Origin of the sequence: Virgibacillus sp. MG-45, from assembly GCF_036409425.1 — a bacterium.
Taxonomy (GTDB): Bacteria; Bacillota; Bacilli; order Bacillales; family Amphibacillaceae; genus LDC-1.
In genome coordinates this window covers 1-57671 of sequence record NZ_JAXOFU010000007.1, presented here as the reverse complement: position 1 = coordinate 57671, position 57671 = coordinate 1, and the positions used below count along the sequence as shown (strand labels likewise).

At 38.7% G+C, this 57671-nt stretch carries 51 protein-coding genes and 1 riboswitch; of the genes, 10 read left to right on the top strand and 41 right to left on the bottom strand.

Going from position 1 to position 57671, the window contains the following annotated elements:
* Positions 1-9 precede the first annotated feature (9 nt).
* The 25 genes from SPK86_RS09110 to SPK86_RS08990 all read right to left on the bottom strand — a co-directional run bounded on the left by SPK86_RS09110 (position 10) and on the right by SPK86_RS08990 (position 30557).
* The gene (locus SPK86_RS09110; protein WP_284140300.1) at positions 10-1032 is read right to left on the bottom strand and encodes an L-threonylcarbamoyladenylate synthase; all 1023 of its coding nucleotides are present in this window, start codon (positions 1030-1032) and stop codon (positions 10-12) included.
* 319 nt (positions 1033-1351) lie between these two features.
* Positions 1352-1753, bottom strand: coding sequence for a hypothetical protein (locus tag SPK86_RS09105; protein ID WP_330949166.1), 402 nt, complete (start codon positions 1751-1753; stop codon positions 1352-1354).
* A gap of 72 nt (positions 1754-1825) precedes the next feature.
* Entirely contained in the window at positions 1826-2434 is a 609-nt protein-coding gene (spoIIR, locus tag SPK86_RS09100; RefSeq protein WP_284140138.1) for a stage II sporulation protein R, read from the bottom strand.
* Positions 2435-2538: 104 nt separating this feature from the next.
* Positions 2539-3411 (bottom strand): peptide chain release factor N(5)-glutamine methyltransferase, encoded by an 873-nt coding sequence (gene prmC, locus SPK86_RS09095; protein WP_330949240.1) that lies wholly within the window; start codon positions 3409-3411, stop codon positions 2539-2541.
* A 1-nt stretch (position 3412) separates the two neighbouring features.
* Entirely contained in the window at positions 3413-4483 is a 1071-nt protein-coding gene (prfA, locus tag SPK86_RS09090; RefSeq protein ID WP_284140140.1) for a peptide chain release factor 1, read from the bottom strand.
* 281 nt (positions 4484-4764) lie between these two features.
* Complete coding sequence (locus SPK86_RS09085) at positions 4765-5385, bottom strand: thymidine kinase (protein WP_284140141.1); 621 nt, start codon at positions 5383-5385, stop codon at positions 4765-4767.
* A 247-nt stretch (positions 5386-5632) separates the two neighbouring features.
* Entirely contained in the window at positions 5633-5878 is a 246-nt protein-coding gene (locus tag SPK86_RS09080) for a type B 50S ribosomal protein L31 (RefSeq protein ID WP_284140142.1), read from the bottom strand.
* 154 nt (positions 5879-6032) lie between these two features.
* Entirely contained in the window at positions 6033-7319 is a 1287-nt protein-coding gene (gene rho / locus SPK86_RS09075; RefSeq protein ID WP_284140301.1) for a transcription termination factor Rho, read from the bottom strand.
* 465 nt (positions 7320-7784) lie between these two features.
* Positions 7785-8750: a class II fructose-bisphosphatase gene (glpX, locus tag SPK86_RS09070; RefSeq protein ID WP_284140143.1), complete on the bottom strand. Its 966-nt coding sequence runs from the start codon at positions 8748-8750 to the stop codon at positions 7785-7787.
* Between the two features lie 124 nt (positions 8751-8874).
* Entirely contained in the window at positions 8875-10164 is a 1290-nt protein-coding gene (locus tag SPK86_RS09065; protein ID WP_284140144.1) for a UDP-N-acetylglucosamine 1-carboxyvinyltransferase, read from the bottom strand.
* A 319-nt stretch (positions 10165-10483) separates the two neighbouring features.
* Positions 10484-11125 (bottom strand): fructose-6-phosphate aldolase, encoded by a 642-nt coding sequence (gene fsa, locus SPK86_RS09060; RefSeq protein WP_330949165.1) that lies wholly within the window; start codon positions 11123-11125, stop codon positions 10484-10486.
* A gap of 103 nt (positions 11126-11228) precedes the next feature.
* Positions 11229-12092 carry a class II fructose-1,6-bisphosphate aldolase gene (gene fba, locus SPK86_RS09055; protein WP_284140146.1) on the bottom strand — a complete coding sequence of 288 codons (864 nt, stop codon included), beginning with the start codon at positions 12090-12092 and terminating at the stop codon, positions 11229-11231.
* Between the two features lie 232 nt (positions 12093-12324).
* Positions 12325-12684, bottom strand: a complete 360-nt coding sequence (locus SPK86_RS09050; protein ID WP_284140147.1) for a response regulator — start codon at positions 12682-12684, stop codon at positions 12325-12327.
* A 277-nt stretch (positions 12685-12961) separates the two neighbouring features.
* The gene (locus tag SPK86_RS09045; protein ID WP_330949164.1) at positions 12962-14572 is read right to left on the bottom strand and encodes a CTP synthase; all 1611 of its coding nucleotides are present in this window, start codon (positions 14570-14572) and stop codon (positions 12962-12964) included.
* Positions 14573-14882: 310 nt separating this feature from the next.
* The gene (rpoE, locus tag SPK86_RS09040) at positions 14883-15395 is read right to left on the bottom strand and encodes a DNA-directed RNA polymerase subunit delta (RefSeq protein ID WP_284140149.1); all 513 of its coding nucleotides are present in this window, start codon (positions 15393-15395) and stop codon (positions 14883-14885) included.
* 411 nt (positions 15396-15806) lie between these two features.
* Positions 15807-19043, bottom strand: coding sequence for a fused isobutyryl-CoA mutase/GTPase IcmF (icmF, locus tag SPK86_RS09035; protein ID WP_330949163.1), 3237 nt, complete (start codon positions 19041-19043; stop codon positions 15807-15809).
* Positions 19044-19100: 57 nt separating this feature from the next.
* Complete coding sequence (locus tag SPK86_RS09030) at positions 19101-19718, bottom strand: TetR/AcrR family transcriptional regulator (RefSeq protein ID WP_284140151.1); 618 nt, start codon at positions 19716-19718, stop codon at positions 19101-19103.
* Positions 19705-20658, bottom strand: coding sequence for a methylmalonyl Co-A mutase-associated GTPase MeaB (gene meaB, locus SPK86_RS09025; RefSeq protein ID WP_330949239.1), 954 nt, complete (start codon positions 20656-20658; stop codon positions 19705-19707). Before meaB ends, SPK86_RS09030 begins: the two co-directional genes overlap by 14 nt.
* A gap of 99 nt (positions 20659-20757) precedes the next feature.
* Entirely contained in the window at positions 20758-21897 is a 1140-nt protein-coding gene (locus SPK86_RS09020; protein WP_284140152.1) for an acyl-CoA dehydrogenase, read from the bottom strand.
* 114 nt (positions 21898-22011) lie between these two features.
* Positions 22012-23151, bottom strand: coding sequence for an acyl-CoA dehydrogenase (locus tag SPK86_RS09015; RefSeq protein ID WP_330949162.1), 1140 nt, complete (start codon positions 23149-23151; stop codon positions 22012-22014).
* A 45-nt stretch (positions 23152-23196) separates the two neighbouring features.
* The gene (locus SPK86_RS09010) at positions 23197-24048 is read right to left on the bottom strand and encodes a 3-hydroxybutyryl-CoA dehydrogenase (RefSeq protein WP_284140154.1); all 852 of its coding nucleotides are present in this window, start codon (positions 24046-24048) and stop codon (positions 23197-23199) included.
* A 331-nt stretch (positions 24049-24379) separates the two neighbouring features.
* Positions 24380-25567, bottom strand: a complete 1188-nt coding sequence (locus SPK86_RS09005; protein ID WP_330949161.1) for an acetyl-CoA C-acetyltransferase — start codon at positions 25565-25567, stop codon at positions 24380-24382.
* A gap of 558 nt (positions 25568-26125) precedes the next feature.
* Positions 26126-28234: a heterodisulfide reductase-related iron-sulfur binding cluster gene (locus tag SPK86_RS09000; protein WP_443089770.1), complete on the bottom strand. Its 2109-nt coding sequence runs from the start codon at positions 28232-28234 to the stop codon at positions 26126-26128.
* 239 nt (positions 28235-28473) lie between these two features.
* Positions 28474-30144: an arginine--tRNA ligase gene (gene argS / locus SPK86_RS08995; protein WP_330949160.1), complete on the bottom strand. Its 1671-nt coding sequence runs from the start codon at positions 30142-30144 to the stop codon at positions 28474-28476.
* Positions 30141-30557 carry a DUF1934 domain-containing protein gene (locus SPK86_RS08990; protein WP_284140157.1) on the bottom strand — a complete coding sequence of 139 codons (417 nt, stop codon included), beginning with the start codon at positions 30555-30557 and terminating at the stop codon, positions 30141-30143. Before SPK86_RS08990 ends, argS begins: the two co-directional genes overlap by 4 nt.
* A 262-nt stretch (positions 30558-30819) precedes the next feature.
* Here SPK86_RS08990 and SPK86_RS08985 point away from each other — a divergent pair, with 262 nt between their 5' ends.
* A complete protein-coding gene (locus tag SPK86_RS08985) occupies positions 30820-32844 on the top strand; it encodes a transglycosylase domain-containing protein (RefSeq protein WP_330949159.1) in 2025 nt (674 codons plus the stop codon).
* A 185-nt stretch (positions 32845-33029) separates the two neighbouring features.
* Here SPK86_RS08985 and SPK86_RS08980 read toward each other — a convergent pair whose 3' ends face one another.
* The 3 genes from SPK86_RS08980 to SPK86_RS08970 form a co-directional block, all read right to left on the bottom strand.
* Entirely contained in the window at positions 33030-33554 is a 525-nt protein-coding gene (locus tag SPK86_RS08980) for a YwhD family protein (protein WP_284140159.1), read from the bottom strand.
* A 71-nt stretch (positions 33555-33625) separates the two neighbouring features.
* Positions 33626-34123 (bottom strand): YwgA family protein, encoded by a 498-nt coding sequence (locus tag SPK86_RS08975; protein WP_284140160.1) that lies wholly within the window; start codon positions 34121-34123, stop codon positions 33626-33628.
* Positions 34113-35432: an HD domain-containing protein gene (locus tag SPK86_RS08970; protein WP_330949158.1), complete on the bottom strand. Its 1320-nt coding sequence runs from the start codon at positions 35430-35432 to the stop codon at positions 34113-34115. The genes SPK86_RS08975 and SPK86_RS08970 overlap by 11 nt, the downstream gene beginning before the upstream one ends.
* Positions 35433-35570: 138 nt before the next feature.
* Here SPK86_RS08970 and SPK86_RS08965 point away from each other — a divergent pair, with 138 nt between their 5' ends.
* Positions 35571-36434, top strand: coding sequence for a lipoate--protein ligase family protein (locus SPK86_RS08965; RefSeq protein WP_330949157.1), 864 nt, complete (start codon positions 35571-35573; stop codon positions 36432-36434).
* Positions 36435-36516: 82 nt separating this feature from the next.
* Here the strand turns inward: SPK86_RS08965 and pta are convergent, their stop codons facing one another.
* On the bottom strand, positions 36517-37494 hold the full coding sequence (gene pta / locus SPK86_RS08960) for a phosphate acetyltransferase (RefSeq protein ID WP_284140163.1): 978 nt from the start codon (positions 37492-37494) through the stop codon (positions 36517-36519).
* A gap of 267 nt (positions 37495-37761) precedes the next feature.
* Between pta and hemQ the strand changes: the two genes are divergently transcribed.
* Complete coding sequence (hemQ, locus tag SPK86_RS08955) at positions 37762-38511, top strand: hydrogen peroxide-dependent heme synthase (RefSeq protein WP_330949156.1); 750 nt, start codon at positions 37762-37764, stop codon at positions 38509-38511.
* An 81-nt stretch (positions 38512-38592) separates the two neighbouring features.
* Here hemQ and SPK86_RS08950 read toward each other — a convergent pair whose 3' ends face one another.
* Entirely contained in the window at positions 38593-38817 is a 225-nt protein-coding gene (locus tag SPK86_RS08950) for a hypothetical protein (RefSeq protein WP_330949155.1), read from the bottom strand.
* A 424-nt stretch (positions 38818-39241) separates the two neighbouring features.
* Between SPK86_RS08950 and SPK86_RS08945 the strand changes: the two genes are divergently transcribed.
* From SPK86_RS08945 to SPK86_RS08935, 3 genes are all read left to right on the top strand, one after another.
* Positions 39242-39664: a cell wall hydrolase gene (locus SPK86_RS08945; RefSeq protein ID WP_284140166.1), complete on the top strand. Its 423-nt coding sequence runs from the start codon at positions 39242-39244 to the stop codon at positions 39662-39664.
* 153 nt (positions 39665-39817) lie between these two features.
* Positions 39818-40270: a spore coat protein GerQ gene (gerQ, locus tag SPK86_RS08940; RefSeq protein ID WP_284140167.1), complete on the top strand. Its 453-nt coding sequence runs from the start codon at positions 39818-39820 to the stop codon at positions 40268-40270.
* Between the two features lie 85 nt (positions 40271-40355).
* Positions 40356-40607: a hypothetical protein gene (locus SPK86_RS08935; RefSeq protein WP_330949154.1), complete on the top strand. Its 252-nt coding sequence runs from the start codon at positions 40356-40358 to the stop codon at positions 40605-40607.
* A gap of 7 nt (positions 40608-40614) precedes the next feature.
* Here the strand turns inward: SPK86_RS08935 and SPK86_RS08930 are convergent, their stop codons facing one another.
* From SPK86_RS08930 to SPK86_RS08920, 3 genes are all read right to left on the bottom strand, one after another.
* Positions 40615-40986, bottom strand: a complete 372-nt coding sequence (locus SPK86_RS08930) for a DUF423 domain-containing protein (protein WP_284140169.1) — start codon at positions 40984-40986, stop codon at positions 40615-40617.
* A gap of 18 nt (positions 40987-41004) precedes the next feature.
* Positions 41005-41289 carry a YwdI family protein gene (locus tag SPK86_RS08925; RefSeq protein ID WP_284140170.1) on the bottom strand — a complete coding sequence of 95 codons (285 nt, stop codon included), beginning with the start codon at positions 41287-41289 and terminating at the stop codon, positions 41005-41007.
* A 498-nt stretch (positions 41290-41787) separates the two neighbouring features.
* Entirely contained in the window at positions 41788-43347 is a 1560-nt protein-coding gene (locus tag SPK86_RS08920) for an FMN-binding glutamate synthase family protein (protein WP_330949153.1), read from the bottom strand.
* A 283-nt stretch (positions 43348-43630) separates the two neighbouring features.
* On the opposite strand from SPK86_RS08920, the gene SPK86_RS08915 reads away from it, so the two are divergent.
* Complete coding sequence (locus tag SPK86_RS08915) at positions 43631-44980, top strand: YjiH family protein (RefSeq protein WP_284140171.1); 1350 nt, start codon at positions 43631-43633, stop codon at positions 44978-44980.
* Positions 44981-45103: 123 nt separating this feature from the next.
* On the opposite strand, the gene SPK86_RS08910 is transcribed toward SPK86_RS08915, so the two are convergent.
* The 4 genes from SPK86_RS08910 to ku form a co-directional block, all read right to left on the bottom strand.
* Positions 45104-46408, bottom strand: coding sequence for a nucleobase:cation symporter-2 family protein (locus SPK86_RS08910; protein WP_330949152.1), 1305 nt, complete (start codon positions 46406-46408; stop codon positions 45104-45106).
* Positions 46405-46986, bottom strand: coding sequence for a xanthine phosphoribosyltransferase (locus tag SPK86_RS08905; protein WP_330949237.1), 582 nt, complete (start codon positions 46984-46986; stop codon positions 46405-46407). Before SPK86_RS08905 ends, SPK86_RS08910 begins: the two co-directional genes overlap by 4 nt.
* A 218-nt stretch (positions 46987-47204) precedes the next feature.
* Positions 47205-47306, bottom strand: a riboswitch (purine riboswitch).
* A gap of 228 nt (positions 47307-47534) precedes the next feature.
* Complete coding sequence (locus SPK86_RS08900; protein WP_330949151.1) at positions 47535-48545, bottom strand: acyltransferase family protein; 1011 nt, start codon at positions 48543-48545, stop codon at positions 47535-47537.
* 308 nt (positions 48546-48853) lie between these two features.
* A complete protein-coding gene (gene ku, locus SPK86_RS08895) occupies positions 48854-49690 on the bottom strand; it encodes a non-homologous end joining protein Ku (RefSeq protein ID WP_330949150.1) in 837 nt (278 codons plus the stop codon).
* A gap of 104 nt (positions 49691-49794) precedes the next feature.
* On the opposite strand from ku, the gene ligD reads away from it, so the two are divergent.
* Positions 49795-51606: a DNA ligase D gene (ligD, locus tag SPK86_RS08890; RefSeq protein ID WP_330949149.1), complete on the top strand. Its 1812-nt coding sequence runs from the start codon at positions 49795-49797 to the stop codon at positions 51604-51606.
* 44 nt (positions 51607-51650) lie between these two features.
* On the opposite strand, the gene SPK86_RS08885 is transcribed toward ligD, so the two are convergent.
* The 4 genes from SPK86_RS08885 to chrA form a co-directional block, all read right to left on the bottom strand.
* Positions 51651-53045: an L-cystine transporter gene (locus SPK86_RS08885; RefSeq protein WP_330949236.1), complete on the bottom strand. Its 1395-nt coding sequence runs from the start codon at positions 53043-53045 to the stop codon at positions 51651-51653.
* 394 nt (positions 53046-53439) lie between these two features.
* A complete protein-coding gene (locus SPK86_RS08880; protein WP_330949148.1) occupies positions 53440-53970 on the bottom strand; it encodes a GNAT family N-acetyltransferase in 531 nt (176 codons plus the stop codon).
* 61 nt (positions 53971-54031) lie between these two features.
* Positions 54032-54472, bottom strand: coding sequence for an OsmC family protein (locus SPK86_RS08875; RefSeq protein ID WP_330949147.1), 441 nt, complete (start codon positions 54470-54472; stop codon positions 54032-54034).
* Between the two features lie 34 nt (positions 54473-54506).
* Positions 54507-55682, bottom strand: a complete 1176-nt coding sequence (gene chrA / locus SPK86_RS08870; protein ID WP_330949146.1) for a chromate efflux transporter — start codon at positions 55680-55682, stop codon at positions 54507-54509.
* A 146-nt stretch (positions 55683-55828) separates the two neighbouring features.
* Between chrA and SPK86_RS08865 the strand changes: the two genes are divergently transcribed.
* Entirely contained in the window at positions 55829-56620 is a 792-nt protein-coding gene (locus SPK86_RS08865; RefSeq protein ID WP_330949145.1) for a CPBP family intramembrane glutamic endopeptidase, read from the top strand.
* Between the two features lie 14 nt (positions 56621-56634).
* Positions 56635-57618: a DUF4003 family protein gene (locus tag SPK86_RS08860; RefSeq protein ID WP_330949144.1), complete on the top strand. Its 984-nt coding sequence runs from the start codon at positions 56635-56637 to the stop codon at positions 57616-57618.
* Positions 57619-57671 lie beyond the last annotated feature (53 nt).

The window sequence follows — 57671 nt, the reverse complement described above, 5'->3', positions numbered from 1 at the left end:
ATCGTTGATTCATTTTATCCACTTTGTCGCAGCTTTTTGAAGTCTATTCATAATGGCTTCACCAATCCCCTTATCAGAAAACGTTTGGCAAATAATCACATCGACATTTTCTTCCTTAAAGGTTCTTAGTGCATCATATAAATGGGAAGCAATATCTCCTAAATCATCGCCTAAAGCGATAACATGGTCAGCATCAAGCTGTGTCGCCATATCCGTATCTGCCATCACGCCGACACGTTTACCTAGCTTCTGTTCTGCTTTCACTGCTTCTTGAATTTTCCTTAATCCACCTGAATATAACCACAGTGGAACATCTGGTGAATAATGCTTGTACTTCATTCCTGGCGCTTTAGGCTGATCTTCTTTGTTCATTAAAGCTGGATCGACCATTACAGGTCCAACAATTTCTTCTAGCTCTTCTTTTGTAATTCCACCAGGACGTAGAATTATAGGAATATCACTTGTGCAATCTACTACTGTTGATTCTAATCCAACACCAGTAGGTCCACCATCTATGATTCCAGCTATTCTTCCACTTAAATCCTCCCATACATGTTCAGCAGTTGTCGGACTGGGCTTTCCAGACAGATTTGCACTGGGAGCCGCAAGCGGAACTTGAACAATTTGCAATAACTTTTGGGCAACAGGGTGACTTGGTATGCGTACACCGACCGACTGTAATCCAGCCGTAACATTGGTAGCACACGTTCCGTTACTTGGTAGCACATAGGTTAGTGGTCCCGGAGAAAAAGCTTCAATTAATTTATCCACATAAGCTGGCACGTTTTCCACAAGCTTCATTAACTGTTCTTTTGTTGCTACATGGGCAATTAATGGATTATCTTGCGGACGTCCCTTCGCCATAAAAATTTCTTTAACAGCTTGCTCGTTTGTTGCATCTGCACCTAATCCATAAACGGTCTCTGTTGGGAACGCCACAGTGTAACCTTCCTCTAACAGCTTTGCGGCAGCCTTTATTTGTTCGATTGTTTTCTCTTGTTCATTTCTTATATTCCAACGCTTTGTTTCCATCATTAATGTACCTCTTTTCTATCCTACATTCTAGTCGAAAGTAGAAGGTTACGCAAAAGAAAAAGAACTATTTTTATCCACAAAAAATGTATACAAGCTCCTGTTATTATCCACAGTTTGCCTGTATACGTTATATCTTTACAAATACGTTACTTTTACTTATATTATGATCGAGTTAAGAATAACTTGTGCACAAATTATCCCCAAAAAATGTGGATTATGTGCATAACTATGTTAACAACTCAAACTTTAATATGTTATTGTACTTTCCACTCTAGGCAGCCTCTTTCTTCAATTCTTGATAAATCCATTTTACCAATCAAGAAACTTGATATGCCCACCAGTTCCCGCCATCCTGTGGATATTTATCTGTTACCTCTTTTGTTTGGTGTGGATAAAATTGCAATGCTTCTAATAAGAGATCTACTACTGGTTGATGACTGTGTACATATACTTTTTTGGCATTTTGGCCTTTTAGCATTTGAAGAATTGATTCAATTAATACAGGTAAGCTTGCTGCTGCTTCTTTCGCAATATATAACTGCTTTAACCAATATATATCCGCTTCCATGTTTGTTAATCGAAAGCATCCTTGAATCCTATCATCCATATAGACAATATACCCATCTTTTAACAGGCCTTGCTTTTCCACATTTTCCGTTGTGTGTAAAAACTCCTCAACCTGTTCGATTGGCGCTCGATATGCTGCTACTATTTTCATCCTTTTCACCTCTACTTTTTTTAATAGGTTAAAAACTGTAATTTCTATCATTTTATGCAGTCAGCTTTAAAGCTATGACAATCCAAGCCACTCAAATAAGAAAAATTTAACTTTCACCGGTTCTTCTTCATCTTCTTCCGGTTCGATTAATTCTTTTTCATCTGTTTCGGCTGCTACGGTCGTACCATTTGAAAAATCCAAGAAGCAAAGCGGAGGAAATAGGACACACCACCAATTGGCACCTTCTCCCGCACCAATCGTAATTAATACTGCTTCATATTCTCCAGCAGGGTATAAATAAGAGCCATATAGCTTTGTAGGAAAAGTAACCTTTTTCCCATAGGATACGTTTACTTTATGTGAAATTGATTTTTTCTGTAAGGTTTTTTCCACTATTTCTTTAATTTCTGGAATTTTAGTTTGAAGTAATGCTCTTGCTTCGTTAATATCTGTAATGTGTGCAACCCATTTTGTTATTTGCTCATTTACATTATCTCGCACTAAACGTTTTATTTTCTGATCTGCTTCCGCATCACTATTTGCCAGAATTCGTAGCCGGATTGCCTCATCAGGAATAACCTGATAGTCGACTGCTCCATCTCTTTGCTCGCCTTTTCCGAAAGTTGGAATCGATAGAAATAGGATAGTAAAAATCATAACGATAAATAATAGCTTTTTCATGAATAATGCCCCCCCATTAACTTATTCACAGTATGGGCAGGGCAGATCGATTTTAAACTAGTATTCTATTATTTTTATATAAATAACGTTCGATCAGCCTTTCATCATTTTGAAAGCAGTGCTGTAACGATACGATCCTTCTTATTAATATCTTGAATAACCTTTGGAGCACTTTGCGGAAATTTTGATTTGATCATATCTGACACCGCATTTCCTTGCTCATGTCCAATTTCCAAACTAAGCATACAGGATTCCTTCATTACATGAGGAACTTGCTTGATTATTTTTTTATAAGCAGCTAGTCCTTCTTCATCAGCAAACAACGCAATTTCCGGGTCAAAGTCTTTTACAGTATCGGAAAGAAGAGGTTCCTCAGCACGACTAATGTAAGGCGGATTTGAAATAATAATATCAACAGTCCCTTGTTGATCGATGATTGGCTGCAGAAAATCCCCCTGTAAAAAGTGAACATTTGCACGTAACTGCTTTGCGTTTTCCTCTGCAACTTGTAATGCTGCTGTTGAAATATCAGTAGCAAAAACCTGTGCATTGGGAAGCTCTAATGTAAGAGTCGTTGCAATAACACCACTACCTGTTCCAACGTCGACAATTCGAGGCGTTGCATCATTAGAAAAATGTTCTTGCACATAAGAAATAGTGAAGGCTACTAATTCCTCTGTTTCAGGACGTGGAATTAATACATCTTTATTCACTTGAAAATCACGTCCCCAAAACGTTTCTTTCCCAATCAGATGTTGTACTGGTACGCCTGTCTTTGCATGCTGTATTATAGCCGCCTCAAAGCTTGCCTTCACTTTAGGTGTAATTCGTTCACGCATGTTCGCAAAAAAGGCAGATCTAGTCATTTGCAGCTCATGCTGTAAAAGTAATTCCGCTACCCTCGGCTCACGATGATGTTTTTCTAAAAAAAGAGAAGCCCATTCCAGGACTTCATATTGCTTCCACTTGTTTTGCATATTACTCACCAATTTGCTCTAGTTTTTTCGTCTGTTCTTCAACAAGTAATGCATCTATAAGCTCACTTAGCTTACCTTCTAGAATCTGATCTAGCTTTTGAATAGTTAGACCAATACGATGATCTGTTACACGGTTTTGTGGAAAATTATATGTTCGAATTCGTTCAGAACGATCTCCCGTACCTACAGCTGATTTTCTCGTTTCATCATATTCAGCCTGGGCTTCCTGTTGAAATTTATCATAAATTCGAGCGCGAAGCACCTTCATCGCTTTTTCCTTATTCTTTATTTGCGATTTTTCATCCTGACAGGAAACAACGATTCCTGTTGGAACGTGGGTAAGACGAACAGCGGACATTGTTGTATTTACACTTTGTCCTCCTGGTCCACTAGAAGCAAATGTATCCACACGAATATCTTTTTCGTGTACTTCCACTTCTACATCCTCTGCCTCAGGAAGTACAGCTACTGTTGCCGTTGATGTGTGGATTCTTCCACCAGATTCTGTTTCAGGTACACGCTGTACACGGTGGGCACCATTTTCATATTTTAGCTTCGAAAAAGCGCCGTTTCCATTTATCATAAAGATAATTTCCTTATATCCGCCCACACCAGTTGAATGTGCTTCTATGACCTCTGTTTTCCAGCCTTGGCTTTCTGCATAACGCGAATACATGCGGTAAAGATCTCCAGCGAACAATGCCGCTTCATCTCCACCAGCTGCCCCGCGAATTTCCATAATAACGTTTTTATCGTCATTCGGATCTTTTGGAAGAAGTAAAATTTTCATTTTTTCTTCCAGCTCCGTCTTTGCTTCGGTTAACTCGGATATTTCCATTTTAACCATGTCATACATGTCACTATCTAGCTCATCTTCTAGCATTTCTTTTGCATCTTTTAATTGGCTTGATACATCCTTATATTCACGATATGCCTGAACAACGCTTTCTAGTCCAGACTGTTCCTTGGAATATTCACGTAGTTTATTTGTATCGCTAATAATTTCTGGGTCGCTAAGCAACTCGTTCAACTTATGATAACGATCCTCCAGCGATTGTAATCGTTCTAACATTCCGTTCACCTCACTCAGATTAACAGTATAATTATAGTATAGACACGGTTAGAGGTCAAAGTTTGTTTTTTTACGTTTATTTGAAGTGAATCATTTTTTTGACAGCAGCAAATAAACGTACAGTATACTTTGTGAAAAAACGATGTGTTGATTTACGTTTTTGCTGAAACGCAAATCGCATGTCCAACCAATCTGTTTTAAAACTAAAAATCACCTCCGATAATATGCAGCTCAAAAGTTATTCTCGCTTAACTTTTAAGCTGCAATGTACCTGAAGGTGACTAATTAGAAACTTTCATAATCTGTTCTTGCACTTGCTGGCTTGGTTTATTCGGTACCTCATGATGATGACGACATCTCGGTTCATATGATTCTGATGCACCGACTAAAATAATTGGATCATCATAAGAGGCTGGATTGCCATCAATTAACCGTTGCGTGCGACTTGCAGGCGAACCACATACTGGACAAATCGCATTGAGCTTCGTGACAGACTCTGCTAATGCCATTAACTTAGGCATCGGTCCAAATGGTTCCCCACGGAAATCGGTATCCAACCCTGCACAGATAACACGCATACCTCGATTGGCCAACTCGTCCACTACATCAACTATATGTTCATCAAAAAACTGTATCTCATCAATTCCAACGATATCTACCGTATCATCAATATGATCAAAAATTGCCTGCGAACTCTCTACAGGACGTGCCATTACAGAATTGCCATTATGAGAAACAACAGCTTCCTCCGCATAGCGATTGTCTATAACTGGTTTAAAGACGCGAACGTTAAGATTTCCATAGGTTGCTCGACGCACGCGACGAATAAGCTCCTCTGATTTTCCAGAAAACATGCTACCACAAATTATTTCTACCCATCCACTTTGTGTCATTACATACATGCAAAGGGAACTCCCTTCCATTAATTAATATTATCTTTTTTATGTTTATATGTAATCTAGTTTATCATTAATCGAGACACTTTTCCTATTAAAATTTCACTCTGTAAAACCTCAAATAAATAAACCTTGGCATTGCTTATAAAGTAGAAAAAACAGGCAATCAACAATCACCTGTTTTTTCTGTTTCAAAAAGAAAGCTTTGGCTTTAGAGATTCCATTTATAGAAATCGACTAAAACCGAAGCTTTTTAATTCATGTTATATTTTTTCTTAAATCGATCTACGCGGCCGCCAACTTTGTCAGCTTTTTGCTTGCCAGTGTAGAATGGGTGTGAATCCGAGCTAATTTCCACACGGATTAATGGATAGGTGTTTCCATCTTCCCACTCAATTGTTTCTTCTGAGTATTTTGTAGATCCACTTAAGAATTTAAAATCTGAGCTAGTATCAAGGAATACAACTTTTCTGTATTCAGGATGAATGCCCTTTTTCATATCTTTCCACTCCTTTATGCCCTGAATCCTTAGGAAACAGAGTTGTTCGGTGCAATACCTTTTGTAAACTCACGTTAAGATTATAACAGTGTAGTCCACTGATTGCAATAGATAGATTAGAATCGAAAAATAAAATTCGTTTTAAATCGTCTTTTTACTGCCGCTTTAATCCTCGACGCTTCATCTCTTCATCCATTTGCTGGAGAAATTCTTCATTGTTTTTGGAAGCCTTTAATCTTCTTAGGAAGCGGTCCAGAAAATCATGGGAATCCTGCATTGTTTTCCGAATCGCCCACATCTTATCTAGATGGTTTTTATCAACAAGCAGTTCTTCTTTTCTTGTACCTGAGCGTAAAATATCAATTGCCGGAAAGATTCTTCGTTCCGCAAGATTACGATCAAGATGGAGCTCCATATTACCTGTTCCTTTAAACTCTTCATAAATTACGTCATCCATGCGTGAACCCGTGTCCACTAATGCTGTTGCAAGTATTGTAAAGCTTCCACCTTCCTCGATATTTCTAGCTGCTCCAAAAAATCGTTTTGGTCGATGGAATGCCGCAGGATCGATCCCACCGGAAAGCGTACGCCCACTTGGTGGAATAACAAGGTTATATGCTCTTGCAAGCCTTGTAATACTATCCATTAAAATGATAACATCCCGCTTATGCTCTACTAAACGCATTGCCCGCTCTAGTACGAGCTCTGAAACCTTTATATGACTTTCAGGTAATTCATCAAACGTAGAGCTAACAACATCTACATCTGGATGCACGGAACGCTCAATATCTGTTACTTCTTCCGGACGCTCGTCCACAAGCAGAATAATCAACTTTGCTTCTGGATGATTCGTAGAAATACTATTTGCAATTTGCTTTAGAAGCATTGTTTTTCCAGCTTTAGGTGGAGCCACAATAAGTCCACGCTGCCCAAACCCTACCGGTGTCATTAAATCCATGATTCGCGTGGATAGTTTTTTTGTTTCTGTTTCTAAATTCATGATACGATTTGGATATAATGCTGTTAATGCAGGAAAATGAACACGCTCTTTTGCTGTTTCCGGATCATCCCCATTTACTGCATCTACATGCAGCAAGCCATAATAACGTTCATTTTCTTTGGGCGGTCGTACTTTTCCAGAAACCTTATCCCCATTACGCAAATCGAAACGACGAATTTGCGAGGCAGAAATATAAATATCCTCAGCACTTGGAGAATAGTTAATAGGACGTAAAAATCCAAAGCCTTCAGAAGGAATAATTTCTAGTATACCATCCATAAATAAAAACCCATCTTTTTCAGCTTGCGACTTTAAAATTGCAAAGATAAGCTCCCGCTTCGTTAGTTTTGCGTAATAAGATATTTTATATTCTTTCGCTAATGTATATATTTCTTTTAATGTTAGTTCCTCTAATTGCGAAATAGTTAATGACAATAAAATCACCACACCTAATTTTTTTTACATCATCTATCACAGTGGATAAACAATTTTATGCATGAACCCAATTATCGCCAACGATTTAGTTTATAAAACGATTTCATAAAAACCCACTTGTTTATTATTTCACTTTATATTCGTTGGATCAGTTGGAAGAGATTTCACTTCTTTGTTCGTAGTAATTGTTTTTTAAATGAAGGTTAATTTAGAAGCTAGAATGGAAGTTTTTAATATAGCGTTGCACGATAGAGCATATTTGTTCAGAAACCATGCTCATTTGTATCGTATCCAATCTTCTACATACTTAAACATCTACAATAATACTTGGTTTTCCTGTGATATTCAACTTTTTTATGTTAGTTTCATAGAATCTCGGTTTTTTAGAAAAAACGCTGGTTAATTAAAGGTAACCAGCGTTTTTACATCTAGTCATCCTATCATAACGAGTATCTAATTATTATTGCTTGCTTAACCCATTACAAGATTTGGTTTTTTCTTAAGGCTATGCTCGCCATCAATAAAGCGAACCGTTCCGCTTTTTGCTCGCATGACAACAGTTTGTGTGGTTGCTTTTGTGCCTTTAAATTGGACTCCTTTTAGAAGTTCTCCATCTGTAACTCCTGTTGCAGCAAAAATAGCATCGTCTCCACCACAAAAATCATCCATCATAAATACTTTATTCAAGTTAGAAATGCCCATCTTCTCACAGCGTGTTCGTTCCTCATCATTTGATGGAATGAGCTTTCCTTGTATCTCCCCACCAAGACATTTAAGCGCAACAGCAGCAAGCACACCTTCAGGGGCACCACCAATACCAAATAAAATATCGACACCTGTATCATCAAACGCCGTATTAATAGCTGCTGCTACATCCCCATCAGGGATCAATTTAATACGAGCGCCTGCCTGACGAATTTCTTTAATTAGTTGTTCATGACGAGGGCGATCTAGAACAATGGCTACAACATCTTCCATTGCCTTGTTTTTCGCTTTAGCTACCGCTTGCAGATTTTCTTCTGTAGAAGCATTAATATCGATCTTACCGACAGCCTCTGGGCCGACAGCTATTTTTTTCATATACATATCTGGAGCATGAAGTAGTTGTCCATGATCCGCAATTGCAATAACTGCAAGGGCGTTCCATGTTCCTTGGGCAACAATATTTGTTCCCTCCAATGGATCTACTGCTACATCAACTAGAGGACCGGATCCAGTGCCAAGTTCTTCCCCAATATATAACATTGGCGCCTCATCCATTTCACCTTCTCCAATAACGACGGTTCCTTGCATTGGTATTGTATCAAAAACGTTACGCATCGCAGTTGTTGCTGCATCATCTGCTTCGTCTTTTTTACCTCTACCCATCCAGCGTGCAGACGATAGCGCAGCTGCCTCTGTAACGCGAACTAGTTCCATAGTTAAACTTCTTTCCATGTCATCCATCTCCTTTATTAAAAATACCCTCATCCCAAGAAAGTATTTTTATACAAAGATGGCTTTACGCACACTTGATTTCATGGTTACTCTGTTTATGTAGAAACCTTTTGTTTGGCATACATTAAGAGTTTTGAAACTGAATAATTTCTTCCTCTGTCATATCTTCACGCCAAACATTTGCACCAAGCGCATTTAATTTCTCTGTCATTTGTTCATAGCCTCGATCAATATGCTCTAATCCCGTTATTTCCGTTACCCCATTCGCCATTAATCCGGCAATAACTAGGGCCGCTCCAGCACGTAAATCAGTAGCTTTGACACGAGCTCCTTCTAGTTGAACAGGTCCAGAAACAATCGCTGATCCACCTTCAACCTTTATTATAGCATTCATTCTCCGCAATTCGTCAATATGTTTTAAGCGCGCACTATAGATCGTATCGGTAATCACACCGGTGTTTTCTGCTTTTGTCAATAACGAAGTAAAGGGTTGCTGCAGATCTGTTGGAAACCCTGGATAAACCAAGGTTTTGACGTCCACACTTTTCAGCGGACCTCGAGAAGCAATATAAAGCTGATCATCTTGTTCTTCGACGGTAACTCCCATTTCACGAAGCTTTGCAAGTAACGATTCCAAATGTTGCGGAATGACGTTATCAATAATAACTTCTTCTCCCGCAGCAGCGGCTGCAATTGTATATGTTCCAGCTTCAATTCGGTCTGGAATAATCGTATGTTTACACCCATGCAAAGAAGGTACGCCCTCAATGCGAATGACATCTGTTCCAACACCTTTAATCTTTGCGCCCATGTTTGTTAACAGTGTTGCTACATCAATAATTTCTGGCTCTTTTGCAGCATTTTCAATAATCGTCTTACCTTTTGCTTTTACTGCCGCAAGCATAATATTTATGGTTGCACCAACACTGACAACATCCAGATAAATTCTTGCTCCTCTTAATTCATCTGCTCGCAAATAAATAGCACCCTGTTCATTTGTCACTTCAGCTCCAAGTGCTTCAAACCCCTTGATATGTTGATCAATTGGACGCGGCCCTAAAAAACAACCGCCAGGGAGTCCAATAACCGCTTTTTTAAACTTACCTAGCATTGCTCCCATAAAGTAGTAAGAAGCCCGAAGCTTTTTCACTTTCCCATTCGGCAACGGCATGGAAATCATATGCTCTGGATTAATGTGAATCGTTTGATCAGGACCCCATGATACATGACCACCTATTTCTTCCAGAAGCGATGCAAGTGTATATACATCAGAAATATTCGGAAGTCCTTCCAATGTAATTTCAGAATCGGCTAAAATTGCTGCTGGAAGCAAAGCAACTGCACTGTTCTTAGCACCACTGATTCGGACCTTCCCATTTAACAAATGACCGCCTTCTACCAACATTTTCTGCATTCAAAACCCTCACTTTTTGATGACGTACAGGACGTCGCGTTCTGAGCCGATTAAGCTATAAAGCGACTACTTGATCTATCCGCTTTTCACAAATTATGCTTTATTTCCCTTTAAAACACAACTATTTCCCATCTCTATGCGCGTATTCATAACAATCGTAATAAAACGAGAATAGATGAGGCTGAGTCAAAATAATGCCCAGCCCCGTCACATTATTAATTTAAAGAACTTATTTCATTCATTATTGTCTACTTCGTCAAATTCTTTAGCATGAATTAACATCGGGAATCTCCATGATATCAATCACACGTTTCGTTTTTTACTTTTGATTGTTCCAATCAGCAAGAAACTTTTCAATCCCTTGATCTGTTAATGGGTGCTTAACAAGCTGTCCTAGCACACTGTATGGAACCGTAGCAATATGAGCACCATGTAGAGCGGCATCAGTAACATGCAACGGATGACGAATGGAAGCAGCAATAATTTCTGTTGTAATTGCATGACGATCAAAAATTTCTGCGATCGTAGCGATTAGTTCCATGCCATTATGTCCAATATCATCCAATCTACCTAAAAATGGAGATACGTAAGTTGCTCCTGCTCGAGCAGCTAGCAAGGCTTGGTTCGCATTAAAAATTAAGGTTACATTCGTTTTAATATTTAAATCACTAAACGCTTTTACCGCCTTTAACCCCTCTAATGTCATAGGTACTTTAACGGTGATGTTTGGAGCAATTGCTGCAAGCTCTTTCCCTTCTTTGATCATTCCTTCTGCATCTTCGGAAATAACTTCCGCACTAACCGAGCCAGAGACTTCTTCTGTTATCTCGCGCAAACGGTCATGAAAAGAAACGCCTTCTTTTGCAACCAGACTTGGATTGGTTGTTACACCTGCCAAAACACCAAGCGCATTGGCTTTACGAATATCCTCAATATTTGCAGTGTCAATAAAAAATTTCATGTAACTTGATCCTCTCTTTCACCTTGAAGACTACTTTTAATTATTTTAAATGACTTCTATATCAAAGCTCATTATATGCTGCTTAAAATTAAACATGTATGCTTTACGCTTTTTGCGAAGAACCAAATTCGCGCATTTTACCAATAACGGTTGCCTTAATCGCATCTCGTCCTGGCCCTAAATATTTACGTGGATCATAAACATCCGGATTTTCAGCAAGTACTTCACGTACCGCTTTTGCTTGTGCAATCTGATTTTCTGTATTCACATTAATTTTTGCAGTTCCTAGCGAGATAGCTCGTTCAATATCTTTCGTCGGGATACCTGTTCCGCCATGTAAAACAAGAGGAACTCCAGTCAGCTTCATAACTTCTTCCATCCGATCAAATCCAAGGTTAGGCTCTCCCTTATATGGACCATGGACCGATCCTAAAGCAGGTGCAAAACAATCAACCTTTGTTTCTCTAACTAATTTATCACACTCTTCCGGAATCGCATACGCTTGCTCCGCCTCATCAACAATCAAATCATCTTCTTGACCACCGACACGTCCAAGCTCTGCTTCTACTGATACACCGTGAAAATGAGCTAGCTCTACTACTTTTTTAGTAATTGCGATATTCTCATCTAGCGGCTCTGCTGAGGCATCAATCATGACAGACGTAAATCCTGCATGAATTGCCTTTGCGCATTGTTCAAAACTAGATCCATGATCTAAATGAATGGCCACTGGCACCGTTGTCCCATACTCCTCCATCAATGCCTTTACCATTTCAACCACGACTTTATAGCCACCCATGTATCTGCCAGCACCTTCTGAAACACCAAGAATAACTGGGGATTTTTCTTCTTCTGCTGCTTGCAAGATAGCTTGTGCGTATTCCATATTGTTCAAGTTGAATTGCCCTACTGCATAGCCATTTTCTTTTCCTTTATTCAACATTTCTTTCATCGATACTAATGGCATATTACATCCTCCTTTTTTATGGTGTTCAAAGAGGTTAAATGCATACTACCTTTTGAACATTCTTCAAGATGAAGTTAATCTGACTGCAATTAAATTAACGTCATCTATAGAATACCAACTCAAACCCTAAGTCGCAACAATTGAGGTAATTCTAAAAAGAGGAAGAAATAATGAATAAAGCAAAACCTACATCGCTCTTTGCATGTAGGTATGAAGGTTGGCTATAATGTAATCAATTAAATACAGATTCGACAATTTTGCAAACATCGATTACGTTGAATGGTTTTCCTAATATCCGTTTCACCATAGGTATAGCTTCTACTTCTTGTTTAATCGATTCCATCATTCCACTCATTAATATGGTTGGTATTGAGACGTCATTATTTTGTAGCTGTTCTAACACTTCTATCCCGTCTAGGATAGGTAATTTATAATCGATTAACAGAAGATCAAATGTCTGTTGCATTAATTTATCTAATGCTTCTTGTCCCGTGTTGGCTGTTTCAATCGCATATCCTTCGTTCGTTAAAATTTCTTCCAAAAGTAACCGAATACCTATTTCATCATCGACAATCAATATTCGCTGATCCATACCATATCCCCCTTTATAGCATTCCACGTTTATCCCCATTTGTTACTTTCTATAAACCCCCCTTAAAATCCTTCTTTTTAACGAACAATCGACAATTTTACCGTACTTTATAGTAATTATATATAGAGCATCCAATAAACATTACGTTTCAGCTGTTGCTTTTGAGACCTGCTCTACTATTTTTAGGGCTTTATTACTACTTTTAAGACGTTTTTATATTTTTTAGAGGAAACAAAATCCAGCAGATAATACTTTTCTGCTGGATTTTGTTAATGATCTAGTTCCCATTACTATTTTTAACAGAAGCTCCGATAAACCCTTTAAACAAACTATGTGGATTTGTTGGACGAGACTTAAACTCCGGATGGAACTGGCAGGCTACAAACCAAGGGTGGTCCTTTACCTCAATTGTTTCAATGAGTCGTCCATCAGGACTTGTACCTGAAAATATTAGTCCCTGCTCTGATAACTGGTCACGATATGCATTATTAAATTCATAACGATGACGGTGGCGCTCTTCAATCATATCGACGTCACCATAAGCTGCTTTGGTTTTCGTACCATCTACTAATTTACATGGATATTTCCCAAGTCGGAGCGTGCCACCTAAATCAGATAACCCTTCCTGTTCTGGAAGTAAGCTAATAATTGGATGTGGTGTATTAGAATCAATCTCTGTTGAGTGTGCACCAGCCAACCCAACTACATTTCGAGCAAATTCAATTGTGGCAAGCTGCATACCAAGACATATACCAAAGAATGGTATATTATTTTCACGTGCATAGCGAATAGCTTCTATTTTTCCATCGATACCACGGTCTCCAAATCCCCCAGGCACAATGATACCATCTACATGAGATAATTTTTCATCAATCGTTTCATTATCAAGTGCTTCTGAATTAATCCAATGAATCTCAATGTCTGCATCGAATTCATAGCCAGCATGTTTTAAAGCTTCAACGACGGATAAATACGCATCTGGTAATTCAACATATTTCCCAACAAGACCGATATTGATTTTCTTCGTTAGGTTTTGAACTTTACTTACAAGATCATTCCACTCATCCATATCTGCTGAAGCACAGCTCATTCCTAAATGATCACAAACCAATTGATCTAGATGTTGTTCTTGTAACGCAATTGGCACTTGATAAAGGACTTCAGCGTCCTGCATTTCAATAACTGCTTGTTCGTTAATGTCGCAGAAAAGGGCAATCTTTTCTTTCATTTCTTTACTAATTGGTAGCTCTGTACGTAACACAATTGCATCTGGTTGAATGCCTAATGATCGCAATTCCTTCACACTGTGCTGTGTTGGCTTTGTTTTCATTTCTCCAGCCGCCTTTATATAAGGCACTAACGTACAGTGGACATACATCACATGTTCTTTACCGATATCATTTTTGATTTGACGGATTGCTTCTAGAAATGGAAGAGACTCGATATCTCCTACCGTTCCTCCAATTTCCGTAATAACAACATCTGCATTTGTTGCTTCTCCTGCACGAACGACTTGCTCTTTGATTTCGTTTGTAATGTGCGGAATCACTTGCACTGTGCCGCCTAAATAATCACCGCGACGTTCTTTTTTTATTACACTGGAATAAACTTTCCCTGTTGTAATATTGCTATACTTATTTAAATTAATATCAATAAAGCGTTCATAGTGACCTAAATCCAAATCCGTTTCTGCTCCATCCTCTGTTACAAAAACTTCTCCATGCTGATACGGACTCATCGTCCCTGGGTCGACATTAATATATGGATCAAACTTTTGAATCGTTACCTTTAATCCACGATTTTTTAATAATCTTCCTAATGATGCAGCAGTGATTCCCTTTCCTAAGGATGATACAACACCGCCAGTGACAAAAACATACTTGGTCATTCTCTTATCCCTCTTTCTTTATAATTGGTAAGTAAATAAAAAAATGCAATTGATCGTGCGCCTATTCTTATCATGCTCCATGCACACTGATTCATTGCGAAAAATATTGCAAAATAATGTATTTCATCATGTGGGTGCTTTCACTCATCGTTTAGAAAATAACAGTTACTTGGTGCAACGATTCTTCCGCTACAACCTATCTAAAACAAGAAAAGCGCCTCCCCACCTAGGGGAAACGCTTGGATATTCCAAATTTAAGGAGCCCAATAAAAATTGTACTCATCCAGCATGGAAAAGTCAAGCTACCTTTTTATTTTTCTTCTTCCTCAGATTCATCCTCTTCAAAATCCAAGTCATCTTCAAGATCGTCTTCTTCATCTTCTAGATCTTCGTCATCAAGATCTTCATCATCATAATCTTCGAATTCATCATCAAAGTCGTCTTCATCTATATCATCAACTTCAATCGCTTCGTCTTCTTCTTCAAAGTCCAAGTCATCTTCCACAATGGCCGCTTTTTTCTTCTTTGCTTTTTTCTTTTTTGGGACCATAATCACTTCATCAATTTGTTCAACAGGATACCAACGTTTTAAGCCCCACATATTAGATCCAATCATCATAAAACGACCATCTACATTCAAGTCCGTATAAAACTGTGCGATGTAATCGTCTTTTTCTTTATTTGTCAATTCTTTTAGATCAGCAATTTTGTCAAAAATGTCTTTAAAATGAATTGCTTTCTTTTCATCCAACAAAATGAGGTCTGCCAATTCAATCATTGACATTTGCTTTAATTCCTCGCGGCTATAATTTTTCAAGCTCACGTTACCGCACTCCCTTTTCTTATGTTATTGAGGCTTTTCGCCTAATTTATCTTTACATATTTCATCAGCCTGTAATTAGATACAGGTAAATAGCTGTAAGTAGAAGTTTTTTCCATTTATGCAGTATAAATCATACCATACATTATAAACAAATAATAACCGATTATGCTAGCATAAAAAATTAGATACGCCTTTGAAAAACTCTGATTATTATACTGCATAAATGATGAAAAGAAAAGCGATTAAGCGAAAACCTCTAATATTAGCCATTACTCGATTATTCTTCCACACCGATGTTAAAAAAGAAAGCTAGGGCAAAAAATTTTGGTATTCAAATAAACCGACCGAAATATTTATAACTTCAAAAAAAAGACCAGGAGGATACCTCCTGGCTAATTCCCCTCACGCATTCTACATATTTCTTCGATATTGTCCACCGACCTCATAAAGCGCATTTGTAATTTGTCCTAAACTAGCTACTTTTACTGTTTCCATTAATTCACTAAAAATATTCCCACCAGAAGCAGCAGTCCGTTTTAATCGGTCTAATGCATCTATCACTTCTTCTTTATGGCTTTCTTGAAAGCGATGCAGCTCTCGGATCTGATGCTCTTTTTCTTCTTCTGTTGCACGAGCAAGCTCCATTGAATCGATTTCCTCTTCAGAAGGCGGATTCGGGTTTAAGTACGTATTTACACCAATGATCGGCAATTCACCCGAATGCTTTTTACTTTCATAATAAAGTGATTCTTCCTGTATTTTCCCGCGTTGGTATTGACGCTCCATTGCTCCAAGCACACCACCACGATCATTCATTTTCTCGAATTCCTGAAGAACCGCTTCTTCAACAAGGTCTGTTAGTTCCTCAATGATAAAGGAGCCCTGTAAGGAATTTTCATTTTTGGTCAACCCAAATTCTTTATTAATGATCATTTGAATTGCCATTGCTCGACGCACAGACTCCTCAGTTGGTGTTGTAATCGCCTCATCATAGGAATTCGTGTGCAAGGAATTACAATTATCCTGAATAGCAAGTAATGCCTGTAATGTTGTACGAATATCGTTAAAATCAATTTCCTGCGCATGTAAAGATCGACCAGATGTTTGGATATGATATTTGAGCTTTTGACTCCGTTCATTTGCACCATATTTATCCCGCATTACAATTGCCCAAATCCTGCGGGCAACACGTCCTATTACAGTATATTCTGGATCTAATCCATTCGAGAAGAAAAAAGATAGGTTCGGCGCAAAATCATCAATATCCATTCCCCGACTTAAATAATACTCTACATACGTAAATCCATTTGCAAGTGTAAATGCAAGCTGGGTAATCGGATTTGCTCCTGCTTCAGCAATATGGTACCCAGAAATAGATACAGAATAGTAGTTACGCACCTTATGATCTATAAAGTATTGCTGTATATCGCCCATCATGCGGAGCGCAAATTCCGTTGAAAATATACACGTGTTTTGTCCTTGATCTTCTTTTAAAATATCTGCTTGCACTGTTCCCCTTACAACAGCTAATGTATCTTTTTTAATTTGTTCGTATACTTCTCCTGCCGGCTCTTGTCCATGCTCCTTTTTATATTTCTCCACTTGCTGATCAATTGCTGTGTTAAAATACATTGCTAATATGATTGGTGCCGGTCCATTAATTGTCATTGATACCGAGGTCATTGGATCAATTAAATCAAAGCCATCATATAGCTTTTTCATATCCTCTAACGTACAAATGCTAACGCCACTTTCGCCAACCTTTCCATATATATCCGGGCGATGTGCCGGATCCTCCCCATACAATGTCACGGAATCAAATGCCGTTGAAAGCCGTTTCGCATCATCATCTTTCGACAAATAGTGAAACCGTCTATTCGTTCGCTCTGGTGTTCCTTCTCCAGCGAATTGTCGCTTTGGATCTTCTCCTTTTCGCTTAAACGGAAAAACACCAGCAGTATAAGGAAAAGCACCTGGTACATTTTCCTTCATCAACCAGGTTAGCCGTTCTCCCCAGTCCATGTATGTTGGAAAAGCGACCTTTGGAATTTTAACTCCTGCCAACGATTCTGTTACAATATCCATCGTGATTTCTCGATCGCGAACCTTGAATGTCATTGTGTCCTGCTTATAGCTTTGAGCGGTTTCTTCCCATTTCTCTAACATTTCCTTCGCCGTTGGCTGTAATTGCTTTTCATAGGATGAGACGGTCGCTTGTAGCGTTTCTTTTACGGTGTCATCCGGAACATCTGCTATCACACCATTTAGCTGATAAAGCTTACGTGCAATGGTACTTTGTTTTTTAATATCTTGATGATAGTTGCGAACATATTGTGCATTCTCACGCAAATAATGACGCCGTTCGTTCGTAATAATCATATTTTGCTTTTCAGCAATTTTATAACGCTCAAAATCTATTGTTTCATTCCAAGCATATTTTTCATTTAATGTATCGACAATTGCAGCAAATAAAGCATTTGTTCCGGCATCATTAAACTGACTTGCTATCGTTCCGAAAACAGGAAATTTTTCCTTATCCTGATGGAAAAGCATATGACTGCGTTCATATTGTTTCCGAACTTGATTTAATGCATCCTCAGAGCCTTTTTGTTCAAATTTATTAATGACGATAAAATCTGCAAAATCGATCATGTCGATTTTTTCAAGCTGTGTAGGCGCACCAAATTCTGCCGTCATCACGTACATCGACAAATCTGTAATATCCGTTATTGCTGCATCTCCTTGCCCAATTCCACTCGTTTCCACGATAATGAAATCATAACCTGATGCACGAACAACTGTGATAACATCCTGAATTGCTTTGGAAAGTTCACTCCGAGAATCCCGTGTTGCCAATGAACGCATATAAACACGATCAGAAAAAATGGCATTCATCCGAATACGATCACCAAGCAAGGCTCCACCTGTTTTTCGTTTCGTTGGATCAATGGAAATGATAGCTATCTTTTTATCGGGAATTTCATGGATAAAGCGACGAATTAGTTCATCGGTTAGTGAGCTTTTCCCCGCTCCACCAGTACCTGTAATTCCTAAAACAGGGGTCGCACTATTTCCTAATTCAGCAAGTGAACGAAGCACGTTTGCTTTTTCTTCATTATCCTCTGCTGCATTTTCCATATACGTTATAAACTTTGCCATTGCCTGACGATCGCCTTTAGTAAGTCTTGCTTTGTCTTTTTCTACATCGATTGGCGGATTTACATCACATTTTTCTAGCATGAAATTAATCATACCTTGTAGGCCAATTTCTCGACCATCTTCTGGTGAAAATATTTTAGTAACGCCATATGCATGCAGTTCTTTTATTTCTCGAGGGATAATTACCCCACCACCGCCACCAAATACATGGATATGCGATGCTCCCATTTCATTTAATAAATCAATCATATATTTAAAATATTCTACATGCCCGCCTTGATAAGATGAGATTGCAATACCTTGGGCATCCTCTTGAATCGCTGCGTGCACCACTTCTTCAACAGAACGATTATGGCCTAAATGAATCACCTCTGCACCGCTTGATTGCAAAATCCGGCGCATAATATTTATCGAAGCATCATGTCCATCAAACAAGCTAGATGCTGTCACAAATCGAACTGGATTTTTCGGCTTATATATGTCCATCATTCATCCTCCCCGTTTTTATGCATCATTTTCTGTTTTTTCATCCCCTCTTTGTTTCCCTTATGATTCAACAGATAAAGCACGCATTAAATAATGAATTTGACGATCAATATATTCTTCTCGTGTAAAGTTTTTTTGGAGCATCCAACGACGGAAGCCCCACATTTGTCCTTGAACAAAAATGTTATTGGCTAATAGCTCTGCATCGCGTTCCGATACATCATGTGGTAGGCACGATAAAATCACGCGTTTTAACATACCGACCATTTCTCGTTCTTTTTCCAACACATATTCTTTCGATTCTTTTTTCAGCGATTTTACTTCTTGATACATGATGAGAACTTCCTCCTGCATCTCATCCATAAGCATAAGATACGCTTTCACAACGGTAACCAAGTTATGGATAGAAGGATGCTCTAAATCAATTTGTTCTTCTAAACGAGATTGTACCTGTGCATAAATGGCATCACAAACTAAAAACAATACATCCTCTTTCGTTCGAATATACTCATACAACGTTCCAATGCTAAAGCCAGCTTCTTTAGCAATCTCGCGTGTTGTCGTTCGGTGGAAGCCCTTTTCCTTAAATAAAGTAATTGCTCCTTTAATCATTTGATTCCGCCGCTTTTCAATTAATTGTTGGTCTTTTACAGAGGTCAGGATTTCATTCTCGCCCATGTGCTGTGCCCCCTTCCTCCTGTTTCCATTTTTCGAATAGCGTTTTAGCTAGCCGATAAGGATCGACACTTGCAGTAATTTGCAATAAGCTGTTTTCTCGTTCCAGATAAAGCTTCACCTCTCGCCAAATCTCTTCTCGCATTAACTCCATTACTTCGAGCTCCTGCTGTTGTACTCGACGCTTCTCTCCTTCTTGTGTTTCATATAAAAATCGATGATGTGTTTTTATATGATCCCAAAGTTCGTCTATACCTTTATTTTCTGTCGTTATTGTTTTTACGATCGGTACTTCATATTGTTCATTGCTCGTCATACTAACCAATTCTCGCAGCAAAGCTGTTAGCTTACCTACGCCATGTAAGTCTGCTTTATTGATTACAAATAGATCAGCAATTTCCATAATCCCTGCTTTAAATATTTGCAGGACATCGCCACTATTCGGTGTTAGGACTACAGCTGTTGTATCGACAATTTTCATAATATCAAGCTCAGACTGCCCTACCCCCACCGTCTCTACGATAATAACGTCAAAGCCATAGGCATCACATATTCGAACTGTATCCTTTGTTGCACGCGCTAGACCACCAAGGCTACCACGTGTTGCCATACTTCGGATAAACACGCCATCATCGACGAAATGCTTATTCATTCGAACACGATCCCCTAGCAATGCACCTCCACTAAACGGACTTGTCGGATCAACTGCAATTACAGCTACTGTTTTTCCTTCGGCTCGAACCTTCTCGATTAATCGATTTACTAATGAGCTCTTTCCAGCGCCAGGAGATCCTGTTATACCGACATACAGTGCTTTTTTTTGCATCGAAAAAATAGCACTAAGCAGCTCCAGTTTTTCTTCATCATCATTTTCAACGAGTGTAATGGCTTTGGCTAAAGCTCGAATGTCTTTGTGTTTTATCCGGTCGACGAGTGGGTGCATGACGTCCATTCCTTTCTTGCGATCAATATTTACCATTTACACGTAATATGATTGCTTGTTATTATGAAACGATCCATAATCATATCGCTTCAAATACAATTATTTCGTTAGCATTCTTCCGATAACAAGACGCTGTATTTCATTCGTACCTTCATAAATTTGCGTGATTTTCGCATCACGCATATACCGTTCAACAGGATAATCCTTCGTATATCCATAACCGCCAAACACTTGGACTGCTTCTGTTGTAATACGCATAGCTGCATCTCCTGCAAATAACTTAGACATTGCAGAAGCTTTTCCATATGGAAGCCCCTCTGATTCAAGCCATGCAGCTTGATATGTGAGCAATCTTGATGCTTCGATTTCTGTCGCCATGTCTGCTAATTTAAAAGAAATACCTTGGTTATGGGCAATTGGCTTTCCAAACTGCTCTCTTTCTTTAGCATAATCAACAGCAGCATCTAGGGCTCCTTGAGCAATTCCTAATGCTTGCGCAGCGATCCCATTTCTTCCGCCGTCAAGCGTAGTCATCGCGATTTTAAATCCATCTCCTTCTTCACCAAGCAGATTCTCCTTCGGAATATGGCAGTTTTCAAATATTAGCTCAGTTGTTGGTGAAGAACGGATGCCTAGTTTCTTTTCTTTTTTTCCAAATGTAAATCCTTCTGTACCTTTTTCAACAATGAATGCACTAATTCCTCTATGTTTCGCATCGGTATCTGTTTTTGCAAATACAATATAAAGATCTGCCACACCACCGTTCGTAATCCATACCTTATTACCGTTTAAAATGTAGCCCGATTCATCTTTTTTAGCAACGGTTTTCATAGAAGCTACATCACTTCCTGCCCCTGGTTCAGACAATGCATATGCACCAAGCGCTTCTCCTGTTGCTAGTCGATAGAGGAACGTTTTCTTTTGTTCTTCATTTCCGTATTTATAGATAGGCCAGCTCGCTAATGACAGGTGTGCGGATAATGTAACACCAGTTGAAGCACAAACACGTGATAGTTCTTCCACTGCAATAACATAGCTTACATAATCTGCTCCAATGCCACCATACGCTTCTGGCCAAGGAATCCCCGTTAATCCAAGTTCTGCCATCTTATCGAAAATAGACCGATCAAAACGTTCTTCTTCATCTCGTTCCGCAGCAGTTGGCGCTACTTCCTTACTGGCAAAGTCACGAACCATTTTCCGCAGCATTTCCTGTTCTTCGGTTAATTGAAAATTCATTTCGTTTCCCCCTCGTATATTATGTTTAAGTACGATATTCCTTAAATCCGTTGTTTTAGATTCTTGTTTGAAATGCACGAACTCTTTTTTGTATACGCTTACTTTTAGGCGTTGTTAAGTTAAAATCTTCTTGGCTATGACCATATGTTGAATTTCATTTGTACCTTCATAAATTTCGGTTACTTTGGCATCGCGAAACAAGCGTTCAACGGGATAGTCTTCTGTATACCCATAGCCACCAAAAATCTGCACTGCTTCAATCGCGGCTTGAACTGCTGTTTTGGTTGCATAGAGCTTTGCCATTGATGCTTCTTTGCCACAAGGGATGTCTTGTTGAACGAGTGATGCAGCATGATAGATTAATAGCTTGGCAGCTTCTACATTAGTTGCCATGTCAGCAAGTTTAAAGGAAACGCCTTGATGGACAGCAATCGGTTTTCCAAACTGCTTCCGTTCTTTTGCATAGGAAACTGCATGCTCTAGCGCTGCTTCGCCTATTCCTAAAGCTTGCGCAGCAATTCCAATTCGGCCAACATTTAAATTTGCCATCGCAATTTTAAATCCTTGCCCCTCTTCTCCTAATAGCTGTTGCTGTGGAACAGCACATTGATCAAAGGTTAGCTGAACTGTATTAGAACCATGTAACCCCATTTTTCTTTCTTTCTTCCCTATTACAAGACCAGGTGTATCTTTTTCAACAATAAATGCACTAATCCCGTTTGAACCGGATTCGTTCCCTGTTCTTGCAAAGGTAATATACGTATCTGCTTCGCCACCATTCGTAATAAATACCTTTGAGCCTGATAAAATATAGTGATCTCCATCTTTAACTGCTTTTGTTTTTAAATTGGCAGCATCAGAACCCGCACTTGGCTCTGTTAGCGCAAAGGCTCCTAAATATTCTCCTCTAGCTAGCTTTGGCAAATAATGCGCTTTTTGCGCATCATTCCCGAAATATAAAATGGGATTCGTTCCTACAGATGTATGAACAGACAAAATAACCCCGAGTGCGGCACTCACTTTCGAAAGCTCATGAATCGCAATAATATAAGAAGTAAAGTCCATCCCGCTTCCGCCATATTTTTCTGGAATGGAAATCCCCATTAATCCAAGCTCTCCCATTTTTTGAACAAGCGCTTTTGGAAATCGATCTGTTTGCTCCATAAGATCTACTTCCTTTGCAACTTCTTTTTGGGCAAAATCACGAACCATTTTCCGCATCATTTGTTGCTCTTCCGTAAAATGCATATTCATTGGATGCTCCCCCTTTTGATCACAAAAAGCTACGTTTATCATTTATCATTCATATTGGTAGAAACCACGACCGGATTTTTTACCAAGCCATCCTGCACTAACATATTTGCGAAGTAAAGGACATGGACGATACTTGGAATCTCCTAAGCCATCATGCATGACTTCCATAATGGAAAGACATGTATCAAGTCCAATAAAATCCGCCAGCGTTAATGGTCCCATCGGATGATTCATTCCAAGCTTCATTACCGTATCAACATCCTCTACAGAGGCAACCCCTTCATAAACAGCATAAATCGCTTCATTGATTAACGGCATTAATACACGGTTCGCTACAAAGCCTGGAAAGTCATTTACTTCTACTGATGTTTTACCAAGCGTATCTGCCATCTTTTTTATCGTTTCAAAGGTTTCGTCGCTTGTTTGTAGACCTTTTATGATTTCAACAAGCTGCATAACTGGCACTGGATTCATGAAGTGCATGCCAATTACCTTTTCAGGCCGATTTGTTACTGCTGCAATTTCTGTAATTGGTAATGATGATGTATTAGAAGCTAAAATGGTATGTGCTGGCGTTATTCGTGCAAGCTCTTGAAAGACCTTAGTTTTAACCTCCATGTTCTCGACAACTGCTTCAATCACGACATCACAGCTTGCAGCAGCATCAACCTGTTTAGCGGCTGTTAAGCGCTGTAACGTCTCATCCTTATCAGCTGGGCTTATTCTTTCTTTTTGTACTGCTTTTTCGAGCAGCCGTTCAATATGCTGCATCCCCTTCTCCAACGCCTGTTCATTCTTATCATGTAAAAAAACCTGATATCCAGCTTGTGCACAAACCTGTGCAATCCCTGACCCCATTTGTCCTGCACCAACAACCATGACATTTCTAATTTCCATACCTTTCCCCCTCGTATATTATGTTTACACTATTTTCCGCCTCTTGTTTCTCACTGTTCCCATAAATTATTACATCGGTTAAACCCAATACTTCGCTCTACGAGTAAGCGCTTACAGGAGTTATCGCTTGAGCCTCCTCGTTCGCAAAAAATGCTCACTATGGGGTCTCAAGACGCATGTTTTTCCCGCAGGAGTCGCCGCCTCTCGTTCTAAGCAACTAAATAAAGGCTCAAACTCCTTGGGTACTCCGTGATAGTTTTTATCCATCCATGTTTTTGCACAATAATAAGTTCATTCCAGCACTTAGCGGGCAAGTGCTTGTAATGATCACTTATTTTTTAGGAACCTCAACTAATACAGCATCACCTTGCCCGCCACCACTGCAAATCGCTGCAATACCAAGTCCACCGCCAAGTCGCTTTAATTCATGAATTAACGTTAAAATGATACGTGCACCACTTGCACCAATTGGATGCCCAAGCGCAACTGCTCCACCATTAACATTTATCTTCTCTGGATCAACGTCGGCGATCTTCCCACTTGCTAAGGATACAGCAGCAAATGCTTCATTGATCTCAAATAAATCAATATCTTCTTTTGCATAGCCCGTTTTTTCAAGAAGCTTATTTATGACAAGCCCAGGAGTTTGTGGAAATTTCTCTGCTTCTACAGCTACTTCCGCATGGCCGAGTATCGTTGCCATTACTTCTTTATTCATTTCTTTTGCTTTTTCATCTGACATTACGACGAAAGCACATGCTCCATCATTTACACCAGGCGCATTTCCAGCAGTGATGGTTCCATTCGGATCAAATGCAGGACGCAGCTTTGCTAATTTTTCAACACTTGTGTCCTTTCTTGGTGCTTCATCCGTATCAACGATAATTGGATCGCCTTTTCGTTGTGGCACTTCCAATGGAACGATTTCCTCTTGAAATTTTCCTTCTTCGATTGCTTTGATAGCCCGCTGATGACTCTGATATGCCCATTCATCCTGTGCTTCTCGCGTTAGGGAAAATTCCTCCGCAGTTAAATTTCCATAATTCCCCATGTGCACGCCTGTAAATGAGCAGGTTAAACCGTCATGCATCATCATATCTTTTAAAGCTTTATCTCCCATGCGATTTCCCCATCGTGCATCTGGAAGAAAATATGGTGCATTTGACATACTCTCCATACCACCTGCAACGATAACATCTTCTTCACCAAGGCGAATTAATTGATCAGCTAATGTTACACTTCTCAAGCCAGAAGCACATACTTTATTAATTGTTTCTGTCTTTACTGTCCAAGGAATTCCAGCTTCACGTGCAGCTTGTCGTGATGGGATTTGTCCTTGTCCGCCTTGTAATACAGTTCCCATAATTACTTCATCAACTTCCGTACCATCCATTCCTGCACGTTGAAGTGCTTCACGGATTGCAGTTCCTCCTAGCTGTGATGCAGTAAAGCTTTTTAATCCACCTCCGAATTTTCCAAAGGGTGTTCTTGCTCCTGAAACAATAACCGTTTTTCGCATCCTTTTATACATCCTTTCCTTTTTGGATTACACTTTCCATTTATCATGAACTCCATTTTCACAAAATGATTTGTTGCTACTCTTGCAAAAGCATTATACTCGAAATAGTGTGAAAATCGTTAGTGAATTTTTTGCCTTAGATAACGATTTACTATTTCTTATCCCCATATCACTCGTATACAGCAATTTTAGAATCATGGCTTCCTGCGTTCTAGTGAAGGAAAAATGCTGAGACTCCTTGGAAATAAAGTGCACATTTCCTTCGTGCGATGTTACGCTTTCGAAGTCTTCCTTGTCCTGTGGGAGCAGAGGCTCATCAGCCGCCCACGGAAAGCGAAGTATTTTTCCGAAACGGCTTGTTAGCAATAGAAACGCATCGGGATTCTCCCTTAATACGATTTATTCGTGAGTAGGGTTGTAAAAAATGCCTCGCTTATATTCGATTGAACGCTCGCTCAACACGGGCTTTCAAAAGAGGAAGAGGAATGCCCTCTTCCTAACTATGAGTTTATCATAATTGTATTTCATAGAAAAAGCGGAACTGCCAAAGAGGCAAGGCTAAGCTGTTTTTGAAGCTTCTTCTATTAAAACAGATAATGCTAGAATCTCTGCAACATCCATCGTTTGAATATCCTCTTCTACTTCCTTCGCCTTTGTTCCATCACTCAACATCGTCAAACAGAATGGACAAGCGCTTGATATCATAGAAGGCTGAACAGCAAGTGCTTGCTCTGTACGTGCTACATTGATGCGATTTCCTGTCGTTTCTTCTGCCCACATTAAGCCACCACCTGCACCACAGCACATCCCGTTTTCACGACTGCGATCCATCTCTACTAATTCTAACCCCGGAATAGCCCTCAGGATTTCACGTGGAGGATCATACACGCCATTATATCTTCCTAAATAACAAGAATCATGATACGTTAATCTTTCATTAATTGAGCGTTCTGGTTTTAACTTGCCATTCATAACGAGATCATATAGCAGCTGTGTATGATGGTACACCTCTGCAGTAAAGCCAAAATCAGGGTATTCATTTTTAAAAATATTGTATGCGTGAGGATCAATCGTAACGATTTTTTTCACATCATGTTTTTGAAATTCTTTTATATTTTTCTCGGCAATCTCTTGGAATAAAAACTCATTTCCAATTCTGCGTGCCGTATCTCCTGAATTTGCTTCTTTATTTCCTAGAATAGCAAAGCGGATCCCCGCTTGATTCATTAATTTAGCAAATGCAATTGCGATTTTCTGGCTTCTGCTATCATAAGCCCCCATCGAGCTAACCCAGAATAAGTAATCAAATTCCTTTTCTTCCTTTTTCAGCTCTTTTACAGTTGGAATATAAACAGATTCATCGAGCTCACGCCATTTAATTCGATCTTTTTTAGAAAGACCCCATGGATTTCCTTGGCGTTCGATATTCATAACCGCACGTTGAATATCCGAATCCATTTTCCCTTCTGTCATAACAAGATAACGACGCAAATCAATAATCTTATCTACATGTTCATTCATGACCGGGCATGCATCCTCACAATTTCGGCATGTTGTACATGCACCAAGTTCTTCTTCTGTTATGACATCACCAATTAATTGAATGCCTTCTACACTTGCCACCGCTTCGTTTCTTGCCTTTGTAGCTAATTGATTCCCTGTTGTTCCTGCAAATGCAAAGGTAGGTACCCATGGCGTTTTTCCTGTTACTGCTGCCCCTTTTTCTGTTAGATGATCACGAAGCTTAATCATCAAATCCATTGGTGAAAGCATTTTTCCTGTTGTTGATGCTGGGCATACATCAGTACAACGACCACATTCAACACATGCATAGAAATCTATCATTTGCACCTGTTCAAAGTCTTCTACTTTCCCAACACCAAAGGATACTTCTTCTTCCTCTTCATCTTCGATATCAAAGTCGAGCTTTTTTAGTTTCCCTGGCACACGCTTACTGAAAAAAACATTAATTGGTGCTGCAATTAAATGGGCATGCTTTGACTGTGGAACATAAACGAGAAAGGACAGTAAGGTAATCGTATGAATCCACCACGCAATATAAAAGACTACCATTGCTACAGTTGGTGAGAGCCAACCAAAGACACCTGCTATGAGACTAGCAATTGGCTCTGTCCATGTTGGATCATGGCCATGCCAAATTTGCGCCATTCCATTTCCTAGTAGAACAGAAAGCATTAATGTACCGATAAAAATGAGAACAAGACCAGCTTTAAATCCTCGCTTTAATCGAACAAGCTTTTCAATATAACGGCGATAAAACGCCCAAACTACCGCAGTGAGAATCATCAACGTTACGAGCTCTTGAAAAAAAGTAAATCCCGGATAAAGCGGTCCGAAAGGCAAATGCTTTTCTGGAACCAACCCTTTAATAAACATGTCGATCGCGCCAAATTGAACAAGGATAAAGCCGTAAAACATCATAACGTGAATTGCACCTGACTTTTTATCCTTTAAAAGCTTTGTTTGACCAAATACAATGGTCAGGATTTTTTTCAGCCGGGTTTTTAAATCCTTATCAAATTCCGATTTTCTTCCAAGCTTTATATATGCAACTCTTGTTGCAATTACCTTGGCAAATAAAAAAACGGCATAACCAGTTATTCCAATGAATGCAAGTAAATTCACCAACAAAAATAAATTCACCATCCGCTCCCCCTTTGTTATAGTATAGCGAAAAATGATAACGGTTGCATTTTTCAGAAAAAAATAATTTCTAATTCCTCATGTATACGTCTACTATAAAATATGAATGATCATTCAGTCAACCTGTTTTTGTAAAATATAATATTCTACATGCACATAAAAAAAGCTTGAATTCACAAAAAACAAAAGAAAAGCTGCTCTAATAAAGACTAAAACAGCTTTATTTCGAACAGCTTTTTCAATTACATCTTTTCTGGAGCCGTTACCCCTAGTAAGGCAAGGGCATTTGCTATCGTAATACGTACCGCCTTCATCAAGGCTAGACGTGCATAAGTTAATGCTTCATTATCTGCATCTAATACCTTTTCCGCATTATAAAAACTATGCAATAAAGATGCCAAATCGAAAACGTATTGTGTTACTCGATGTGGTGCTTGCTTTTGGGCTGCATCTGCAACAACCTGTGGATATTCGCCAAGCTTTTTCAACAGCTCTGTTTCCTTTTCTGCTGTGAGCAATGCTGCATCAAACGCACCGTCTAATGCAAAGCCTTTATTTTCTGCTTGCTTTAGCATCGTACTTATTCGAGCATGTGCATATTGAACATAGTAAACCGGGTTATCATTTGATTCTGAACGCGCTAGATCCATATCAAAATCTAACTGTGCATCATTGGAACGCATAACGAAAAAGTATCGAACTGCATCTACGCCAACTTCACTCATGAGTTCACGTAAAGAAACTGCGTTTCCTGTTCGTTTACTCATACGCACCTTTTGTCCATTTTCAAATAGGTTAACCATTTGAATGATTTTTACTTCAAGCTTATTTTTCGGATATCCTAGTGCTTGGATCGCTGCTTTCATACGTGGGATATAGCCATGATGGTCTGCTCCCCAAACGTTAATAAGCTGATCAAAGCCACGATCAATTTTATTTTGGTGATACGCAATATCTGGCGTTAAATACGTGTAGCTGCCGTCATTCTTAACGAGCACACGGTCTTTATCATCTCCGAAATCTGTCGAACGAAACCAGACAGCACCGTCTTTTTCATACGTATAGTTGCCTTCTGCTAATTTATGAAGCATTGGTGTTATTTTATTTTCCTCATATAAGCTTTTCTCTGAAAACCAATTATCAAATGTGACACCAAATTCATTTAAATCTGCTTCTATTTTTTGAAACTCATATTTTAATCCATATTCCTTAAAGAAGGTAATTCGTTCATCATTCGCTTCATGAAGCCACTTATCTCCATACTCTTTCGCTAGTTCTTCACCGATTTCTACAATATCCGCACCATGATACCCATCCTCTGGCATTTCCGCTTCACGCCCAAGTGCTTGTGCATAACGCGCCTCAATCGAACGCGCCAAGTTATCAATTTGATTGCCAGCGTCATTCATATAATACTCACGTTCTACTTGATAACCGGATGTAGCAAGAAGATTACATAACACATCTCCAAATGCTGCTCCTCTTGCATGACCTAAGTGTAAATCTCCAGTAGGATTTACCGATACGAACTCAACCTGAATTCGTTTTCCGTGTCCGGTATTTGTTGTTCCATAAGCAGCTCCAGCGTCTAAGATTGCAGGAATGACATCTTCAAGAAAATCTGTTTTCATGAAAAAATTAATAAAGCCCGGTCCAGCAATTTCCACGCGATCAATGGATGCTGCTGTTTTATCTAAATGGGATACAATATCGTCTGCAATCATTTTGGGGGCTTTTTTTGCAACACGGGCAAGCTGCATGGCAATATTTGTAGCAAAATCACCATGTGACTTTTCTTTCGGCTTTTCTAAAATGATGGATGGTATTTCTTCTTCGCTAGCTAGATCCGCTTTCAAAACCGCTGCTTTAATTTGTTGCTTTAATGTATCCTCTGTTTGCTCTAGGATATTCATGCTATATCCTCCTTCTTATAGTTAAGCTCTAGCAAATGCTTTCGAGCTTCTTGTCCGTTTAATTTCACTGTGTAATCAATTGTTAACTGGCCATTTTCTTGATCTGTATCCTCATAAGAAATAGCATTCGTATATGTTTCCATATGGATCGTGCCATATGGATGACGAAGTACATTTTCAGTAATCTGTCTCTCCACAAACTGTTGATTCATCATTACATTACCGGTTCTTTTAATGTTTACCTTCTCCGGCTGAATCGTTATTAGGTTTTTAATTACAGCATTCTCCTCTGATACTTCTTCAAAAAGCAGCACATGAATATTTTCACGTCGCTGCAGTGTGCCTAATTGACAAATTGTATTATATTCCATTTGACCATTATCATCAATGGTTGTGCGCATTTCTATTTTCACGCTTTGCCTCATAAAATCGCCTCTACAATAAATGATTTGCCTTCATGCTATATCTGTTAATTATAGCGTTCAATAGAAGGTTTTTTCAATACCCTAATTATTTTCATCCCCAGGTCTTTGTGCTTTCGTTAATTTTCTTATAAATTGATTTGTTGCTCGTTTATATCCGCTCTATTCGTTCAATACTGGTTAATACGTATGAATCAAGATTACAACTACTTTTTATTCTTCTATACACCCTAAAGAAAACGAGGTAATTGCGATGAAAAAAAGAAGATCTTTTATTCGAAAATGGGGGGTAAGAACACTTTTCATTGTTGGTGCTTGCTTTATGTTGTTCATTGCAGGTGTTTATGTGACGAGCTTTTTGCTTGGACCCCCACCAATTAACAGTGATAAAAATACAATCTATTATAGCGATGATGGCTCAGTTATTGGAGAGGAAAAAGGCGTTGAAAATCGACATTGGATAAACTTAGAAGATATGTCTAGCGATTTAGTCGATGCTACTTTATTAATTGAAGATCAACATTTTTTCAAACATAACGGGTTTGATTTAAAACGTATCGTTGGAGCAGCCATACGTGATTTACAGCACTTTTCATTGAAGGAAGGTGCAAGTACGCTAACCCAACAATACGCTCGAAATCTTTATCTTACACAAGAGAAAACGTGGACAAGGAAATTAAAGGAAGCGTTTTATACGATTCGTTTAGAAATGTTTTATTCAAAAAAAGAGATTCTTGAGGGCTATTTAAATACAATATACTATGGCCATGGCGCATACGGCATTGAAGCGGCTAGTAAATTATTTTTTAACAAGTCAGCGAACAGCTTGTCATTAGCTGAGTCTGCAATGCTAGCTGGTATTCCAAAAGGCCCTACGTATTATTCTCCAATTAATGATCCAGAAAGGGCAAAAAAGAGACAGGAGCTCATCTTGTCGCAAATGAAAAATGAAAACATCATTTCTCCACAAGGATTCACAAACGCGAAGAACGAACCGCTTCTCTATGCAACAAAAGAAGAAACCAAAAGAACAGGGTTAGGAAGTTATTTTCAGGATACGGTTATTCGGGAAGCAGCCGGCATACTCCAATTAGACATAGAAGCAGTAAAATCTGGTGGTTACCATATTTATACGACAATGGACAAAGCTGCACAACAAATGATGGAGAAGCGTGTACAAGAGACCGTCCCTAATTCTACCGATATGCAAATCGGTGCCATAGCAATGATGCCAGATAGTGGACAAATTAAAGCACTTATTGGAGGAAAGAATTATAAGGATAGCCCTTATAATCGTGCCATTGTAGCAAAACGAATGCCAGGATCTGCTTTTAAGCCTTTTTTGTATTATGCGGCATTGGAAAATGGATATACCGCGACTACGAAAGTGATGAGCAAGCCAACCGCTTTTACATTAGAAAACGGAAATGTGTATCAGCCTAGTAACTACAATGGGTACTATGCTTATGAACCGATTACATTAGCCCAGGCTTTGGCCCTTTCTGACAATATTTATGCAGTAAAAACCATTCTTTATCTTGGGGAGGGTAAACTTACTGAAACTGCACGAAAATTCGGTATTACAAGTGAACTTCCTGCTGTGCCATCACTTGCCTTAGGTACTGCATCTGTTTCTGTGCTAGAAATGGTACGAGGTTATGCCATGTTGGCCAACGGCGGTATGGCAGTGTCAGCGCACACTATCGAACGAATTGTCGATTATAATGGCAAGGAGATTTATAAACGAGCCCCACATTCAAGCGAAAAAGTGCTCGATGCCCAGAAGACGTTCATCCTGTCCCAATTAATGACAGGTATGTTCGATGAATCCTTGAATGGGTATATGCCAGTGACTGGCTCTACCATTACGGATCAATTAACACGGGAATATGCTGGAAAATCTGGTACTACTAGGTCAGACAACTGGATGATTGGCTTTAGCCCTGATTTAGTTACTGGGATTTGGACCGGCTATGATGATAATCGCGCCATCGAAAAGGTTGCCGAACAATCCTATGCTAAAAAGATATGGGCAAACTTCATGGAAGAGGCTCATGAAGGAAAGCCTGAACAATCATTTAAGGAACCAAAAGGAGTCATCGGTATCCCAATTGATCCAACTACAGGCGAACGAGCAACCCCGTATTGTCCAACGAGAACGGTGATGTATTTTATTGCAGGAAACGAGCCAACAGAAAGCTGTACTATCCATCTACATGAAGAAAAAAAGGAAGAAAATGAATCCTTTGAAAAATGGTTTGATATGTTTCTTCCCTAATAAACAAAAGAAGCCGACCTTTTGAAGAGGTGTCCAATCTCTTCGATGGTCGGCTTCTTTTTTGTCCTAGCAATACATGTTTTAGCCCATGTATACATATTTTACAAACTTCTGTTGGAAAGTACAATAATTTAACAGTTTGTTCACGATTAAGTCACAAATTATTCACAATTATATGTTGTAGTTTATTGTACATCTAATGCATTTTTTAGTTCTTCTGAAGAATTTTCCCAAAATTGTTGATTAAAGGTTTTCAAATAATCACCTAGAAGCTTTTTAGAATGGTCATCCATATGATCGACAATGATTTTTCCCTTTAATGACTTATCCATATGGGTGACATGTTCAGGCATCGATTTATAAGCTCGTTTTATAGAGCGATCGACACGGATTTCACTTCCGGCAACACCAGCATAATATGGACCGTTCTCACCATGTTCAACATTTACCCAAACAATCCAATAAAGCTTCCCATTAGGAACAGCATCTTTATCCGGAAGCCATTTTACTCTTCGCTCTATTTCACTGCGCGCATGCATTGCCCCCATATCTACATAGGCTTTATTTTCATTTGGGTCGACAATAACGGAAGACATGTTTTCTAGGCTTATTGCACCAACTCCATAGCCGCCATGTCCATCATTGGAATCATCCTTTATAATTGTAAATGCATTATTCTTCTTTTTATTTGAAGATTGATCTGAATGCATGTTGATCCTCCTTCTAAATTTCTATATAGATTATTGTAGCATGCCTGTTATTGAATTTCATGTGAATGTTCTTATGCATCCATTAACGCATCAATAAGCTGCCAAGCTTCCTTTAGTTCTGTTTCATTGTAATTTTGCTTTGGTTTCACAATATGTACCTTCTTCTCCACTTCTTCTCGTGGTAATTGCTTAAAGTAGAGCATTGTAGCAACCAATTCAAGAAAGCGAGCACTTTTATCCAAAATCATCGCCGATTTTTCTTCTAAGCTAGCAATCTTCATGTCAAACTGCTCTAAAAAACGTTCTCCATCCGTTGTAATTGTATAATGATATTGAAAATAATTGCTTTTTTCTTCTTTTTCTTCACTGAGAAAGCCTAAATTACAAAGCTCCTCCGTGCGTAATGAAAGTTCTTCAGAGTAAGGGCCATATACATGAAACTGATATTTTTCTTCAAATGGAAGACCACAGGATTGTAGGATATAGATCATCTTTTGCAATTTCTTCCTGCCAACGACCTCTCTCGCAACGGAAAAAAACTGCATTAACTTGGCATGATTAATTAACATTGCCCTCATCTCCTTGTCCGTAAAGAATAGCCTTAATTTGTTCTACCGTCTGTTTATCCTCGTTGATGTCTAAAACATCTTTCGGAAAATAAAGCTTATGATCGGTACGCTTCTTTCCTGAAATAGCTTCCACGATATCCGAATGCCGGGATAGTTCTTTTAACTCCCCATTGGGCATCAATAAATGAATCGGCAATCTTTCTTCTTCTTCTCCTGGACGATAAAAGTCATATGGTAAGTCTGATGAGGAATCGTCTACTAAATAATACTCTGGATCAATACCGATTTTTTGAAACAGCCGATACAATTCCATTAATTCCTTCATCATATGACTGGGATTAAATTCCACATACTTAAATAACCGTCGATTCATAAACCGTTCACAAAGATCACTTAAAATAAAATCATCTTCGTCTTGCCATAGCTGGAAGTAATATTGAACAATCGATTCATCCAGCTTTAAATAATGCTCTAGCTGTACATCTCCTGTAAAAAAAGAAATAAAGTGTGTTGGCTCTAATTTAAATGTATAATTGCTTGTTTCATATAAGTGCTTTGCGCGGTGCAATATTTTAGTTAAAATAACTTCTGCACTTCGTGTAACTGGGTGAAAATAAACTTGCCAATACATTTGATAGCGACTCATAATATAATCTTCCACCGCATGCATTCCTGTTGACTTAATAACAACTTGATCCTCTATCGGACGCATGACCCGAAGGATGCGTTCCATATCAAAATGACCATAGCTAACCCCAGTAAAATAGGCATCCCGTAGCAAATAATCCATTCTGTCTGCATCAATTTGACTTGAAATTAAACTTACGACTAATTTATTCTGATACGTCTTATCAATGACATCCGCTACATTCTGCGCAAACCCTGGTTGTACACGTTCTAACACTTCATTTATCTTTGTATCTCCTAAAATAATTTGTTGGGTAAAATATTCATGATCTAGCTTAAAAACTTTTTCAAAGGAATGCGAAAAAGGACCGTGACCAAGATCATGTAATAAAGCTGCACAAAGACAGAGTAGCCGTTCTTCATTATCCCAATTCGGTCGATCCTGAAAATTATTAATAATCCTTCTAACAATTTCATACACACCAAGCGAGTGATTAAATCGACTATGCTCTGCTCCGTGAAACGTTAAATTGGTTGTGCCTAACTGTTTTATTCTACGAAGCCGTTGAAATTCTGGTGTGGCAATCAAGTCCCAAATTACTTGGTCACGAACATGTACATAGCGATGAACTGGATCCTTAAATACTTTTTCCTCCTGAAGTTGCTTATCTTTATATGCCATTTTGAACCAACTCGTTTCTGTTCGACATTTTTCCTTTATTATATATGATAGAGATAATGGAAAAAAGGTATAATTAAACAAACCACATAGAAGGTAATCTGTGTAAAATAGAAATAATGTGTAGATAAGGAGTCGCATATGAATAATTGGCAGGAAATCATAACACATGATCTCTTTCGATATATTGACCATACAAACCAACAAAATTTGCTAGGTAAGCCATATACTGCGCTAGCTTCATTTGCTATCGATGATGCTTTAGCTAGCTCCGTGAGTGATAAGGAATCACCTCCCGTTCTTAGAATGTGGGTCCATCCAAAAACGGTTGTTCTTGGTATTCCTGATGCAAGACTTCCATATCTTGAAGCAGGTATCCAGATGCTAGCAAACCACGGTTATCAAGTAGTCGTTCGTAATTCTGGTGGGCTTGCTGTGGTCCTTGATGAAGGTGTACTGAATCTTTCACTTATCCTTCCTGGCGTAAAGCAACTATCCATTAATAAGTGCTATGAAGCGATGGTGCGCTTTGTACAATACATGCTGAAGGATAGAACAACAGCCATTGAGGCATATGAAATCGTTGGTTCCTACTGCCCCGGTGATTATGATTTAAGCATAAACGGGAAAAAATTTGCTGGTATATCACAGCGGAGAATTAAAGATGGTGCAGCAATTCAGATTTATCTCGATGTGGAAGGAAAAAGCAAAGAACGTGCCGCCATGATAAAAGCCTTTTATGAGAAAAGTATCCAAGGAGCAGAAACAAAGTTTTCCTATCCGAAAATTGAGCCAGAAAAGATGGCGTCTTTGCGTGAGCTTTTGCAAATCGATCTCACGATAGACGATATGAAAAATCGTGTCATAAATGCATTACACGAGCTAAGCGAGGAATTGGTTGTACAGGATATTACTGTCGAAGAACAACAAACGTTTTCATCTCGTTATCAACAAATGTTAAAACGTAATGAAAAGATTTCCGCAATAATCGGAGACTTTCAGTAAAGCATTGTTCGATTTAAAAATAAAAGCCCGTCTCGAAATAGTTTAAAAAACCTTCGAGACAGGTGACTATCTTTTAAGACACTTATTGTTCTTCGGCTTGCATCGCCGTTATTAAAGCAAGCTTGTACACATCGTCTACGCTACATCCTCTGGATAAATCATTGACAGGTTGGTTAAGCCCTTGAAGTATCGGACCTACTGCTTCAAAGCCTCCAAGCCGCTGCGCGATTTTATACCCGATGTTTCCCGCTTCTAAGCTAGGAAATACAAAGACATTAGCATCCCCTTGAATAATTGAATCGGGTGCTTTCTTTTTTGCCACCTCCGGTACGAAAGCAGCATCAAATTGAAATTCTCCATCCACTACAAGTTGGGCGTCCTTTTCCTTTGCTATCCGTAATGCTTCCTCAACCTTCTCTGTTTCTGCTGATTTTGCTGATCCTTTCGTTGAAAAGCTTAACAATGCCACTCTAGGATCGATTCCGAATAGCCGTGCAGTTCCCGAACTTTCCACAGCGACCTCCGCAAGATCTTGACTATCAGGGGCAATATTAATCGCACAATCACCAAATAAATATTTTTCATGGTCTCTTACCATAATGAAGACACCAGAAGTTTTTCGAACCCCTTGTTTTGTCTTAATAATTTGCAATGCAGGTCTTACCGTTTCAGCAGTTGAATGCGCAGCACCACTAACAAGCCCGTCTGCCTCTCCCATATAAACAAGCATTGTACCAAAGTAATTTTCATCCAATAAGATTTCCTTCGCTTGTTCTTCGGTAGCCTTTCCTTTTCTTCTCACAACAAATTCATTTATCATTTTCGATGTGTTCTCATATTTAGCTGGATCAATCATTTTACATAAACTTAAATCAATACCTTCTTTAGCCGCTAGCTGTTCCATTTTTTCTTGATTTCCAAGCAGAATCGGTAAGACCATTCCGTCCTTACTTAGTTTTTCTGCAGCCTTTAAAATACGATTATCGGTTCCTTCGGGAAAAACAATTGATTTATTTGTCCCTTTTACTTTTTCCTCTATTGCTTTAAATAACGCACTCATATTTCCGACCTCCGAATCTTATGTTGAGCATATTCTTCTTCTCTTTCATCGTCTCCTTATTAAAATCATAGTATACTTTTGAGGTTGTATAAAGAAATCTGAACCATAAATTCTAACAAATTGATGACATACTGCTACCTTTCCAAAGACACACGCTTATTCTTAACCCTTCTTCAATGCTAACGATTCCTTACTTATGATATAGTTTAATTTAGGGATATGTTTAGAAATATGAGGATTTAACACCTATATAAAGGAGAGATATTCATGGTTGAAGCAGTAGAAACAATGGATGGCTGGTATTCCTTACATGATTTCCGCACAATTGACTGGACAGCCTGGAAGCTAGCATCTGCACAAGAAAGACAAGCAGCCATTACGAGCTTTGAAAAACTTGTACACAAATGGGAAGCTGTAGAAGCAGATAAGAATGGTAGCCATGCAATGTATAAAATAGTTGGTCAGAAGGCTGACTTGATCTTTATGTTTTTACGCCCAACAATGGACGAACTTAATGATTTAGAAACAGAGCTGAACAAGTCGAAAATGGCTGAATTTATGATTCCAGCTCATTCTTATGTATCCATCATTGAACTAGCAAAATATCGTCCTGCAAAAGATGGCATTGATCCAGAAACATTACCAGAGACTCAAGCACGATTAAGACCTACCTTACCAAAATGGGAGCATATTTGCTTTTACCCAATGAATCGTCGGCGTCATGGAGAAGAGAATTGGTATACTTTAGAAAAAGATATACGTGGCAAATTGCTTTATGAACATAGTAAAACTGGGCGAAAATATGCCGGAAAAGTAAAACAGTATATTACCGGTTCTATTGGACTTGATGATTGGGAATGGGGCGTAACATTGTTTGCTCATGATCCACTTGAATTTAAAAAGATTGTTTACGAAATGCGCTTTGATGAGGTAAGCTCTCGTTACGGTGAATTTGGTGAATTCTTTGTTGGTAATATTCTTGCAAAAGAGGACATTGCAGCATATTTACATGTTTAAATGCTGTTTTTAGTGGGAAATCACATTGGACAAAGCCCATTGATGCACCAATAACAAAAGACTTAATTTCTTTTTTAGGAATTAAGTCTTTTTCTTATTATCTGCATTAAATATTTTATTAATTAATAAGATTAGCAATAACGATATAATTATTGCAAATGCTCTTTTTATATTGTTTGGCTCACCCAATAATATAAAGAACACATTTTCAAATGTAGGAATTCCAGCCCAATGAAGGATAGGCAATATGACAAATAATCCCGTTAGAAAACCAATTGTTTGATTTATTACATTTCTTTTTAGCATAAAGACCTCCTCGTTCGTAACCCCCCTGTTAAAAGAGTTATATTTACAATTATAAATATTATTACATAATTTTTATTTTATTTAAAATATTTAAATCAAATCCATTATTGCTCATTATAAAGTGATCATTTAAAAGTTGTGCGAACTGTGTTCCATCCGGATCTCTTTCACTTTGGCTACGCCACTTGTACACGTTCCCCAGTTTGATAGCGAGAATCATAATGATCCTATCGATAAGCGTGTTCACGAAAACAAGCCAAAACAGATATTTTCAAAGCATCGTAATCGCTTTTTTATATACCTCATCAAACAAAGAAAAATCTCCCTAAAAATACCTATCCTGTCATAATAGCTTATCTATGCTCATACATATAATCTAGTGAACCTGGCATCCAGAATGACACAAAAGAAAAGAGGGATATTAGTGGCTGTCATTCCCTATACCGAAAAAGGAGTAGACTTATTAGCACGATTAATTCGAGCAGAAGCAGAGGGAGAAGGAAAGCTAGGAATGCTAATGGTCGGAAATGTTGGTGTGAATCGGGTGAAGTCAAATTGTCTTGATTTCACAAAAATACGGTCCATCGATGACATGGTATTCCAAAGCCCAGGTGGATTTGAAGCAACACAAAAAGGATATTTTTATCAGCGCGCGCGCGAGTCTGATAAGGAATTGGCTAGACAGGTAATTCGTGGCGATCGCTATCATCCTGCTACAAATTCACTTTGGTTCTTTAAGCCAGCTGGAAGCTGTCCTGCCCAATGGTACGATCAATGGAACAGTGGCCGCTACAAATCGCATTGTTTTTATTCTCCAACTGCTACAGATTGTCCAAATGTATATTGATTTCCCGTAAAAACTTGACCTAGTGTATGTGGAAGTGAATAGCTAGCCCACTTGAGCAGTCTCCTTTGCCTAATAGCTAAAGGAAAGCAGATTTTGATTAACAACCTGTTGGTGACTAGCATCATCAACGAAAAGACATTAGGAGGGATTTTCATGAGTGAAAACAAAGAAAATCAAGGCACCCAGTATTCTGGTCAATACCAATCCTACCCATACTTTTATCAACCAGCACAATCTCCAGCATATTACCCATCATATAACTATCGGCAATTTCAATACCCACAGACTCAAACAACACAAGCACCTGCAATTCCAGGAATGCTTCCAATTGAGCAATCCTATGTAGAAAACATTCTACGCTTAAATCGTGGAAAACCAGCAACCGTGTATATGACCTTTGAAAATAACAAAGAGTGGAATGCTAAGATTTTCAAAGGGGTAATTGAAGCAGCAGGAAGAGATCACTTAATTCTAAGTGATCCGCAAACAGGAAAACGTTACTTATTACTGACAGTCTACCTAGACTATATTACATTTGATGAAGAAATTAATTATTCCTACCCATATGATGGTACCGGTCAATACGCTACGTATTCACCAAGATAACGTTAAAAGGATAGCACGTAGGATGATGTTCACCTCTCCTTTTTGTGCTATCCTTTTTATACTTTTTTATAGATGAGGCGATTCCATGAGGCACCCTTACGAAAAATTTATTCGTGGAGAAATTTTTTGCCTTGCGCTTGCCATCTTAATTGGAATCATTGCACTTGTACAAAGCTCGATTATACTCATCTTTCTTTCCATAGTTCTTATTACAATAAGTCTTCTATGTGATGGACTAAGCCTTTGGCATACGTATCATACGTTAAATGCGATAAAACAAATAGTACGTGCAGTCTTACTTTTATTATTTGCTGTTTACATTCTATTAACGCTGTAACCCATACTTATGACACATATTTTACGACCGCGTATCCTAAAAGCACCCAACCGATTAAAAATGCGACACCACCGAATGGGGTGATCATTGCAAATAACTTAATGCCTGATGTGGAGTATATGTAAAGGCTGCCTGAAAATAGAATAACACCAACAAAAAACAGCCAGCCTGCTCCAATAAGGCTACTGCTTTGAAACTTTGCGTACAGCAATCCCGTTACAAGTAATGCCATCGTGTGAAACATCTGATAATTCACAGCTTTTTCCCATGTGCCAAGCGCTTTTTCAGAAATTTTTCCTTCTAATCCATGTGCTCCAAATGCACCAAGCGCTACTGCTAAAAAGCCATTTACAACTCCTAAAAGTAAAAACAATTTCATATTTACCCCTACTTTCTATTAAAAATCAAAGATAGATTTCCCATTTGCCCCGTCGTTAGATTCAGGCTCATCTAGAGAGATATCATCACCAAACATAGCCTTTTTTTCTTCTAACGTTATCTTTTCCTTTAATCTATTCGAAGATGCAGAAGCTCCTTCGCCTTCCTCAGCTAGGAGTATATCACACAATAGTCGAATACTATTTATATGTGGTAGCATTTTTGGACGATCGTCAGCATGGACATTGGCTTTCTCCAATTCCTCTATCATCTTTTTAAGGATGATCTGGTTCGTTACTGCCATTCGCGTTCACTCCTTCTCGCTACCAAGTATAACACGTTTTTTTCGCTTGTCCGTATATAAAGCACATTAAAAAAGAACTATCGGACGCATATATTGTCCTTATAGTTCCATCAGTAAAATAAAGCTTGCGTTTATGTATATATACTTACTTACGTTATTCGTTCATTCTCCGTTAAAACGCCAAAACTAGATTACGAAGCATACATTAAACATTTACTTTTTTTTGTTCATTGACGTACTGTTCATGCAACCACCTTAAAAAAACAAGCTCATCCATCAAAAGTTCCCTACCTAACTCGACTTCTGTATCTTCACAAAATTGATTGAAGCTTACCATATGCTGAAATCCCCCCAAAGTAGAAAACCAATCTTTATTTCCTATATTGTAACGTTTTTTGGGAAATGGTTCAAGAGTTTGTAAAATAAATAATTTACAGACAATATGACGTATTTAGACATACGCTTTGGATTGTCCAGAATTCATTAACGTAAGAATATTTACACATGTTGATGCATCGCTTCCTTGAATCGTCCATTCCACTCAATATGCTTTCGAGAAAATTTTGTCGGTGAATCAATTCCCATAACTGCAGCCATTTCAAATAGACCTTCGCGCAACGAAAGCAAATAATTACATACACGATATTTTTTCTCATCAATACTTAAAGCTTTTTGTAGTTTAGGATCTGTTGTAGCAACACCTACTGGACAGCGATTCGTATGGCACACCTCTGCCATAATACATCCGACACTCATCATAAAACCGCGAGCAATATTAATCAAATCAGCACCTAAGGCTAATGCCATAGCAATCTTGTCTGGCGTCAGTAATTTTCCTGAAGCGATAATATAAGTTTGATTACGTATTCCGTACTTTCTTAATAAATCATCAAGCATTGGGATCACCGTAAAAGTTGGCAGGCCTACAGATGCAGCCAATTCATAATACGTCGCACCAGAACCCCCTTCACTACCATCTACCGTGATAAAATCTGGTACAATTCCAGTTTGGTGCATAGCCTGTACATAGCTTTCCAACTGCGCTTCATTACCAGCCACTATTTTTGTCCCCACTGGCTTTTCACTGATACGACGCATTTGTGCTAAAAAATCTAGCATTTCTTTTGCTCCTGAAAACTGTTCAAATCGATTTGGACTATTTATCTCTGTCCAAGGCCTTACACTACGGATTTCCGCAATTTCTTCTGTCACCTTACTTCCATCAACATGTCCGCCACGCTGTTTCGCGCCTTGAGCAAGTTTTAGTTCAAATGCCTTAATTTGTTCCATATCGCTTTTTTCTTTAAAACGTTCCCATGAAAATGCGCCATCTTCCGTACGCACACCAAATAAACCGGAGCTTATTTGCATAATTAGATTAACATTCCCTTTTAAATGATATGGGGACACACTGCCTTCACCCGTATTCATCCACGTTCCACCTGCCAGTGCTAAGCCTTCTGCCAGCGCAGTGATTGCGTGATCACCTAATGCACCATAGCTCATCGCTGATTGCCCAATAAGTCCCTTTACCCTAAACGGATAGTTCACAGTATGCTCACCAAGGATAATTGCGTCCTCATCTGGAAGTAGAAATGGTTCAAAATCTTCCTCTACACGGTGTTCCTTTCGACTAAATAATGATTCATTATCCAAAACATAGCGCTTTGAATGAATGAGTGGATATTGCTCGACTCTCATTTCTTCTCGTTGCTTCGGAAACATATCGTTTACCATATAATATCCTTCTTCTGTAAAGTCACGTTCTGATCCAAAGCCTATCATTCTAGAATTATATTTTGCAGCTTTATAAACAAATTCAAATTGTATGCGATTAAATGGTTTGCCTTCTAGATTATTATTAAAAAAATATTGCCGTAACTCCGGTCCCATTTTCTCTAAGATATAGCGCATTTTCCCTAATAGTGGATAGTTACGCAAGATAGCATGTTTTTCTTGCCGTTGATCATGGATATAAATTCGAAGCAAGAATAATAAAGGAATCAGGATAATTAAAATAAGGAACAATATTAATCCAATCATTATATTTCCTTCCATAAAAACACGTCCTTTTCGTTCTTTGGAATATAAAGATTTACTTCAAATAATAATCCCCTATGACAAAAGTCCTTTGTAAAATAAGTGTAATAATCCCTTCCCAATTGAGCGGACCGATAAACATAGGCCTTCTTCGTTTATCAGGAAATGAGAGAAAAATCGAAAACACCATTGAAATTTAATTCAAATAGTTGTATATTTATACAGGCTCATTCGTTATGTTTTTTGGACAAATTAATGATTTCAATTATAATAAAGGAAATATTTTACTGGAGGTCTTTTTATGAAGAGAAAGCAATATCACATCATTGATCATCTGAAATTTATTATCCCTTCACTCATCGGTGTGATTTTATTTATGTCACCTATCAAAATAGAGAGTGGATTTACAATCCCTATTGCTATTCTAGCAAACTGGGTACAAGAAAAACTGGCAGATCAGCTGTCACTTATTATGATGATCATCATTGTTATTACTGCTATCTTTACTTTGCTTGCCAAAGTAGCTGGAAAGCACAGCTTAGAAAAGACTCCATTCTTTCAAACATTACTTTATACAACCTGGTTTTGGACGATTGTTCGTGTACTTGCAGCTATTTTTGCTGTGCTCGTCTATTATCAGATTGGACCAGAAGCAATTTGGAGCGAAAACACTGGGGCAATGCTGCTAGGAAGCTTATTACACGTCTTATTCTCTGTATTTCTTTTTGCTGGATTATTTCTCCCATTACTAATGAATTTCGGATTGATGGAATTATTTGGTACATTGATGACAAAGATTATGCGACCATTATTTAAACTCCCCGGCCGTTCTTCCATTGATGCACTTGCATCTTGGATAGGAGATGGCACAATTGGTGTCTTAATGACGAGCAAGCAATATGAGGAAGGCTATTATACGAAACGAGAAGCGGCAGTCATCGGTACAACGTTCTCCATTGTATCGATTACATTTACGCTCGTAGTCATTAAAGAAGTTGATCTAGAACATATGTTTATTCCTTTTTACCTTACCGTGCTAGCTGCTGGATTCGTTGCCGCTTTAATAATGCCACGCATCCCACCATTATCAAAAAAAGCAGATACGTATGTAACAAATACGACAGAACCTGTTGATGAAAGCCTGCCAGCAGGGGCAACAGCCTTCAGCCACGGCTATGCTAAAGCGTTAGCACGTGCAAAACAGGAAACAAGTGTTTTACAGTTTATTAAACAAGGTGTACAAAATGTGCTTGACATGTGGATGGGAGTAGCACCTGTCGTCATGACCTTTGGACTTATTGCTCTTGTGATCGCTGAAACAACACCTTTGTTTTCTTGGTTAGGAATGCCTTTTATTCCTTTACTAGAGCTCATGCAAGTGCCATTTGCTGCGGAAGCTTCCGAAACAATTTTAATTGGATTTGCCGACATGTTTCTTCCTGCAATTATCGGTTCTTCCATTGATGCAGAGATAACTAGATTTATTATTGCGGCGTTATCCGTTACACAGCTCATTTACATGTCAGAGGTGGGGGGCCTGTTACTAGGTTCAAAGGTACCTGTCTCCTTTAAAGATTTGTTTATTGTCTTTTTACTACGGACACTCATTACCTTACCAGTGATTGTTGCGATTGCACATATGCTTTTTTAATAAAGCAGCCAGCGCGCTTCTGCATAAAATGTAAGATCCCCCTGCCCCGATATAATGGGCAGGGGGATCTTACATGTAGGAAGAAAATGTGCAGTTGACCGCTATTTTTATCGGCTTAGCGTATTACGCTTCTTGTTTTAGTAGCACAGTTTTATTGTTCTTCTTGCGAGCAGGAAGCATGTTAAAAAGGATATTTAAAACGATCGCTGTCAGGCTTCCTGCAACAATGCCGTTACTCGTAAGAATTTGGACACTCTCTGGCAGGTGGGAAAATAAATCAGGAACAACAGAAACCCCAAGACCGATTCCTACAGAGCATGCGACAATCATGGAATTTTCCTGTGACTGTGAGATCGTGCCGCTTAGCATTTTGATGCCTTGTGATACAACCATTCCAAACATTGCTACCATCGCTCCACCAAGTACTGATGTAGGAATAATTGTCGTAACTGCTGCTACTTTCGGCAAGAACCCTAGCCCGATAAGCATTAACCCAGTAATGAGAATAATTTTTCGCGAGCGAACACCAGACATTTGAATCAAACCAACATTTTGTGAGAATGTCGTATAAGGAAACGCATTGAAAATTCCACCAATAACAGAAGCTAACCCTTCTGCACGATAGCCTTGTGCTAAATCTTCTTTTGACAGTTCTTTTTCACAAATATCACTTAATGCGAAATAAACGCCTGTAGATTCAACAAGAGAAACCATCGCAACTAACGTCATCGTTAAAATTGCCGACCATTCAAAAGTTGGCACGCCAAAATAAAATGGTTGCACGAGATGCAATACTGCTGCATCTGTTACCGGTGTGAAATCAACCTTCCCAAGAAGCATTGCTACGACTGTTCCAAAAACGATCCCGAGTAAAATGGAGATAGAACGGATAAAACCAGTAAACAACCGATAGATGAGCAGAATTACTGCCAAGGTACCAAATGCTAAAGCGATATTTGTAAACGAACCAAAGTCACTTGCACCTTGTCCGCCACCCATATTCGTAATTGCAACAGGGATAAGCGTAATTCCGATTATTGTAACCACTGAACCAGTAACAACTGGTGGGAAAAATTTCACGAGCTTGCCAAAAAATCCACTTATAAAAACAATAATAAGTCCTGACATAATAATTGAACCGTAAATTGCTGTGATACCGTATTGACTTCCAATAGCAATAATTGGACCAACTGCTGTAAACGTACAGCCCAATACTACAGGAAGACCGATACCAACAAAACGGTTATGCATAATCTGCAAAAGCGTGGCAATCCCACACATCAAAATGTCAATGGAAACTAAATATGTGAGCTGCTCACTCGTTAAGCCTAGCGAGCTTCCGATAATTAATGGAACGATAATTGCTCCTGCATACATCGCTAATAAATGCTGTATTCCTAAGGTTGTCGCTTTTAATCCGTTTTTCATTTGTCATCCTCCTTAAAGGTAACCGTTCCATTTTGTAATGAAGCGATAGTAGCAAGTGATTCTACTCTAATTCCTCGGGATCGCACAAGCTCTCCTCCTGATTGAAAGCCTTTTTCAATGACTATGCCTGCTCCTGCGATGCTAGCTCCTGCACGTTCAACAATCTCAAGTAATCCAAGCAATGCTTGACCATTTGCTAAAAAATCATCCATAATCAACACATTATCATCTGGCTTGATAAAATCACGAGAAACCGAGATTGTATTCGTTTCTTCTTTTGTGTAAGAGTAAACATTAGCAGTTAATAGGTTCTCAGATAAGGTTAACGACTTTTTCTTACGAGCAAACACCACTGGAACATGTAAGACGAGCCCAGTCATGACTGCAGGTGCGATGCCAGATGACTCGAGGGTAACAATTTTCGTAATATTATCCTTCTTGAATCTACTCGCAAACACCTCTCCAATCTCCTTCATCAGCGTGGCGTCGATTTGATGATTTAGAAATGAATCTACTTTTAATACGGTATCCGATAAAACTTTTCCTTGTTGCACAATTTTGCTTTTTAATGCTTTCATCATCATGCTCCTTCTCCTAAAATGTGTGTGGTAATTTCCAAGCTGCTGTGAATAGCGAGATAAAGCAGTCGTATACAGATGCTTATTTATTGCACAACAAAAAAAGCTCTCAGAAACGAGCAGCCACCCATACTATGAGTGGAGCAAGTTCCTTCGAGCTTTCAATTCGATAGGAAATAAATGCAAAAATTCACCCAGATTGATTAAACGGGTTTATTTTTACATTACATGCCGCCCATAGTCGGTTTATTTACGGTAAACCGGTAGAAACTTGCAGGCCATATCCCTGCTATTATATGAGTGAATGCGTTATTTGAATGTCACTATTATAGCATGCCCTTTCCATTTTTCAAGCATTTTTTGTGAAAATGATTCATTAATTTTGATAAGAGTATGCTTAGGAAGAAGAGGAAACGACGTTAATGTTATAGCAATATTAATGGGTAACGTGGCTGTCTCTAATCCGTTGATCTTTTTGATAAGAATCATTAAAAGTCTTACTGCTAGTTACGGTCGGAACATGCCTGTGCATTAAAGAGGTGCTTTTTTTACCACACTTCTTGATTTGCTCGTTTTTTATGAAAGAATCGCTTTATTCGAGATGCACTTCCTTCTATCAGCGGCTGAGAAATTCCGAGTACTGGTTTGCTTGATAGAAGGAAAACAATTGCAGCAGATATAACCGCCAATCCAACCACATCAATAAACGAACCGATTTTAAATAAATCTGCTTGACGAAAGTATTGAATGAAAAATCCATGGAGCAAATAAACATACATTGTTCGCGTTCCTAAGCTTGTTATACGCATTTGTTTCGTTGGAATCCATGCCAATATACTAAAGACCATTATTCCAGATGTGGCGTAAACGAGTAACCGGGCTATGCCGCCATATTCAGGCATACCTAAGTCAAAGTAAGACTTAGATGCGAGCAACCAGCCAGAATTAAAATCCGGAGCAAAATAAACGCCAACTGCTACTGTTGCCAGTAGTACTAAGGAAACTGCTTTTACGCTCCGGTGCTTTAACCAAAGCACATGCTCCTTTGTCATCCAAAATCCAAGTAAAAAGAATGGAAAAAACACAAATGTTCGAGACAAACTAAATGCATGCCCAATTTGACCAAAGTAACCGACAATTAATCCGATTTGAATTGCTATTGCCATCCCTAATAAAGGCGGGATTTTTTTGAACCAGAATAACAATATATGCCAACAAAATAAACTAAATAAAAACCATAGCGACCAATGTGGATAAAATAAATCGGCCTCCCACCCTGATTTTCCAATAGCTACATAGTAAGCAGTATATATAATCTGGAAAATCAAATATGGAATTAATAGTTTCTTCGCTAATTTCAATATATATTTTCCATTTCCAGAGCCCTTTGCAAAAAAACCCGCTAGAAAGATAAAAGCAGGCATATGAAATGTGTATATCCACATATATAGCGTATTCATCCCTTGCGAGTCCGCAATAAAAGGTTGAATGATATGCCCAAAAACAACTAAAAAGATTAATATAACCTTTGCATTATCAAAGAATGCATTTCTTTCCATTGAACTCATCCTTTTCTTTTGCACATTCGTATGTTAATACTAGTTTACCTCCTCTAGCATCGCGATAATCACTTGTCGTCAATTCTTCATATGGATGTTATTTTCTTGTAAATTAATTGAAAATTTGAAGCATGTTTGTAAAAGAGTGGCAATGTGTTTTGGATGGGGATTCTTAATCGAGTTTGGGCTTTTCTCGCTCAAGTTGGGTGATTCTTGATCGAGTTGGGGGCTCCTCGCTCAATAAGCGGAGTTGTCGCTGTCCACACTACAGTAAAAGAGCTTCCAATGATGATTGGAAACTCTGCTTTTTATCCTTCTGCTGTTTTTCGTTTCGTTTTTCGTTTGGGTTGTCTCGGCTTCGGCTTTTCTTTCTTAGCCTTTTCTAACGATGCCTGTAATGCTTCCATGAGATCGGTAACATTATTTGGTGTTGGGGCTTTTTCGTTCGCAACTACTGTTTGCGCATTACCTTTGCGATTTTCAATTAAATCTAGTACTGCTGTTCGATATTCATCCTTATAATTTTCTGGATTAAATTCAGTTGTTAGCTGATCAATGAGCATTTTTGCAGTCTCGAGTTCTTTTTTTCCTGTCTCCACCTCTTCGGGAACATTTGGTACATCTAGCACGTTGCGCACTTCATCTGGGTAGTGGATCGTTTCAGCAACTAATGTGTTTTGGTATACACGAATCACCGCAAGCTGCTCCTTTGCTCGGATAATCATTTTTGCTACACCAATTTTTCCAGAATCCTTTAACGCTGTTCGCAGCAGTCCATATGCCTTTGTACCTCCCTCGTTTGGTGACAGATAATAGCTTTTTTCGAAGTAAATTGGATCAATTTCCTCTAACTTAACAAAATCAATTATTTCAACTGCTTTATCTGTTTGCTCTTTGCGTAACGCCTCTAAGTCTTCTTCATCTAAAATAACAAACTTATTTTTAGCATACTCAAACCCTTTCACTATTTCCTCATTCTTTACTTCTCGATCACAGACTGGACATGTCTTTTCATATTTAATCGGTGTTTGGCATTCTTTATGGAGCTGTCTAAATTGGACATCTTTGTTTTCTGTAGCCGCGTGCATCTTCACAGGAATATTTACTAGTCCGAAGCTTATTGTACCTTTCCACATCGTGTGCATCGTGGATCCTCCTTTTTGCATTAGTTTGCGAAATTCTACTTCTTTTATCCGTTATGATTATTTTTAAAAAGATACGGCACGATAATAAAAAAGGAGGAATCGTCATGCAAATAATGAAGCCAATCACTATCACCGACATTCCGAAAGGCTCTGATTGGTTATACGAGGTGAAGTACGACGGTTTTCGCTGTATCATTTCCATAGATGACAAGGGAAATAAGATCCGACTTACGAGCAAAAACGGGAAGGACTTAACTAATAATTTTCCGGAGATTGTTAAAGCATGTCAGCAATTTGCTTTAACAAAAACTACCTCACTCCCCGTTACATTAGATGGCGAACTTGTGATATTAAATCATCCCTTTCAGGCTAATTTTTCACTACTTCAACAACGAGGCAGACTCAAAAATGAAAAAACTATTTTAGAAAAAGCCCTAAAAAGACCTGCCACCTTCATGGCATTTGATGTGATGGAGCACAAAAAAGTTTGCCTTAAAAAAGAACCATTACATATGCGTAAAAAACTGCTGTTTCAGCTGCTCCCTAATTCTGAACGAGCGCCCGCTTCTCCGCTTCAACCCGTAATGCCATATGAAGACCCAGATACACTATGGAGGTTGATTTTTACTTTCAAAAGTGAAGGGATGATTGCAAAACGAAAGAACAGTTCTTACCAGGCAGGGAAAACACATACAGATTGGTTTAAAATAAAAAATTGGCGAACGATTTTGGGAACGTTAACACAATATAACCCAGCAAATGGGTACTTTTCCGTCTCCATCGTCAATGGAAAAAAAACCGAAGAAATCGGGAAATGCAAGCATGGACTCGATGAAAAATCGTTAGAACTGGTGAAACAGCTATTTTTTGAAAATGGAACAAAGCAGCAAAGCACTTATCATCTTCCTCCTGCAATATGTGCATCTATTCATACGCTCGATTTATATAAGCAGGAGCTACGAGAACCAGCATTTGCGCAATTAGAACCGCATACCGATGCAGCAAAATGTACAAAAGAGCAATTAGCAATTGACATGGTGATGCTTCCTGACTCCATTCAAGTTAATAATACTGATAAAATGTACTGGCCAAAAAAAGGTTATTCCAAAGCAGAGCTCCTTATTTACATGCGGGAAATTGCGCCTTACATGCTTCCCTTTCTCGCCGATCGAGCACTTACCTTAATTCGTTGTCCAGATGGTGTAGAAGCAGCGTATTTCTTTCAGAAGCATTTACCTTCCTATGCCCCTTCTTTTATCGAAAGGCAAGAAGGAACCGAAGAAAAGGTTATTTTATGCCCTTCGCTAGAGGCTTTAATTTGGTTTGCGAATCATGGGGCAATTGAATTTCATACCCCATTTCAGCGAATAGATTCTCTTTATCCATGTGAAATCGTTTTTGATTTGGATCCGCCTAGTCGCGATAATTTTGCTTGGGCAATTGAAGCTGCCCTTTTAATCAAACGTTTGATTGATGGTCTTGAATTACAATCATTTATCAAAACTTCAGGAAATAAAGGTTTGCAAATCCATATTCCAATTCCTGAAGCAAGCTTAACATACGATGAGACGGCTATCTTCACACAAGCAATCGCCCAAACGATCGTACAAGCAAACCCTGCGATGTTCACAACGGAACGGATGAAACGTAATCGAAACGGACGCCTTTATATTGATTATGTACAGCATGGAAAAGATAAAACGCTCATCGCGCCATACTCTCCTCGAAAGACGGCGGAAGCAACAGTCGCAACTCCGTTGTTCTGGGAAGAAATCAATAAGAATCTCCGACCAGAGCAATTCACCATTAACACGGTTGTTTCCCGCGTTCATGAGTATGGCTGTCCTTTTGCAAACTACCAGGAGGCACAAAGGCATCAAAAAATGGATAAGCTTTTACAGCTCATTCAGTGTTAATTTTATGCAAAGAGAAAACCGCCCCATGATGGAGCGGCCTTCTTCTATAATGAAACATTTTCTTCAATTGCATTCTTATCTTGAAAGGTCTTTATATTAAGCTTTCCTAAAATCCGCGCAGTTAATGTTCCCGCTACCATGCTATCGTTAACGTTAACAGCGGTTCTACCCATATCAATCAATGCTTCAATAGAAATGAGTAAGCCGGCAAGGGCAACTGGAAGTCCCATAGATGAAAGCACGATTAACGCAGCAAAGGTAGCTCCTCCACCTACACCGGCAACCCCAAATGAGCTTATCCCGATTATCAAGACAAGTTTAATAAGAAATTCCGGGGTAAATGGATCAATACCAACCGTTGGCGCGATCATGACTGCAAGCATCGCCGGGTACATACCAGCACACCCATTTTGACCAATAGTTGCACCAAACGAAGCAGCCATATTCGCTATACCAGAATCTACACCTAATGAATTCTTTTGGGCTTGAATATTCAGTGGAATTGTTCCAGCACTAGATCGGGATGTAAAGGCAAATCCGAGCACTGGTATAACCTTACGAAGGTAAGTTAACGGATTTAAACCAAATCCAGCAATTAATAATAGATGGAAAACAAAAATTACAAGTAACGCAACATAGGATGCAAGAACAAATTTCCCTAACTCCATGATTCCAGCAACATCTGTATTCGCAACAGTGTTAGCCATTAAAGCTAAAATACCAAATGGTGTTAAACGCAGAACTAATGTTACAATTCGCATGACAACCGCATAAAATGCATTGACGATTTTCGTAAACATCTCCGCCTGCTCCGGATTTTTTCTCCGCAGGCCAAGTACTGCAATGCCCACAATCATGGAAAAGATAACGACAGCGATAACGGATGTAGAGCGTTGGCCAGTCATATCTAAAAAGATATTTGATGGAATAAAACTGACAATTTTTTGCGGAGTGGATAAGTTTTCAACCTCACCCAGCTTTTCCTCTAGCAAAAGACCTCGATCTGTTTCTGCATGACCTGCTTCAATTTGCTCGGCGTTTAAATCAAATAATGCTGCAGCACCAATTCCAATTAAAGCTGCAACCATTGCGGTTGAAACTAAGATCCCGATAATCCACGCAGAAATTTTACCTAGCTCTGATGACTTTTCTAAGTTAATGATCGATTGAATAATCGACACCATTACTAATGGGACAACAATCATCATCAATAAGCTGACATAGCCTCTTCCAACAATGCTATACCAATCCGTTGTTTGCGTTAGAATGTCCGAGCCTGTTCCATAAATTGCTTGTAGCGCAGCACCTAATAGAATACCTGCTCCAAGGCCCGTGAAAACCCGCTTTGTAAATGAAAGATGCTTTCTTTGCATCCAAATAATGAGACCGATAATAGCTAGTAAAGCGAGGATATTAACGGTTATTAACATGCTATTCATCATTGAACCCTCCTATTGTGACACTTATTTTTCTTCATAATATGCAATTCATACTTGCTTGTGCCACTATAAAACATATAATTCCTATAAAAATAGTACGAATTATATGTTACTAAGCATCCATAGGATTGTCAACGGAAAAGTTTGCATTGTATTATGTTCGATATCATTATAGGTGGTGGGTTAATCATTTCCTTGTAAATTAAGCAGTAAAACTGGGCCGTACTTCTATAAAGGTTCCTACTTCAAACAAGCTTCCAACCAAAGGAAAGGATAAATAAATTGAAAAAATTTCATTGAAGGCTCCGCTTCCATTTAATTTCATAACGAGCAAGTTCTTCTGTAAAAACCTTTACAAACCCACCGAAACACCAGCCACAACGGTTAAACTTTCCTAATTAAAATAAGACTGAGACATCCATTCTTCATTTAAAATAGCGTAATAATACTCATCCCACCACTCGTTTCCTTGGGGAATACACTTCTTAAAGAAACCCTCTCTTCTCATCCCGATTTTCTCCATCACGCGAAATGATGGGACATTCTCAGGTTGACAAGTTGCAATCACTCGATGTAATTTCATTGTCTCAAAACTATATCTCAAGACAGAATAAGCTGCTTCAGATGCATAGCCCCTATTATAATAGCTTGGATTGAACACCCATCCTATCTCATACGTATGATCCTCAAAATATGGGTGGAACTCGATGTGACCGATCAACTTCTCACTACCCTTTAATAATACTGGGAAATTCTCAGCCATTCCGTTACTATGCTTCATTACAAATTTTTTTGCATCGTCGTCAGAAAAAACACCTGCTGGTATATATTTCATCACATTACTATCAGAAGTATACTCGTATACACGTTGCCAATCTTCATAGGTGAATTTCCGAATTCGTAATCTATCCGATTCAATGTTCATGTTCTTCCCCACCCCCTAACTACTTTTTATGGTATGTAATGGTGAATAACAGTAGCTCACTTTATTGTATAGAAGGCTGTAACTCAATTTCCACGTTCCCTCGTAGCGCCTTCGATATCATACATGCTTCCTCTGCCTTATAGATTAATTTTTCTAGTTGCTTATAATCATCCTTTGTTGCATGTTGAAGTAAGGATACGGTTGGACGATGAATCAGCTTCTTATACGTAAAAACTCCTGCAGTCACATCAACGATTCCTTCTGATTGCATCTGCATCTTGTCCAATGGAAGCTTTGCTCTTTCAATCATCGCCGCTAACGTAATAATGTAACAAGTTGCAGCTGCACCAAGAAGCATTTCGTCAGGATTGGTACCAATTCCAGGTCCATCCATTTCAGGTGGAATAGAAATTTTGGTTTTTAAATTTTGCGCTTCAATATAGCCATCACTGTTTCTTCCACCAGGCCAGGTTGTTTTTAAATGAAATACGTGCTCTGCCATATATTTCGCCTCCATTAGGTTAAAGTGATATTTTTCATAGGTATGGAAGGAATTGTCCGATACTAACACCAATGACTACAACGAGCCAAGCTGGAACTCGCCAAAATTGCAGCAATGCAAATAAAAGGATTGCTAATGCGAATTGTGCTCCTCCAGTGATTGCGCTTGTGAAAACGGGGTGGAAAAAAGCTGCAAGTAAAATACCAACAACACTAGCATTCACACCCATAAGCATTCCTTGGACCCGCTTTTTCGTGCGTAATGTACTTAAAAACGGCAATGTGCCAATTATGAGTAAAAATGACGGTAAAAAAATGGCCACCGTGGCAATAACCGCTCCAGCAATTCCTTCAAGCATCATTCCTAAATAGCTAGCAAAGGTAAATAATGGACCAGGTACAGCCTGCGCCATTCCATAGCCTGCTAAAAATTGATCTCCTGTTAATAAACCTGTCGGAACAATTTCTTGCTCTAACAACGGAAGGACGACATGCCCACCACCAAACACGAGTGAGCCAACTCGAAAGAACATATCAAACATGTCAATATAGCTGTTTGAAAGTTGCTGGGCAGCAATCGGGAGAACAACAAGTAACAGCACAAAAGCAACTAATGCAGCCACACTCAGCTTTTTAGAGATGGACACCGTAAAAGGAACAAGTCTTGCTTCCACTTCACTTCTAAACAATAGTGCACCTAACAATCCAGCAGCTATAATGACTCCAATCTGAACAATTGTTGATGCGTATAAAAGCATGACAACGGCTGCTCCAATCGCAATTGCTATCCGTGGTTTGTCTGGCGTCAGCTTCTTTCCTAAACCGAGTACAGCATGAGCAACTACTGCTACGGCGACTATTTTTAGGCTCGTAATCCACGTAGCCTCCCCAACTGTTGTTGCTTGAAAAAGCATCGCAAACAACATGAGAACAAATACAGATGGTATCGTAAATCCAAACCAAGATACAATACCTCCAATTACTCCCCCTCGCACCATGCCAATTGCTATCCCGACCTGACTACTCGCTGGACCAGGCAAAAACTGACATAGGGCAATAATATCAGCATATGTTTTTTCATCAATCCACTTTCGCTTATCAATGTATTCATTCTTAAAAAACCCAAGATGAGCAACAGGACCACCGAACGAAGTGCATCCTAGCTTTAACGAAACACGTAATATTTCTAATATAGAGTGTGTTGCTTTCATTAGATCCTCCTAAAGAACATATTCTATATTAAAATAACATAATCGAATCTGTCATTCAGCGAATTTACGAACTTTTTACAATTTAACGAAACGATTCCCCCGACTAATTCGTAGTAAAAAAAGAAAGTCTTTTTAGGAGGATGTCCATGTTTGAAGAAATGAAGATTCACTCCTTTTTAATTGTTGGTGTGCTATTAACCTTTGTACTAAGTCTTTTTGCGCTTTTTACTAGTGAAACGACCTTTCTTCTTCTTTACTCTTATTCAATTCTTGGATTTTTTCCGATTATATGGGTTGGCTTGCAATTAAAAAAACAACAGAAACGGTTCACGGACATCATGACGTTTCAATCAATAAAAGACACCTTTCCAATGCTCGTCTATATAACGATCGTATTGTTTTTCTTTTCATTAGGTGCTTTTTGGTTAATGAATTATGGATTATCCTTTGTTTTTCCTAGTGTTGTAGATTATTTCTTAAAAGAAATAGACATATTTCCAAATGAAACGGTTCCGTTTATTCTCACTGCGCTGTATATTAGTATTCTTGGTCCCATCGCAGAGGAATTTATTTTTAGGGGCATTCTTTTTAAACGACTAAGCGCCAAATACAATATAATTGTTGGCATAATTGTCGCAAATGTGCTGTTCGGTATTTTACATACGGATATTATTGGAGCTTTTATGTTTGGCTTTGTCTTATCTCTTATTTATCAAAAGACTGGGAACTTATTACTGCCCATTATGGTACATATTTTAAATAACGGGTTCATCACTGTCTTAGCATTGATTGACCCACCAATGCCTAGATTTTTAGATTATCGTACCATTGAAGAAGTACATGCTACCATGATTCCTAACTTAATGATGTTACTGATTGCAACTCCTTTACTCATTTCCTTTATTCGAAAAAACAAAACAATATTAACGAACCATTGAAAGGAGAATAAATAATGAAACTACAAGAACAATTAAATGCATATACATTGATTTATGAAGAACTAAAAGATGCTTTCCGTTGGAAGGTATCTGACAACAAAATCTTAATGACAATTGCTTCTATGTATGTATTACATGACAAACCTTTTAATTTGGAACAGTTTAAGAGCCTGGAAAACGCCATAAAGCAAAATGCGGGAATATTCTCCTCGTTACGCTCCGAATCTAGGTTTACTACTGCCGCAATGCTCGACGTTCATTTTGAGACAGCCGAGAAGCATGTCCCTGCGTTATTTGAATTATATGAAGCACTTCTTGATGAAGGCTTTAGTAGAGGAATATTTACGTATCTTGCTGCAACTGTTTTACTTACAAAAGCAACGACAGAAGAAGTTGAACCACGGCAGGTTATCTTAAAAGCAAAGAAGATATATGATGGAATGAAAGAAGAACATATCTTTTTAACCTCGAAGGAAGATTATCCTTTAGCAATTTTGCTAGGGTTCGAAACAAAGGATTGCATTATTGATCATACAGAAACCTATTACCAGGCATTAAGCGAGAGTGGATTTCGAAAAGGAAATGATTTGCAATCTTTAAGCCATATTCTTGCGCTAGGTGCAGAGGATGATCCGGCTCGGTTAGTCGACCGAACAGTCCAATTATATGAGGCGTTTCGTAATTATGGGTTAAAGCGAAAAGCCATGTATTATCCTGCTATCGGGATACTTGCCTTACTTCCTCCTGAAGAAGTGAATATGGAAGCAATTGTTCAGCTTTATGAATCCTTTAATCAGAAAAAGGATTTCAAATGGCAAAAGGACATGAATGTTTTTCTTGCTATCGCTTTTTTCGCAAAGGATAAACTAACCCACATTCATTTAGCAGAAACAAGTATTTATACAACATTAGAGTCTGTACTACAAGCACAGCAAATTGCCATGACAACAGCAATAACGAGTGCAGCTGTTTTATCATCTACGAATAATGGACAATAGTAACTATCCGCCCGTAAAACGGGCGGTTTTAGTTTCGCCCTATAAGGGCACTT

Excerpts from the sequence above, each read along its gene's own strand:
- ku (WP_330949150.1), bottom strand. The coding sequence starts at position 49,690 with ATGCACACGATGTGGAAAGGTACAATAAGCTTCGGACTAGTAAATATT.
- hemQ (WP_330949156.1), top strand. The coding sequence starts at position 37,762 with ATGGTTGAAGCAGTAGAAACAATGGATGGCTGGTATTCCTTACATGAT.
- SPK86_RS08930 (WP_284140169.1), bottom strand. The coding sequence starts at position 40,986 with ATGAAATTGTTTTTACTTTTAGGAGTTGTAAATGGCTTTTTAGCAGTA.
- SPK86_RS09050 (WP_284140147.1), bottom strand. The coding sequence starts at position 12,684 with ATGGATCAGCGAATATTGATTGTCGATGATGAAATAGGTATTCGGTTA.
- gerQ (WP_284140167.1), top strand. The coding sequence starts at position 39,818 with ATGAGTGAAAACAAAGAAAATCAAGGCACCCAGTATTCTGGTCAATAC.
- SPK86_RS08970 (WP_330949158.1), bottom strand. The coding sequence starts at position 35,432 with ATGGCATATAAAGATAAGCAACTTCAGGAGGAAAAAGTATTTAAGGAT.
- SPK86_RS08900 (WP_330949151.1), bottom strand. The coding sequence starts at position 48,545 with ATGGAAAGAAATGCATTCTTTGATAATGCAAAGGTTATATTAATCTTT.
- SPK86_RS08965 (WP_330949157.1), top strand. The coding sequence starts at position 35,571 with ATGAATAATTGGCAGGAAATCATAACACATGATCTCTTTCGATATATT.
- icmF (WP_330949163.1), bottom strand. The coding sequence starts at position 19,043 with ATGATGGACATATATAAGCCGAAAAATCCAGTTCGATTTGTGACAGCA.
- meaB (WP_330949239.1), bottom strand. The coding sequence starts at position 20,658 with ATGCACCCACTCGTCGACCGGATAAAACACAAAGACATTCGAGCTTTA.
- SPK86_RS08985 (WP_330949159.1), top strand. The coding sequence starts at position 30,820 with ATGAAAAAAAGAAGATCTTTTATTCGAAAATGGGGGGTAAGAACACTT.
- SPK86_RS08975 (WP_284140160.1), bottom strand. The coding sequence starts at position 34,123 with ATGTTAATTAATCATGCCAAGTTAATGCAGTTTTTTTCCGTTGCGAGA.
- SPK86_RS09020 (WP_284140152.1), bottom strand. The coding sequence starts at position 21,897 with ATGAATTTTCAATTAACCGAAGAACAGGAAATGCTGCGGAAAATGGTT.
- SPK86_RS09010 (WP_284140154.1), bottom strand. The coding sequence starts at position 24,048 with ATGGAAATTAGAAATGTCATGGTTGTTGGTGCAGGACAAATGGGGTCA.
- SPK86_RS08950 (WP_330949155.1), bottom strand. The coding sequence starts at position 38,817 with ATGCTAAAAAGAAATGTAATAAATCAAACAATTGGTTTTCTAACGGGA.
- ligD (WP_330949149.1), top strand. The coding sequence starts at position 49,795 with ATGCAAATAATGAAGCCAATCACTATCACCGACATTCCGAAAGGCTCT.
- SPK86_RS09045 (WP_330949164.1), bottom strand. The coding sequence starts at position 14,572 with ATGACCAAGTATGTTTTTGTCACTGGCGGTGTTGTATCATCCTTAGGA.
- SPK86_RS08910 (WP_330949152.1), bottom strand. The coding sequence starts at position 46,408 with ATGAAAAACGGATTAAAAGCGACAACCTTAGGAATACAGCATTTATTA.
- SPK86_RS08885 (WP_330949236.1), bottom strand. The coding sequence starts at position 53,045 with ATGAATAGCATGTTAATAACCGTTAATATCCTCGCTTTACTAGCTATT.
- SPK86_RS09000 (WP_443089770.1), bottom strand. The coding sequence starts at position 28,234 with ATGGTGAATTTATTTTTGTTGGTGAATTTACTTGCATTCATTGGAATA.
- fba (WP_284140146.1), bottom strand. The coding sequence starts at position 12,092 with ATGCCATTAGTATCGATGAAAGAAATGTTGAATAAAGGAAAAGAAAAT.
- fsa (WP_330949165.1), bottom strand. The coding sequence starts at position 11,125 with ATGAAATTTTTTATTGACACTGCAAATATTGAGGATATTCGTAAAGCC.
- SPK86_RS09065 (WP_284140144.1), bottom strand. The coding sequence starts at position 10,164 with ATGCAGAAAATGTTGGTAGAAGGCGGTCATTTGTTAAATGGGAAGGTC.
- SPK86_RS09080 (WP_284140142.1), bottom strand. The coding sequence starts at position 5,878 with ATGAAAAAGGGCATTCATCCTGAATACAGAAAAGTTGTATTCCTTGAT.
- SPK86_RS09085 (WP_284140141.1), bottom strand. The coding sequence starts at position 5,385 with ATGTATGTAATGACACAAAGTGGATGGGTAGAAATAATTTGTGGTAGC.
- SPK86_RS08925 (WP_284140170.1), bottom strand. The coding sequence starts at position 41,289 with ATGGCAGTAACGAACCAGATCATCCTTAAAAAGATGATAGAGGAATTG.
- SPK86_RS08920 (WP_330949153.1), bottom strand. The coding sequence starts at position 43,347 with ATGGAAGGAAATATAATGATTGGATTAATATTGTTCCTTATTTTAATT.
- spoIIR (WP_284140138.1), bottom strand. The coding sequence starts at position 2,434 with ATGAAAAAGCTATTATTTATCGTTATGATTTTTACTATCCTATTTCTA.
- SPK86_RS09105 (WP_330949166.1), bottom strand. The coding sequence starts at position 1,753 with ATGAAAATAGTAGCAGCATATCGAGCGCCAATCGAACAGGTTGAGGAG.
- SPK86_RS09030 (WP_284140151.1), bottom strand. The coding sequence starts at position 19,718 with ATGGGCGAGAATGAAATCCTGACCTCTGTAAAAGACCAACAATTAATT.
- SPK86_RS09110 (WP_284140300.1), bottom strand. The coding sequence starts at position 1,032 with ATGGAAACAAAGCGTTGGAATATAAGAAATGAACAAGAGAAAACAATC.
- SPK86_RS08880 (WP_330949148.1), bottom strand. The coding sequence starts at position 53,970 with ATGAACATTGAATCGGATAGATTACGAATTCGGAAATTCACCTATGAA.
- SPK86_RS08865 (WP_330949145.1), top strand. The coding sequence starts at position 55,829 with ATGTTTGAAGAAATGAAGATTCACTCCTTTTTAATTGTTGGTGTGCTA.
- pta (WP_284140163.1), bottom strand. The coding sequence starts at position 37,494 with ATGAGTGCGTTATTTAAAGCAATAGAGGAAAAAGTAAAAGGGACAAAT.
- prmC (WP_330949240.1), bottom strand. The coding sequence starts at position 3,411 with ATGCAAAACAAGTGGAAGCAATATGAAGTCCTGGAATGGGCTTCTCTT.
- SPK86_RS08905 (WP_330949237.1), bottom strand. The coding sequence starts at position 46,986 with ATGAAAGCATTAAAAAGCAAAATTGTGCAACAAGGAAAAGTTTTATCG.
- prfA (WP_284140140.1), bottom strand. The coding sequence starts at position 4,483 with ATGTTAGAACGATTACAATCGCTGGAGGATCGTTATCATAAGTTGAAC.
- SPK86_RS08935 (WP_330949154.1), top strand. The coding sequence starts at position 40,356 with ATGAGGCACCCTTACGAAAAATTTATTCGTGGAGAAATTTTTTGCCTT.
- argS (WP_330949160.1), bottom strand. The coding sequence starts at position 30,144 with ATGAATATCCTAGAGCAAACAGAGGATACATTAAAGCAACAAATTAAA.
- glpX (WP_284140143.1), bottom strand. The coding sequence starts at position 8,750 with ATGGAAAGAAGTTTAACTATGGAACTAGTTCGCGTTACAGAGGCAGCT.
- SPK86_RS08875 (WP_330949147.1), bottom strand. The coding sequence starts at position 54,472 with ATGGCAGAGCACGTATTTCATTTAAAAACAACCTGGCCTGGTGGAAGA.
- SPK86_RS09005 (WP_330949161.1), bottom strand. The coding sequence starts at position 25,567 with ATGCGAAAAACGGTTATTGTTTCAGGAGCAAGAACACCCTTTGGAAAA.
- SPK86_RS08980 (WP_284140159.1), bottom strand. The coding sequence starts at position 33,554 with ATGCATTCAGATCAATCTTCAAATAAAAAGAAGAATAATGCATTTACA.
- chrA (WP_330949146.1), bottom strand. The coding sequence starts at position 55,682 with ATGAAAGCAACACACTCTATATTAGAAATATTACGTGTTTCGTTAAAG.
- SPK86_RS08860 (WP_330949144.1), top strand. The coding sequence starts at position 56,635 with ATGAAACTACAAGAACAATTAAATGCATATACATTGATTTATGAAGAA.
- SPK86_RS08915 (WP_284140171.1), top strand. The coding sequence starts at position 43,631 with ATGAAGAGAAAGCAATATCACATCATTGATCATCTGAAATTTATTATC.
- SPK86_RS09015 (WP_330949162.1), bottom strand. The coding sequence starts at position 23,151 with ATGAATATGCATTTTACGGAAGAGCAACAAATGATGCGGAAAATGGTT.